Source organism: Streptomyces sp. NPDC101152 (assembly GCF_044768275.1).
Classification (GTDB): Bacteria; Actinomycetota; Actinomycetes; order Streptomycetales; family Streptomycetaceae; genus Streptomyces.
The window spans coordinates 1-57,671 of the sequence record NZ_JBIWPO010000040.1 but is presented as its reverse complement, the minus strand read 5'-3'; the positions used below and the strand labels follow the sequence as shown (position 1 = coordinate 57,671).

Below are 57,671 nucleotides of genomic sequence, written 5' to 3'. Positions count from 1 at the left end.
TCGAGCGGCCCCAGGCGGGCCAGGTATCGCTGGCCGGGGACGTCCTCGAACCCGACCTCGAAGAGCGCGCCCGCGTACAGATGGACCTGCCGCAGTTCGGCGGCGGTGGCGCCGTAGCGAAGGACCCGGTCCCACAGGTAAGTGGACTTGGTCTTCACGTCCTCGACGGTGAGCACGTCGGCGGGTATCTCGGGTCTGTGGCGAGCCGGTACTCGGGCTGCGGTCGCCTTGTCGAGCTGGATGACGTCGACGTGACCCTTGATCAGGTCGTCCTGGACGCTGCGCTCGACCAGCCATCCGTACTCCGTGCGTGCGGATTCCAGCAGGCCGTGGTGGATGAACGTGCCAAGGATCGCCGCCCGCTTGTCGGGGTGATCGGTCGGCGTGGCGCCGTGCAGGATGTAGGCGGCCCGACGACCGCATACGGTGTCGGACGCACCGAGTTGCGTCTGCAGGGAACGCGGTCGACGGGCGTCGACGTGGTGCGCGGCGTCCCACAGTGAGGGAGCGACGCCGTCGACGAGAGTGGCTACGGACATGGGGATTCTCCAAGAGGTCGTTGGGCCGCTCACTGCTCGGCGTCGGCGTCCTGCTCGGCGGCTTTCCGCTTGGCGGCGGCGCGGAGCTTTTCGGCATCCGACAGCGGCCCCTCCCCCATCTCCCGGCGAGGAGTGTCGAGTTCAGCGGCTCTCTGCTCGGCGGCGGCTCGGACAGTGGCGATCTCCTCCCGGCTGAGTCGGTTGGCCGGGTCCGGGACGCTGCGCCAGAGCGCGCCCAGCTGCTCCTTGTCGCCGAGCTCCGCGATGCGCGTGAGCCAGGGCTGAACGAGGTCGCCGACGAGCGCGGGCATGATGCGGGGCTGGGACTGGACGGAGCACCCCAGCCTGTTGAAGACCAGGTCCTCGATGCTGAAGTCCCGGAGCGTCAGGGGCTTGCGTTCCTCGACGCACATCCGGAGCGACCGAACCTTGATGACCTGGGGGTCGGCGTTGCGCTTCATGCGGATCCAGCACGACGAGTCGAATCCCAGATCCTTCTGGGCGGACACCTTCCACTCGTACCGGTTCGAGATCGGCTGGCCGTTGTCGTCGGTGGCGCTGACCTGCTTGCCTCGCGCGAGCACGATGGCGATGCCCGGCAGTGTGCGGAGCAGGTAGATGATTCTGTTCCACCGCTCGTTGGCGTCGTTCCACAGGTTTCGGCCGATGTCGTACGCGGCGTCCGGGTCCTCCTGGAGCAGGGCCCGGTTCTTCCGGCTTCGACGCCCTCGCTCGTATGTCCAGTTGGTGAGCATCCGCCACAACGCCGACCCCGAGTCGATGGTCAGCACGACGGGCGGCTTCCCGGCGGCTGCTGCACGCCGGGCCTCGGCTGCCACGGCTTCGACCTGTTCGAGGATGTCGCGGTAGGTCCCGTCGTGGTCGATGATCTCGTAGTTGGCGCCCTCGATCGCCGCGTACTCATCGGCTGATCCCTCGTCGAGGTCGATCCAGTACATCTGTCCGATGCGCTTGCTGCCGGAGAATTGGGCGGCCGAGTACGTCTTGCCGGCGCCCTCCTCCCCCTCGATCAGCAGAAGGGGCCAAGGGACGATCCCTGTTGGCTTGCGGGTCTTGAGCTTGACGGCGGGCGGCTTTGCGTCGCCCGCTGGTGCGTTCACGATCTGGCTCCAAGAGGTCGTGTTCAGTCCGCGCGCAGGGCCCGGACCTCGAAAAGGGATGTCCACTCCGGGTGTTCGGCCAGGAGGAGCCGCACGTACCGGGAGCGGTAGTCGTTGTTCAGCGCGAACTCGTCGCCCTTGGTCGCCGCGCCGTACTGGTAGCGCAGGAGCTCGAAGAGCATCCCGATCCCGATGCGGGTGAACCCCTTCTCCACACAGTCAGCGGTCATCCGAGTCAGCGCCCTGATGACCCAGGGGTTGAGGGCGTGGAACGCCTCGAATCGCTGCTGGATGGTCGGGTTGCCGACGACGGCGGGGTGGCGGACGGGCTGGATGGTGCCGAACAACGGCGGCTGCTCGATCAGCAAGGCTCCCCCTTAGCGACAGCACGAACACCCTGGAGTGTTGGAATCTATCTTTGCCGAGAGGGAATGTCGATCGACAACGCCGCCAACCATCCCCGGGGAGGACCTCTTCGATACCGCACGCCACCCCCGAAAGATAGAAGCGCACCCCCTGCGGGTGTGCTTCTATTCTATATGCAATTACGGGATGGATCAAGGCTTAAATAGCTTCTGAACTGGTGTTACTTCGCCTTTGCCGCCGCCCGGCCGCGGGGGATGATCTTAGACCCCGGTCCGTCGTACGTGCCGTCGCGCAGAGCCGTGAGGATCGATTCGTCTATCGCCCACTCGACTCCCCGCGCGCTGGCCTGCAAGCTGGGGGCGTCTTCGATGATCGGCTCCAGGAGCCAGATCGGGGACCCGGACAGCGTGTAATCAGCAGGCCGGAACCGGCCCGTACCCACCGCCTTACGCACCAACGCGCTGTCCTCAAGCCGGAACAGGGCTGTCACTTCAGCCTGACCAACCAGCGGCGGTAGCTGCTCCACTTCCCCGACCCAGTACCCGGGTGCCTGTTCCTCGACGAGCCGCGCCAACTCTGTTTCGTTGAGTCGCCGCGGTCGCGGTGTGGTCTCCCCGAATCGCCTGGCGAACTGGAGGAGCCAGTACGGCGAGCCGCTGATGATCTTCGCGTACCGGTAGTCCAGGGTCTGGTCACGGCTGATCCACTGGCTGACCTGGAGCCGCTTCACGTCGTAGAGTGCCGCGAACTCCGCCCCGCCGGCCAGATACGGCTTCCTCGCCGCCGGCCTGTCCTCGCGCGCCACGCCATCGCCTCCCGATCAAGCCAGTAGTGCATATAGATCGTAACCGCAGCCCAATGGTACTGAGCCCTGAGCATGAACGGGCCTCAGGACATCCTGCAATCGACGCTCTGGACAGTTGCCTATTGGGGCCGTTTCCGACTGGGTTCAACGTCCATCCGGTCCTTGCGATGGCGGACAACTCGCGTAGCCCTCGGCACAGCTGGTCGTAGTCGAACCCTTTGCCGCCGCACAGGCTAGCCATCAGCTGGAAGCGAGGCCTAGTACTACAGGGCTAGATCTTGATCATCTGGAGCCGCAGCCGCCTTCGGAAATGGTGCCGTCGCGCCTCCGCCTGATGCGCGCACCGCCATCGACCAGCGAAGTCCCTGGTCGATGGCGGTGCGAGCCAAGCCGATCAGGTTGAACAGCCGCCGGACCTCGGCGACGGTCAGGGCCGCGAGCCTCCGCGTTCGCGGCCCGCGGTCACCGCCCAGGTCGGAAGAGCCCCCTTTTGCGGGGTTCGGGCCATCGCGGCCAGGAATGCCAACGCCAGCATGGCCAGGGTGACATGGCGATGCCAGGCGTCGTATTTGCGTACCTGGTAGTTGTCCAGCCCGGCCTGCTGCTTGGCCGCCTCGAAACACTCCTCGACCGGCCAGCGCAATCCGATGACCGCCACCAGTTCCGACAGTGCTTCCCCGCGCGGGTTGTAGCAGTGGAAGTAGGCGAGCTCCCCGTCCGCGATGGTGCGGCGGACGACGTACGGGCGCCCGTCCCGTCCGGCGATTACGGCCCAGTCGTAGGTGCGGAATCCTTTTGCTCCGATCCCGCAGGCACGCCGGGAGAAGTCCCCCGGCCGCAGGTGTGATGCCAGGTTGTCCAACCGGGTCGGGGTGTCGGGATTGGTGGTGATGCCCGCGGTGTTCACGTCGGTGGATTTCGGGACAGCCATGCAGTAGAAGATGCCTTCTGCTTCCAGGTGCCTGCGCAGGATCCTGTTCTGGCCGAATTCCTCGTCCGCGACGAACCACGAAAACGGCACCCCGGCCGCCACGGCACGGTCGATCATGGCCTGGACCTGCTGCGGACGCGTGCGGAAAGTCACCTCGTCCGGGATCCCGGCCTCCCGGCGGCGTTCGAAGTCGACGGCCCAGGAATCCTTGGGCAGGTAGAGCTCCCGGTCGATCAGCACACGGTCGCCACGACGGTTGGCGTAGGCCAGGAACGTCCCGATCTGGCAATTGTCGACACGTCCGAGGGTGCCGGAATACTGCCGCTGGACCCCGGCGGATTTGACGCCCTTCTTCGCGAACCCGGTGGGGTCGGCGATCAGCACGCCCCGGGGATCCGCGAAGCGTTCCATGGCGTAGTCGCGGACCAGATCCCGCAGCAGATCCGCGCTCCACGGGGTGAGGTTCAAGAACCGCTGGAGTGCCTTGGGCTCCTTCTCGCCGGCGAACTCGGCCATGGTCCAGCCGTTCTTGCGCTGCAATGGGGAGAGGAGCCCACGCAGGTACTGAAGGGCGTGCTCTTGGGATTCCGGACGGTAGAACAGCGGGGTTGTCCGCTCGCCCAGGGCGGCGAACTCGCGGTCCCAGACGGCTAAATCGGCCGGGCTGACGGCGTCCGACGGACGATCTGGATCATGGGGCTGTGTCGTGGCCACAGCCAGAGCCTCCCATCACCCCATGATCAAGATCTAGCCCTGTAGTACTAGACCTGACAACGTCGTCTGCCTCGCCCGTGGTCTCATGACTGGAGATGTCTCAAGAGGTAGCGCGACAAGTTCAGAAGGGCAGCGGTCCGGAACTGAGTGGCTCGGTGTGGCTTTATCGGTGCCGCCGACCCACCGGAATCGGTCCGACTTGGACCCACGTAAGTGTTCGGTTCCGGCTTGAATCGGCCCCACGGGAAGCCGTTCGCCCTGTTCAGCGGCGGGGCCAGTCCTGACCGGAAGCGGTTGCGCCCGGTTTGTCCTGGAGCCGCGCCAGGCCGGAGAAGTGGGGCCAACTGCACCGATAAAGCCATCGGTGTACCCCGCGGGTCGTCCGGAGACGGCGGCGCAGATCGCATCCAAATCAGCGCGGGTCCAATTCCGGACATGAAGCCAGCTGTGGACGCCCAGGCCATCTTGGCCCAGCAGCTTGCCCGGGGCAGAGGACCAACGCACGGGGGGAGTCCTCGGGACCTGCCCACCCCGGCAGTTGAATCCGCTGAAGCTGTTCGGGGACAGCAAGCATGTCCGCAGGCAACTCGCACACGTTGTACAGCCGTCCCCCACTGCCGAACAGCGCCTCGCTCAGGACGAGATCCGGTGTGCTGCTTCACCAGCCAGTCGCCAGACGTGTGCGCGTACTTCAGCAGCCCCCCGGCGGCACCGCGAGCGCGACATCCACTCACAGTACGCAGGCTCCGGGGGAACCCTGAACTTCGGCTGCATTTAATCGGCTACTCAGGAGGTTCGATATCGGTGAAATACTGAGCCACATCAAAATTGGCGATCAAGCGAGCTAGACCAAACGGGGTCTGTCCACTCGCATTTTCAACCAAGGGGTCAGCGCCACGCTCTCGCAAGAGGGAAATAAGGTCCCCCCTACCCCGAGAGTTGAACACTGCAACGGATAGTGCGGTGTTTCCGAAGCGATTCTTCCTATCAACCTCAGCTCCACTATCCAGCAGCACCTGAGCCACACCGACGTGCCCCTCCTGCGCCGCCAGATGCAACGGGGTGAATCCGTTGCTATCCGCAGCACTGGGGTCAGCGCCAGAGGCGATCAGCTGCTCGACCTCGGATACATCACCACGCAAGGCCGCAATATGGAGCGGGGTTCGCCCCTGGCGATCACGTGCGTCACGGTTGCTCATATTGATGACTCAAATTGTTGTAGGGATCTTCGATTTGGTAGTGACTCGGATCGTTCTCATACTCTATGAACTGCTTCCGATCCCAACCTAGCAGCTGCGCCATGTCTCGATTTCGCCAGTACTCAAATCCCGGCTTGTGCCCGTAATGAAATGGCCCATGAATAGGCTGCTGCGTATTCGGATCGATGAAGTTTCCTTCCGCGTCGCGTGGCGCAGCATCCTGGATCGCTTGCTTGGTCGACGAACGGAGGGTGACGCGAGCATACGTTGTACCGGGATCCAGTCGATTGGGGATCGACTGGAAACGCCCATCCGAACCACGCGTTACCCCACAGAGGTCGCTGTTGTGCACCAGGATCGGCGTACCGCCCGCCAGCACATAGTACGTGTGGAGTTGCTGAACGGTGAGGTTCCAGCGGTTGGCAGCACCGGGAGTGTAGCGGACAGTTAGGACATAGGCGTGGTGCCCAGAGGCCGTGTTGAGCGCGTCACCATGACGGAGCTTGCCGGCGGGGACCCAGGTGTGGGCGGTTTCGTCCCAGAAGGGGTGGTTGGCAGTGGTATGAAGGACGGCAGTGTGATCACGCCTGGTGCGGATGGTCAGGTCGAGCAGATCGTGGTCGTGGTTGATCCACACATGCTGGACGGTGCGGGCACCTTGGTGTTTGCCCGTCTTAGGGTCGGCTGACTGGACTTTGTCGCCGACCTCGATCTTGCTGATTGGTTTGGTCTTGCCGTGAGCCATCAGTACTGGAGTGGCAGGCGCGAAGCTGCAAGGCCCGTCTTCCAAACCGAATGCTTCTCCGATCGCTTCACCAATTACTCCACCGATCGCGAGATTGGCGAATTGATCACCGTTATCCTCTGCGGCCTGGTAGGTGGGTGAGCCAGTGTCTGCTCCCAGGTCTTTCGCCCAGCCATTAACCGTATCTGGGTGGTAGCTACAGAAGTCTGAGAGAATCCAGCAGCCCGGATTCACAACGTCGCTTACGTGATCAAGTCCGTTGACTATGCCAGCAATATGGCCGAGGGCATCCGTCTCACCAATGCCCTTGGTCTGCTTGACCGCGCCATTCCCCCCGTTACCCCCGCCGCCTCCACTGCCGCTAGCACTGGGGAAGTCATATCGGTTGTAGTGCACGGTCCCGTCGCAGCCACTGCATCCCCATGAGGGATCGTTGAGGGGCTTGCCACCGCTGTTTCTGGTCGGGGTGTTGTCACCATACTGAGCCCCGCCTCCGCACTCGTCACGAGATTCGCAGCCCATCAGGCCGCTGGGGTCACTGTTCGTGACGGGGTTGTCGCCGGCGTAGGCGTAGCCGTTGAATTCTTGAGGACTGGTGGCTTCGAAGACGGGGTCGAGACTGACGAAGCGGCCCAGGTTGGGGTCGTATTCGCGGGCGCCGACGTCGGTCAGGCCGGTCGTGGTGTCGGTTGTTTTGTTGAGGAAGGTGCGGTTGTCGGCCCAAGTGGTTGTGGTGCCGCGAGGATTTCCGTAGGGATCGAACTGGCGCCACGTGGGGGTTTGGGCGGTGTAGTCGAGATAGAGGGTGTTCGTGCCGTGTTGGTCGGCGGCGAGTTCGAAGCCGTAGTTGGTGCCGGTGCCGGTGCGGACGACGGTGGCGCCGGGGACCGCGTAGTAGCGCACGCCGGTGGCGGTGCTGGTGGTGGTGTTGAGGGTGATCTGTTCGCTGCCGAGATACAGGGTCGTGGTAGTGGCATCGATCTGCAGCAGCAGGCTGCCGTCGGCGGCGTAGATGTAGCTGGTGGCGGTGCCGGTGGTGCTGTTGGTTACCTTCGTCAGCTGTTGGCTGTTGTTCCAGAGGAGGGTCTGGTTGCCGGTGCTGGTGTCGCGGGTCGTGGTGTTGCCGGCGCTGTCGTAGCCGTAGCTGGTCGATGCGGTAGAGCCGCCGGCGCTGGTGGTGCTGGTCAGGGTATTGGGCTGGCTGCTGGAGTAGTGGCTGGTTGTGACGGTATCGCTGCCGGTACCCGAGACGGTGTGCTGGGTTTGGGTGCCGCGGTTGCCGATGTCGTCGTAGCTCCAGCTGGTCCAGTAGGTGCCGCCCATGATGCCGTCGCCGACGGTGCTGTGGTCGCTGCTGGTGGGGGTCGCCGTGCAGGTGTCGGTGGCGGTCCAGGCCGTGGTGAGGCGGTCGAGGGTGTCGTAGGTGTAGCACTGCGTCTCGGCCGTAGTGCTGGAACCGGAGCGGGTTTCGGTCTGGTGGGTGGTGTTTCCGACCAGGTCGTGCGCGTAGGCGGTGTCGTCCACGCTTGCCGGGGTGGTGGTGGAGCGGGTGACGAGTTGGTCGGTCAGGTCGCCGGTGTGCGGGTCATAGGTGGCGGTGGCGGTGGCGTAGGAGGTGGAGGAACCGAGTTGGACCTGTGCAACTTGGTTGTATGCGCTGTAGCTGACGTTCTGCAGGTAGCTGTAGGCGCTGGTGACCAAGCCGTTTGGCTCGTTGTCGTTGTTGTAGCCGTGGGTGACGGTCTCGGCGGGCAGTCCGCCGCCGAGCGCGTAGCCGTCGGTCCACAGGAGGCCGAGGACGCTGGTGTAGGAGTGCGTGATCTTCCAGGTCTTGCCGAGGACGGTGCCCTGTGCGGCGGAGGGGATGATGGTCTCTTCGCCCAGGGATTCGCCGAAGATGTTGAAGTTGACGGCCTGCTGAACGTAGGCGTAGCCGTCGCTGTAGGCGGTCGCGGTGGTGACGTGCCCGATCGGGTAGGTCATGCCGGAGATGGCGGCGTTGGCGTTGTCGTATACCCAGGCGGCGGTCTGGTTGCCGGGTGAGCTGATGGAGGTATAGGCGACCTGGGCAGCGGTGGCGGCAGCGTATTGACCGGTTTTGCGGTCGAGGGCGTCGTACGTGTAGGAGACGTACTCGCCCCGGGAGTCCTGAGTCTGCAGCAGGTTGCCGTCCGCGTCGTAGACCATGGTGGAGGTGGCGGCCGTGGGGTCGGTCTTGGAGATCACCTCCCCGGCCAGGTCGTACGTGTTGGTCCACACGTCGCCCTTGGCGTCGGTGGTGGTGGACTGCCGGCCGTGGCCGTCGTAGCCGTACTTGGTTGCGGTGGTGGTGCCGCCGCTGAGGTAGAAGGTCCCGGTGGTGGTGTTTGACGGTGTGGTCAGTGTTGGTGTGGCGGTGTACTCGTCGAGTTCGCTGGTGCGGCCGAGCGGGTCGGTGCGGGTGGTTTTGGTTACTTCGCCCGTGGACGGGATGGCGGCGCTGGCGGAGCTCCGGGGCGGGATGACGGTGGTGGCGTCGCCGTTGTAGACCGTGGTGGTGGTCGAGACGACCGCACCGTTCTTCTCGGAGGTGTCGTAGATCTGTCGGCCCAGTCCGTCGTAGGTGTAGACGTCCTGGTCGGCGACCTGGTTGTCCGGCACCGAGTTCAGGGAGAGTGCCGGGGTGGTGGCGGAGTCCCAGTAGCCGGTGTTCTTCTTGGCCACCCAGCCGCGCGAGTCGTACAAGGTGTCGTTGATCAGGCGGCCACCCTGCGGTGTGTACGTCTGGGACTGCCGGGTCCGGCCGAACGAGTCTTCGACGGTGGCCGAGGTGAGGTAACCGCTGTTGTCGTTCAGGGTGTTGGTCACCACGCCCGACAGGGAGCTGTTGGACAGAGTGTAGGCGAAGGTCTGGTTGGCGAGCGCAGTGGTGGCGCGGGAGTCCTTCCACACCGAGGTGGCCCGCCCCAGTGCGTCGTACTGAACGGTGGTCACCACGTGGTTGGCGTCGATCGAGGTGAGGGTCAGGCCCCGCTCCGGGTCCAGGGTGGAGCTGCTGGTGCGGGCGACCCCGCCCACAGTGGGCTGGGTGACGCTCTGTCCAGTGGTCAGATAGGCCGAGTTGACCGTGTAGCTGGTTGTGGTGGTGTTGCCGTTGCCGTTCGTCGTACCTGACAACCGGTGGTAGGTGCTGTCGTAGGTGTTCTTGGCGGTAGTGCGCCAGGTGAACGCGCCGGCACCGTAGTCGGTGGCCTTGAGGGTCATCGTGACCAGACCCATGGTCGGGGCGCTGGCCTGCGGGAAGGTAGAGGAGAAACTGCTGTCGTCGTAGAACGTGCGCGTGGCGGAGACGACCTGGTCAGGCCGAGTGACGCTGGCGGGTGCGCCAAGGGTGTTCAGGCCATTGGGTACGGAGGCGACCGACCCTTCGGTGAAGCCTGAACACGCCACCGAGTCGGCTTCCGTGCCAGAGACCAGACCGACGATGTTGGCGCTGGTGTTGGCCGGGGCGTAGGTGGTGGCGGCGCAGAGGTCGTAGTGGGAGTCGGCCGGCACGGTGTGCGTGTACACGTAGGTCGGCAGGCCGAAGTCGTCGTCGGAGCGCGCGGCGTCGTATGTCGTGTCGGTCTCGGTGTAGCGCCAGCTGGTGGTGCCGCCGTCGGTGAGCCGCTGCCGCTTCCACACCTCTGCGGTGCCGGTCGCGTTGGCGGTCAAGTCGGGCAGTTTGGAGCGGGTGCGCGTCGCGGTGGCTGCCGAGATCCAGTAGGACGTGATGGTGGAGCTGTCGGCACTGCCGTCGTTGCCGAGGTAGACGGTGGACTCCAGCACTCTTCCGGCAAGTTGGTTGGAGTCGGTGTGCTTGCCGCCCTGGGAGTCGGTCAGCGACACGCTCCGAGTGGAGGTGGACGACAGCCAGTCGCCGTCCATGCCCTGGTAGTAGGAGTCCACCTGCTTGGTCTTGGCATCACCGGCGCCGTTGCCCATGGTGGTGGTCACCTGCTGGTAGCCGCGCCACTGCCCGTAAGTGCGGTACTTCGGCTTGGTGTTCTCGTCATCGTCGTAGTGCCAGGCCGCGCCGGCGTACGCGTAGTCGGTCTCCTTGGTGGCAGAGCCGCCGGTGGTGTCGGTCTCCAACACCACCTGCACCGCGTACTTGTTGAACCAGTCCAGCATCGGGCTGATGTAGCCGCTGGGAGTCCAGTACTCCGGGAAGCACGAGGCGGTGTTTGATGAGGGTGTGGCCGAGGTCGAGCAGGCAGTCGGCAGCGTGTAAGTGACGCCGATCGCCCCGCCCATCTCGTTGATGATCTTTGTGATGCGGTAGCGGAAGAGACCCGGGTAGGTGGAGGTGCTGACCCGGTTCTCCAGTGCCGATCCGTAAAACTGCACCGGCGGCATGGTGATCGAGGACGTGGAGCCGCCTGCGGACGTGTCCGCGCCGGTGCGCTGGACCGAGGACAGCCACAGCGTCGCGCTGGTCGCATCCCCCGTCGACGGCTCCGTCTGGGTCAGCGCATAGGAGTCGACGGTCACATACGCGCTGGAGGAGACCGAGTACTGCTGCGTGGTGATCGAGCTCAGGCGGACGGTGGAGAAGAACGACGGCCCGTAGGCACTGCACGTCGCTCCGGAAACACAGACGAGATCGTACGGAACGTCCGGGTAGTAGGAGGCGTTGGACGATGTCTCCGCACTGCCGCAGTTGCTGCTGGTGGAGGTGCAGCGCGCCGACGGGTTGTAGACGATCTTGTCGGGGACGGTGCCGTAGGGTCCGGTGGCGGTGGTGAAGCCGTAGTCGATGTGGGCGAGGTAGGAGTCGCGCACGTACTTGACCTCGGAGGTCCCGTTGTAGGCACCGTAGTAGTTGGTGTCCTGCGTGTAGTAGTAGGCCATCGCCGCGCCGGCTGCGTTGGTGACGTAGTCCAGGTGCCACTTGTAGGCCATGGTGCAGTAGCTGCTGGTGGCCGTGGAGTTGTAGCAGGGGTCACCGGAATGGGCGGCGTAGACCCGCTCCGAGTCCACCGAGTTGGTCGTGGCGTTTCCGGACGCCCAGCCCGGCAGCTCGTTGCGGCCGAAGTAGTACTTGGTCCCGTCCCGCTCGGTGATCAGCCAGTAGGAGGTGTCATAGGTGCCTGACCCGTTCGACGAGTTGGTCACCTTCGTGACCGTCGCGCCGTTGTCGCTGGCCAGCTTGTAGGTGGAGGTGGCCGAGTCGTAGACGATCGAGGTCGAGGATCCGTTCAGGGACATGGTCAGGACGGGACCGTCGTAGCACTCGTCCGGTGTAGTCACCGAGCCTGCGCTGCCCTCCGGAGAGTCGGCGCACGGGGTGAATTCCTGCTCGACGAAGGAGTCCTGGGTGCTCCATCCGTCGCCTACCCAGGACGACTGGGCCTGGGTGTTCGCCGTCTTCCCGTCGACAGCGCCGGAGTCGTAGGACAAGGACGGGTCCGGTACCAACGAGGTCGACGCCACCGGCGTTTGCACCTTGTAGGTGTAGGTGAAGTCACCCGACGACCCCGACTGGGCCCATGAACCGGCGGACGACAGGGTGGAGGCGTAGTTTCCGCCTGCGCCGCCCTCCTGTCCGGTGGAGTCGGTGGCTGCGATGACGGTCGCCGCACCGGAGGTCGAGGCCGTCTGCGCCGACGTCGCGGCCGAGGCCGATCCGGAGTAGACGGCCGACACGGCTGATGCGGTCGCGGTCCGCTGGGCCTTGGTGAGCCCGGCGCTCGTCACCGATGTGGTTCCGCCGAGGGTGATCTCTGCGGAAACGGCCGCCTGCTGGGGGTTGTTGAGTGAGGTCAGTGGCGTCTGCTTGCGGCAGTTGGCCAGCTGTGGGGTCGTCAGTGCGCAGGCGGGCAGTTCCACCAGCCGCAGCCGGGAAGCGTAGTTGCCACCGACTGCCTGGCGGAAGGCGCCGTAGGCCAGGCCCACTTTCACCCGGCCTGTGCCGGACACGGCAGCGGCCGACTGGCTGGAGGCGAGGGACCACACCGGGCCGGAGACACCCAACCGTGCGGACAGCGACCGAGGCCGGACCGAGACACCCAGCGTGGTGGGGCCCGTGTAGGTGCCCTTGCGGGGCGCTATTGCCTGCGCCCACACCGGGGTTCCCGCCGCAACTGCCTTGGCGCCTGCGGCAGCAGCGTGAGCGGGCGGCGTGAGCTTCAAGTTCCCCGCGTGGACGGCCGGCCAAGTGGTCTCTGTCGGCACGGCGTTGTGCCGGGTGGCAGTGGAGAGGCGCACCTGCTGGTGTGGGATGGGCTTCAGGCCCGTGACGGAACGGCCGAGGTCCGCCTTCGGCTTGACGACCGATGTGGAGGAGACGAGGGGTAGCGCACTCGCTGTGGATCCGAAGGCCAGGCTCAGACACAGGGACCAGGCCACCAGCGCGGCCCACGCCGTAAACAGCCGCCGCACGCGGCGGCGAGTCCACAGCCGAGTCGGTCCACTGTTTCCGGGCGTGCGTCTACCAGACACGGCCTTCCCCCTCGTCACGACGACATGCCGAAATTGCAGACGCTCGCGTGGGGTTCACGCATCTCTTGTAAAGGCCACGTGATCGCTCGTCCGCGCCAAGAATTACCTGAAAGCGCAATCACGAAGAAGAAGGAGCTTGGAAAGAACTCACCAAAGAAGATCGACAAACAACAACAGAAACAGACATCAAAGACATGTCCATGACGTGATCTGGATCACATAAGCCCATGTCGGACGGTAACTGCCCATACGGTGACGCGGCCTCGGCCTCACGAATCCGACACGTCGACACCACAGGTGATTACGGAGAGGCTGCCGCCACAGACCGCCAAGAAACCCTCAAATGAGCTTTACGAAGCCTTGGCCACTGTCGACGGTTCGCCATCGGGGCCCGTACATCCCTTACGGGTTTTTCCATCAGCATGAAGACTTGGGGAAAGAAAATGCAAAGGACTAAGCGGGTTCCGCTGCCCTTTTCATGGGCACGCCGCATGGTCGTCGGCGCTTCCGCCCTCGCGGTCACCGGGGCATTGCTCACCCCCGGCCTCGCCCGCGCGGCCACCACGACGACACGTACCGACACCGCCCCTCACACCTCAGCCCGACCCTCCGCCGGACTGACGGAGAGCCAGGCTCTGGCGAAGGCACGGGCCACCGGCAAACCGGTCCAGGCGACAGCCGAAACGACCGACTCCTCCACCCTGACCGCCAACTCCAACGGCACGCTGACGCTCAGACAGACCATCGCTCCCGTCCGCAGACTGGTGCACGGCAGATGGGAGAACCTCGATCCGACGCTGGTGCGTCATGCGGACGGCACGATCTCCCCCAAAGTGTCCACCAGTCCTCTGACCCTGAACAGCGGCGCAGCAGGCAAACCGCTGGCCAGCATGCGGGCTGGCAGCGGCTCCCTGGCCGTGTCCCTGCCTGCCGATTTCACCCTCACCACGCCAACCCTGTCGGGTCCCACCGCGACGTACCACGACGTGCTTCCCGGCGTAGACCTGGCGGTGACCGCACAGGACACCGGCGGGTTCAGCGAGGTCCTGGTGGTCAAGAACGCCACCGCGGCAGCCAACCCGGCCCTGGCGGACCTTGCCCTGTCCACCAAGGCCACCGGCGTGACGCTGGCCAGCGACGCGGCCGGTGACATCACCGCCAAGGATCCTCACGGAGACACCCTGTTCTCGGCCACCGCCCCCACCATGTGGGACTCCGGCCGTGCCGCCGCGAGCACTCCGAAGGCGACCAACCTGCAGACCGGCCAGAAGGTCGATACCCGCACCGGCAACCCGCTCATCTCCAGCCCTGCGTCACCCGGAACCGCCGCCCGCACCACCAGTCTGAAGGCCTCCTACCGCGCCGGGAGAATCAGGCTCTCGCCCGACCATGACCTGCTGAGGGGCAAGCACACGGTCTACCCCGTGTACATCGACCCGACCTTCGTCCCCTCGGGCCAGACCGACACCGTCCAGGCGTGGGCGTTCGTCGACAGTAAGTGGCCCAACACCTCCTACTGGGAGCCCGGCGCCTCCACACCCGGTCCCCTGCACGTCGGCTACACCGACTGGACCCCCGATATCTCCACCAACCGGGCCTACTTCCAGACCAGCATCAACAGCAAGGTCTGGAAAGCGGACGATGTGATCGACTCGCACATCTCCTTCTACGAAAACTGGTCGGCCTCCTGCACGCCCGAGCAGGTCGACCTCTACGGAACCAAAGCGATCTCGCCCAGCACCACCTGGAACAACCAGCCGGACCACCTCAATCTCGGCAAGCTCGACTCACAGACTGCCGCCAACGGCTGGTCCGCCGACTGCGGCCCCGCAGACGTCACCTTCAACATCCGCCCGCTGATGCTGCAAGCCGCCGCCAACAAGTGGTCACAGGCCACCTTCGAGCTGAAGGCCGCGGACGAGAGCAACGACTACGCCTGGAAGCAGTTCAGCAAGCAGGCCACCATCACCACCGACTACGACCACAAGCCCGACACCCCCGCCTCGCTCACCACCAGCCCGGCCACCAGCTGCACCGCCGCGACCCCGACCACGCTGGGACTGGGCGATGTCACCTTGCGCGCCAAGGTGTCCGACCCGGACGGCACGATCGACACGCTCACCGCCAACTTCACGCTCAAGAACATGGCGAACAACGTCACCTACCCCCAGTCGCATAACGCGACCAGCGGTTACCCAACCAGCGTCATCTACTCCCACACGGATAGCTCCGGGCCCTTCAAAGGACTCACGGCGAAGACTGAGTTCGCCTGGTACCTCACCGCCAGCGACCAACATCTGACCAGCGATCCGTCGACCACCTGCCACTTCTACTACGACCCCACCGTTCCCGGCGCACCGTCCGTCACACCCGTCTCCACGACGAAGACCAACCCAGACGGCACCAGCAGCCCGATCTACTGCCCCAATATCGACAGCTCGGATCCCGCTTCCTGCACGGTCGGCACATCCGCTGCCTTCACCCTGACCGACACCAACACCCTCACCGGCGCGCCGGGCAGCTACCGCTACCAGCTCAACGGCGGCAACCCGGTCAGCGTCTCCGCCTCCACCACCAGCCCCTACAGCGCGTCCATCTCGCTCAAGCCGACCACCCAAACCAATGTGCTGACAGTCACCGCAGTCTCCAGCGGCGGAAACCTCGGTGACACCTTCAACTACATCTTCATCGCCAGTGCGCCAGCCACGGCCGCGAGCGACGACCTCAACGGCGACGGCATCGCCGACCTGCTGACCGTCGGCGGCAAGAACTCCCTTCCTGCCGGGCTCTGGCAGGCCACTGGTACCAGCAGCGGCAAGGTCAACCCCATCGCCCGGAACATCGGCATCGACGGCAACGGCGTCTCCACCAATCAAACCGCCACCTCCTTCACAGGCACCCAGGCCATCACAGGCCACTTCTTCACCGGCGCCGGCTTCAATGACATCCTGGACTACAGCTACAACACCGCCACCGGGACCATTAGCGGCGAGATCCTGCGCGGCCAGGGAGACGGCACCGGTCTGCACCCCGTCGACTCCTTCCCCATCACCAATTCCCCCGGAGTCTTCGCCTTCACCGACACCACCATCAACAGCGACGGCACCACGACCAGCACCGTCACGCCAGCCACATCCATCGCCAACGGCGGCGACCTGTACAACGACGTCAACGGCAACGCCCACACGGGCTACCCCGACCTCCTGCTCGTCATCGACGGCAAGCTCTACGATGAGAACTCCACTCGGGACAAAGGCATCTACCCCGGGGCGCAGTCAGGCACAGATCTGGCGGACTACAACCCGTACTGCCTGGCCCAGAACACCAGCACCACCATCAGCACCAACTGCACCAGCGCCTGGAGCGGCTGGAACAGCTGGACCATCACCAGCACCCTCGACGCCAACGGCATGCCGGCCGTGTTCGCCCGCGACACCAGCACCGACAGCAACGACCCCTCCCGCGGCCAGCTGTGGTACATCAGCTCCGCCAACCTGAAGACACTGGCCTACGACTCCCTGTCCTCCGCCACCGACACCACACTCACCTCCGTTGAGGCCGCTAGCACCGGCTGGGATTCTGGCAACCAGCCAGTCCTCCAGGCCTCCGACATCAACAACGACGGCACACCCGACCTGTGGACCATCAGCAGCAGCGGAACCGTCACCGCCAATGAAATGACCCTATCCGGCACCACCGCCACCCTCACCACTCCCGCTGGGAGCGGGCAGGCTCTGAGCACCGACACCCACGACTGGCCGCTCAACGACTACGACACCAGCGCACTCAGCGCAGACGACGCCGCCGCCACCGCGATCACCCTCACCGGAACCGGCGGAACCAACGGCATCACCGCCCCCACCGGCGGCCTGTTCAGCCCCGACGTCCAGCTCGATGCCACCGGCCACAACTACCTGCAGGGCAGCAAGGCCCTGGACCTGACCAAGTCCTTCACCGTGTCCATCTGGGCCGACCCCACCGCGTACGGCGGCGCGGTCCTCTCCCAGAGCGGCAGCGCCGACTCCGGCATCCTGCTCGTGCCCACCTCCAGCGGCTGGCAGTTCAGCCTCAACACCGGCGCCGGTACCGCCTGGAGCTTCGACGCCGTCACCGGCGGCACCGTCCACCTCGGCACCTGGGCCCACCTGACCGCCACCTACGACAAGACCACCGGCGTCATGAACCTGTATGTCGACGACGTCTTCGTCGCCACCGGCAACCACAGCGCGCCCAGCACCGGCGCCAGCGGGAACTTCCAACTCGGCGACGACTGGCACACCAGCGCCCGAGCCGACTACTTCACCGGCGAACTCGCCCGCGCCCAAACGTGGACCGGCTCCGTCGTACCGCCGGCCCAGCCCTACACCCCGGCCAGCTACCACCAGGCCGTCACCCCCACCCGCATTCTCGATACCCGCAGCAGCAGCGGCCTGACCAACACCAGCGGAATCACCGCAGGCGCCAGCACCGTCACCGCCAACTCCATCACCAGCCTGAAAATCGCCGGGGACACCGTCACCACCCCGGTCAGCGGCGCACCCACCACCGTCCCCGCCTCGGTCACCGCCGTCGCCGTCGACGTCACCGTCACCGGCGAAACCGACACCGGCTACGTCACCACCTACGCCGACGGCACCCAACGCCCCATCACCTCATCCACCAACTTCGCCGCCAACACCACCGCAACCGGCTATCAGATCGTCCCCGTCGGCAACGACGGCAAGATCGACCTCTACACACACATCGACAGCAGCAGCGGCACCACCGCTCTGCTCGTCGACGTCACCGGCTACTTCACCAGCGAACCAGCCCTCACCGGGGACCAGACCTACACACCACTGACCAGCGCCGTCCGCGCCCTCGACACCCGCTCCAGCACCACCAACACCAACCTGACCAGCACCGGCACCGTGGCCGCCGGCAACAACTTCACCCTGCAGATCACCGGCCAGAACGGCATCCCCAGCACCGCCACCGCCGTCGCCGTCAACCTCGCCGCAGCCAACGCCACCGGCGCCGGCTACCTCCAGGCCTACGCCACCGGATACGCCCCCACTGCCGACACCAGCCTCAGCTTCAACAGCGGCAACGCCATCGCCTCACTCTCCGGCGACGTCCCCATCGGAACAGGCGGAACCATCACCATCTCCGTGCACAGCAACGCCACCGCCGTCGTCGCCGACATCTCCGGCTACTACACCACCAGCACCACCGGCCAGAAATTCCACACCCTCAACCCCACCCGCCTGGTCGACACCCGCAGCGGAATCGGCGGAAGCACCGGCGCCGTCGCCGCCCTGGGCACCTACACCCTCACCGCCAGCACCACCCAGCAAGTGACCACCGCAACCACACCCACACTCGCCGCCATGCTCACCGTCACTAACACAGCGGGCAGCGGCTACTCCACCGCCTACCCCACCAGCGTCGGCAAATCCAACCCCGCCACCAGCAACATCAACTGGGGCACCGGCGACACCCTCGCCAACCTCACCCTCACCCCAACCGACACCAGCGGCCAGATCAGCATCTACAACAACAGCTCCGGCAACGTAGACTTCATCGTCGACTGCAGCGGCTACTACAGCTGACCAGCCCATCCTGCTGATAGGGTGATTGTTCCAAGAGGTCGAAGGCCCTCGCCGAAAGGCGGGGGCCTTCTTCCATGTTGGGAACATTGCTAACGGACGGCAGGGCACCGCGTTGACCCTCGATGCGTGCGGCGGACGGGGCAGCAGCAGCTACGAGCGCGCCCTGATCAACCTCCGGCGCAGTCACGAGACCGGGAACCGCTGTTCCTAGGAGGCTATGGCGGGCTGGAATGCCGCCCACTCGAGGGCTGCCCTGCTGGTGCGCCTGACCGAGGACCAGGACGTGCCGCTGAACGGCATCCCACCCGCGGTCAAGTGGGCGGCAGCATGGGCGCCGGGGTCTGGTACTTCGGCGGTCGCGCGTAGCCCAGCAGCCAGCCGAACCGCGGCGACAGGTGCTCCTCGGCGAGACGGAACGCGCCGTAGTACGCGCAAGTGGCGACTGGCGTCAGGACTCCCGTGACCGCGGCAGCGTCGAGGTCGAGGCCATGGCGCAGTGCGACCGCGACGAGCCAGCCGACGGCGGCCGGCACACCAGTGCGTACCAGCGAGGTGAAGAGGTTGTTCATAGAGTCTTGCTCCTTGGACTGATGGGAGGGTCAGGAGAACAGCCGGTGCCAGGTTTCGGGGCCGGGGTAGCCGTCGGCGTCGGATCCGGTCCATTTCTGGGCGCGCTGAAAGGTGGCAACGTTGAGGCGGTCCGCTTCGCCCCAGTGGGGGGACGGGCCGACGCGGTAGTGCTTGCCGTAGCCCTTGTGCACGAGCTGCTGGCCCAGCAGGAGGATGGAGGCGTTCGACTTGCCGGGGCCGAAAACGCTTCGGCCAGGGAACGCCGGCGGCCTCGGCTTGGGCGTCGTCGACGTCGCGGTCGGCCACTTCGGCATCGGGCCAGGGTCGGCGTGCGTGTTCTCGGGCGTCTGACCGTGGCCGTAGTGCCCGCCCTCCGTCTCCCAGATGTGCTCGCTTCGGTTCGCCTTCCAGGTCGGGGTGCCCATCGGCCAGACGTCTGGCACGCCCCAACCCCGCGCCCAGGCCAGGATCTTGTCGAGTCCCTTGGCCGGGGAGTCCCGGACGGTCGCGTACGACTTCCCGTTCACACGGCAGTGTGGGAAGAACAGGGTCTCAACCTGCAGACACACCCTCCCGGTGCGGTTGGTCCGGGTGCCGCCGGTGGTGTCGACGACAGACTTGGACCGGCTGTCCGCCGGGTAGAACTGGGCGATCCTGCCCGTGAAGGGATCCCAGAGCAGATGCGGCGCGACTCCCTTACCGGTGCCGGTGAAGTACTGCACGAGCTTGTCGAACGCCACTAGATCGGCGGGCTTGGACGCCGTGGCGTTCTTGTCCCACGTGATGTGCCAGATGACGCGTGGGTCGTAATGCGTGTCGGTGGGTGCTGTGTCGCTGAGCGGGTGCCGCTCGGCTCCAGGCAGCCAGAGATCAGGCATGGGCGCGTTCCTTGTTCTCCCCCGCGCCTGCTGTTCCGAGCCTACAGTCCGAGCTTGCCAGTCACGATCGCGACGATCACTCCCACCGCGATCGGCGCTACGAGTGCGGTTAGAGCCAACCGCCGTACGCTGCGCGCCTCTTGGCGCTCCGTCTCGCGCTCGCGCCGTATCTGGACGATGTCGTCCTCGACAGCTTTGATCCGTACCTCGTCGGTCCGCCGGTCCCCCTCGTACTGGATCTTCGTCACCATCTCGGCGAGCCGCGCGCCAAGCGCAGCGAAGTCGGCGCGCAGGTCGTCGCGCATCTGCTGCATAGCCCGCAGCAATTCCCACGGAGTGGGGTCCTGTCCCGGCGGCGCGCTCACGGTGCTCCCTTCGGCAGCCCCGCGCCGCTGAAGATCAGTCTAGGAGAGGCGGGGCAGGCGGACCGCGCCGTTTCGGGGGACAACACTCAAGCAGCCTCACAGATCGTCAACTCATACTCGCCCCCACTGACCGGTTCACAATGGCCATCGAGTTGCAGCGAGCGGTCGTCTGCGGCTGTGTGGTCAGCCGATGTGCAGGACGGTCAGGGCAGTGGTCCAGTCGGTGACGATGGCCTTCTGCGCGGCGGCGAGGGTGACCTGGCCGGCGCAGACCGCGGTGTGCAGCTTCGTCTCCACCGGGTCCTTCTGGTTGTTCACCCCCGCGCCCTTCCTGTGGCCGGGGTCGGCGGGCTCCACCCACAAGTTGCGCGGGTCGTTGGGGTCGCCGCCGAGCTGCAGGCTGATGAGGTGGTCGTACTCGGCATCGGCCATACGTCCGGTGTACCCGTACGAGGCGGCGTTGAGCTTCTTCTCCTGACCCGTCACATAAGCGGAAGGCCGCACGCCGGAGGTGTAGCCGCCCTTACGGCAGATCGTCGACTTCAGGTTCGCCTGCGTGACGGCCGGGGAGATCGCGCCCGGCGTGCACTTCGGGTCCTCGAGCGGCTCCCCGTGCTCGGTCCGGTAGTGGCACGAACCGGCGGCCGGCTGCTGCTGCACCGTGTAAGTCTTCTGCGGGCCCGCCCCCACCGCGATCGCCCCTCCCCCACCACCGGGCACGGCTGATCCGGAGGCTCCCGCCGCCGGAGGGCGATGGGTGGACGGCGTCGACGCGCCCAGCGACCCGGATTTACAGCCCGCCAGCAGCATGCAGGCGAGCAGGATGGGCGGTAGGGCACGGCGGACAGCACGCATGGCGATCCCTCACAGGCAGACGACGGTCGAGCAGATGGTCCCCCACCACCAGCCGGTCCTACCGCGCGGGGTAGGGCGCACCGGTACACGGCCGGGGCAGCGGTTCGGAGGGCGGCATACGCCCGGGCAATTGCTGCGAGCCTCATCCCCGGTGACGGCGCGATGAAGCTCGCATCGGAGCGCCGGGCAGGCCCTGCACCCTGCTTTTCCCCACAGGAAGCGGGACGTCGTTCCTCGGACCACTAACGCAGTACGGAGCGACCGGAGTTGGGCGGCCAGCTCAAGATCCAGCGCGGTGTGAAAACTCCGCCCGACTGCCGTTCCCGGCATGCCCCAATTGGTGAAGAGAAACGGTGGTTCCTGGGCCAGGACGTCCTCTGCGCAATGACGACGGCGCGACCATCCTCGCTTGCAGCCGGACGGCGGAAGACCACGACCGCGTTCGTGACCTGATCCCAGGCGACTGGCTCAACGACGCTATACCCGGCCTGCGGAGTCGGCGGTGTGGTTCCACCGGTTGCGGCTGGCGACACGATTCCTACCTGTATGTCCGCGCGGTGGTGCGTGCGGGCGAAAGACGGCGGAGGCGCTGCTGAGACAGCGCCTCCGCGCACGCTGCGACTGGTGGGTGCGCGTCAGCCGTAATAGCCTTCCAGGTCGGCGATGACGTTGACGGAGCCGTTGGCGTTGTGGATGTGGATGTTGCCGTTTGTGTCGATGGGGACGACGGCGAGGACCGGGCGGGTCTCGCCGGTGGTCAGGTTGAGGTTGGAGACGTTGGGCATGCTGCCGTCGCCGAAGGCGGTGAGGTGGGTGGCGGTCGTCGGTCCGGTGCCGGTGAGGTTGACCAGCACTGCGCTCGCGCCGAGCGGTATCCCACCGATGCCTGCGACCTTGACCGCGAGGGTGCCGCCGGCTCCGATCGGCTTGGCGGAGGCGCCGGTGCCGTTGCGGGTGTCCAGGAAGCGGGTGGGGGCGGTGGCCACGAACGGGGTTCCCGAGGGGGCGGTGGGGTCGGCGTTGGGGTCACCGGCGAACTCGTTGGTGTACAGGCCCTGGAGGTCGGCGATCAGGTTGACGTGCCCGGCACTGTTGTAGATCTCGAACTTTCCGCCCGCGCAGACGGTCGGCACGACCAGGTTGGAGACCGTCTGTCCGGCGCGATAGTTCAGGCTGGACGACTGCGGCGGCGAGCCGAAGCCGCAGTAGACGCTGATCACGCCGTTGCTGGTGCCGCCGGTCACCGTGACGTCGAGGACGGCACCGACCGTGGCGAGCCCCCGTGCGTAGGCGGGCAGGGTGACGGTGGTGACGCTGCCGGGTCCGACCTTGGCCTTGGGGGCGCCGACACCGGAGCGGGTATCCAGTACCCGGGTCGGGGTCATCGCGGCGAGGGTGGACATGCGCTCGTCGGTGGTGCTGGACGTGGTGGTGTAGTAGCCCTCCAGGTCGGCGATGAGGTCGACGTAGCCGTGGGCGTTGTAGAGGTCGACGTAACCGTCTTTACCCACCTTGACCGTGACCAGATTGGGGTTGGTCTGCCCGGCCTGGAAGTTGAGGTCGGAGGCGGTCGGGCGGGTGGTGCCGTCGGGGTAGACGGTGACCACACTGCTCGCGGTGGCGTCGGTGTCGGTGACGTTCATGGTCACCGCGGTGACTTCGCTGGTGGGGATGCCGCTCACACCAAGGATCTTCAGGCGCAGCACAGCGCCGGGACCGACCCGCCGTTGAGCCGCACCGATGCCGTACCGGGTGTCGAGGATGCGGTTTTCGGTGCCGACAAAGGCCGCGCCGACGGTGGTCCTGGTGGTGGCGGTGGTGGTCCGCCCGCCGGAGTCGGTGATTTTCTGCGTGACGGTGTACGTGCCGGGGGCTTTGTAGGTGTGCTCCACCGTGTCGCTGAGGGCAGTGGGGGAAGCCGACGCGCCGTCACCAAAACTGATCTGGTCACTCGTGATCGTGTAGGGATCGAAGTTGATGTCGTAGGAGCAGCGGGCGGTTTCCGGCGCCGAGGGGCTGGTCGCACAGCCGACGGTCGAGGTGAGGGCCGGTAGAGGGTCGACCTGGTACGAGTCGTCGGCGGAGCCGAGGCGTGTGCCGTCGGCCTTGTGCACCACCACCGAGACGTTGTTGTAGCTGTTGCCGGTGGCCTGGGTGTAGGTGTGGGTGGCCGAGCCGCTGGTGGACGCAGCGGTGGTGCCGTCTCCGAAGTCGAAGGCGTACGTGAAGCTGTCGAGCGAGTCCGACCATGGATTGCTGATCTGTGCCGTGGCGGTGGTGGGAACACCGACGTAGCCGTTCGGGTAGCGGCCCATGTCGATCCCGCTCACCCTGAGCGGATCCTGGAACTCCGTCGCACCACGGTCGTAGGAGCTGTCACCGGTTCCGGTGTCGCCGACCAGCGGGTCGTTCACCCTGGGTCTGCCGTAGTAGTCCGTGGAGAGTTCGCCCGGGGCGCCTGCGTCGGCCGAGTCGATGAGCGGTGAGTGCTCGCTCAGCGACCCCTGCACGGGGATGGTCACATTCGTCTGGTCCAGGTCGTGGGTGCCCTGCCCGGTCCCGGCCTGGAAGGCCTGCTTGGTGGCGTAGGCGGTGCCGGCCCAGTCGTAGTCGGTTCCGGTCGACAGCGGGTTGAGCGCGTTGTAGTCGGCGGTGACGTGGGTGGCGGAGGCGGCGTCCACGGTGATCTCGGCCGGTGTGTCGGTGCGGGAGCAGGTTGTGGTCCCGGCTGGCATGACGACGGTGTTCTCCACCGACCCGGACGTGCCGCCGGTCAGGCTGATGGCGTTTCCGCACAGGGTCGAGACGGTGTCGCCGGCGAGATGGATGCCCGTGGTGCCCACGGCCGTGATGCCGCCACCCACGTCCCAGTCGAAGTGGTCGTCGGCGAGCGTGACGTCCTGCGCTCCGGGCGCACTGGCGAAGCCGAGACCCCTGGTCGTGAGGACCAGATCACGGGTGAGTGCGATGCCCGAGGAGGAACCGTCGACCGCGATCGCCGGAGTCGTCGCCGTGGTGGCGCCGGTCCTCACGGTGGCGACGCGGTAGGTGACGTGCTGCGCATCCGCGAACGCAAGGGCGGTGGCACCGCTCGATCCGGCTTCAATCCCGGCCATGTCGACGTACTGGGCGCCGGAGAAGGTGATCGCCGTCGTCTGCTGGCCCGCCACTTTGACTTCTGTTCCGGTGCCGGTTGCGGCGATGAACGTGATGGGCGCGTCCGCGGTGCCCATGGAGGCGATGGTCACCGGAGCGTAGGCGGTGTTGCTGCCCGCGATGTGAACGATGTCGCCCGGAGCCGCGGCCTGCGCGGCAGGCTGGATCTGGCAGAAGGGCTCCGCCTGCGAGCCGGGGCCGGTGTCGCTGCAGTTGGCGGCGTCGTCGACGTACAGTGCCGTGGCGGCGGCGGTGTTCGCGTGGGCGGATCCAGCCCCGAAGCAGCCGCCGAGCAGGACCGCCAGGACGGTGGACGCCACCAACGGTTGTCTGCGTCTCATATGCGCGTGCTCCCCCCGGCCGATCAGGGCGTCGGAAGTCGGCGCGCACGGCCTGTGAAATCCAACCGTGTCAGCTGGAACCGATGGGAAGACTAAGGCAGTTCGGGAGTACAGATTCGCGAATGTATGCGATTTGGGTGCCGCCATCCCGAAGGCTTGAAGTTAATTTTGATCAAACCAGAGCTTCCGCCAACCGGAGGAACAACAGAAGTTGACCACTCCGGTTCAACAGCGAGGCTGGCTCCGCCGCTTCCGCCATAGCGGCGGAGCCAGCCTCACCGATCCAGAACCGCCTCCAGGCCGGGGACAGTGCCTGCCGGAGGTCCCTACGGGCCGACATCACCGCCGGGCTGGCCCGTATCGGCCCGCAAGCCGTTCAAACCGCTATAAACTCCCGCTGCACTTCGTCACTTCAGGGGGACTCCTTTGCGTACACGACTTGCCGCCTCAGCTGTCGCCATCGCCCTGGCGGGCGTCTTCTACAGCGCGCCGGCCGCATCCGCGGCGACACCGCTGCCGTCGACCAACACGGCCCACCACTGCATCCACCACACCACCGGACAGTGCGGCTGGACGCACCACCAAAAGCCGAAGGACAAGTACGAGACGGCGAAATGCAACGACGCTTCCCTCTCGTACTCGCGGCACGCGCAGGGCACCTGCTCACACCACCGAGGCGTCCGGTACTGGTTCAAGTAGGCCACCCGGCTCCTGCGGCGCAGGGTCACCCGCCTCGTGGGTCTGCCGTCCCTCGAGTTCCCGCCGGGCGGCAAACGAGTTCGCCAGCACCACGGTTCTAAAGGGATGCGCGACGTCCAGGGCCGATGCCACCGCCACCGCCCCGCCCAACAGCGCCAGCCGCTGCTGCGGCAGCCTCCGCAGCAGCGGCGACGTGCTGGCCTAAGGCTTGTCCCGCAACGCTGAGGTGGGCGGTCGGGGGATCGAGGGGCTCGCGGCCTATCCTCGTGTTGTGCACCTGCCGCGGGATCCATCGAACGTCGACCATGTCCTGGCGGCCGCGTTTCCGACCTGGCTTGCTGGTGACATGCAGAGTGTCCTGGCGGTCATGCCGGACGCCAGGCTCGCGCCGATGGAGCCCTTCGAGGTTGAGATCCAGGGAGAGACGGTCGCCATTCCCTCGCGCATCTACAACGAGGAGCCGGGCGCCTACTTCGAGTGCTCCCTGACCGGAACCCAGCAGTTGATCTTGCATTGCCTGTACTCCCGGCACAGTGATGGCCGGGTCCGGCAGCGCCACCTCGAACAGATCGTGGCGTCAGGGGAACCATGGGTGGTCCCGTTCGTGCTGCAGTTGGCCGGCGAGTACGTGCTGGAGATCCTTGACGTGATCAGGCAGGGGCTGGCCGGGCTCACTGTCCCGAGCTCAGCCCAGCGCAGGCTCTATGGGGAGTTCATCGCCCGGAATCCAGCCTTCTTCGCGCGCACGGAGCGACGCGTGGTGAGCTACTGGTCGTGTTATTACCGCTGGGAGTACACAGTCTTCGGGACGTATCCGGGGTGCGTTCTGATGGAGGCGTTCCGAGCCGCCGCGTCGGAACACGCAGGCGTGCGATGGCCGCGCCACACGCCGCCTCCGCTGGTCGGTATGGCTGGCGAACTCGCCTGAGCTGGTCGTCGTCTCTATCCGGCGAGGGCAAGGTTGTGCAGGCGGGCGACGCCGAGCATGGCGTGGTGGACGCCGGTGCCTTTCAGGCGGCAGTCACGGAGGATCTTCCAGCTCTTCATACGGGCGAAGGCGTGTTCGACGCGGGCGCGGACTTTGCGGTGGGAGACGTTGTGTTCCTCCTTCCAGGCCGGGAGTTCAGTCTGGCCGCGTTCGCGGCGGTGTGGGATGACCAGCCCGGTGCCCCGTGTAGCCGCCGTCCGCGATGACCGTGGTCCTGCCAACGGCGTCCTTCGTGCCCGAAAGGGCCCACGCCTTGCAGTCGTTGCGGTTGCCGGGCACCGGTCGGCCGACCGCGACCACGAGCCGGGTGTCGGCATCGATGACGACTTGATGGTTCGTCGAATACCTGTAGTTCTTCGACTGCTCGGCGATCGTGTGGTCGCGCGTAGGCACGAGAGTCCCGTCCACGATGAGTACCGCGCCCTTGCCGAACCGCAGGCGGGGCCGGAGTGCGAGCAACGGCCCGAGATGATCGATGATGCGGTCAGCTGCAGACTTCGAGATACCGAACAGCGGTGCCAGCTGCCGCAGGGTCAAGTTCGTGCGCCAGTAGGTTGTCACCAGCAGCACACGGTCCTCCAAAGGCAGGCTCCAGGGGCGGCCTTTGCGTATCGGGTCCGCGCCTTCCCGTCGTAACGCAGTGATCAGCTTGTAGAAAACGCGCGGGCTCAGTCCGCTGAACGGGGCTATCCAGGAGGGCTCCGACGCCGTGATCACACCAGCCACAGCGTGATCATGGTATCACATCGGCAGGGAGAGGTGATCACCCTCTTCTCTGTGGAGACCGAGATCAAAAGGGCGGTTCGCTGCTGCAGCCGCCCGCCCACAGGTCCTCGTCCCGCGCGTCAGGCAGCAAACCTGTCCTCTCTCCCCAGGACTTGAGAGCTCGGCCGGCAATAGAGCGATACGAACGGTTGTCGCTGGAGAGCAGCACATCGCGGACCAGCGGTGTGAGAAGAGCACGCTGCTGAACGAGCTCCGGGGCGTCCAGGAGCGGAACAGCTGCAGCAATGGCCGCTTCCTGGACGGCGGGGTCCGGAGCGTGGAGGAAAGCAGTCACAGCTTGGAAGAGCCCGGGACGCAGTGCCCGGACCTGCACGGACTCGGGATGTTCCTCCAGGCAAAGCCCCACGCGTGCCATGTGCGCCTCTGCCTCGCTGCCGACCTCGGTGGCCACCGACTCGAGCCAGTTCAGCAAGGCGGCGCGCAACGGAAGGGTCCTGCCGTCATTGTCGACCACCGGGGTGTCCGTGCGCGGGTCCCTGAGGATCGCCGCCACATACGCAGCTGCAGACACGGTCGCCGAGTAGAGCGTGTTTTGGTGATGTACCGGATCGTCGAGGTGCCGCAGAGCCCTGGCCTGAGTGCCGGCGTCGTCCGCCAACAGCCCGGCCAGCAGAGCAGGCGTTCCTGCAGCCGACCCACAGGCATGTTCGAGCGAAGCCCAGTCGGTCCCCGCCAACAGATCCCACGGGTCTGGCAGTAGACCGTCAACATCCGTGATCGTCACAGGTTGAGTATGGCCGTTACTCCCACAGCCTGTACCTGCCACCTCATACGCATAGCGGGACAACCTTTAGGTAATGGCCTGGCCGATGTAGTCGTCGGCGGACCCGCAGTCCTCCACCAGCAAGTAGGCGACGTTGCTGCTGTTGGCGGCGAGCGTCCAGGTCTGTGCAACTCCGCCCTGCACTCCGGTCCAACACAACGCGGCGGTGACGTCACTGCCGGTCGTATTGGTCAGTATGGTCTGGACAGAAACGGCCGCGTTCGAAGAAGAGGCTTGCAGGTTGTTGACCCGAATCTGATCTTTGTAAATCATCCCCGCCACGGAGTTCTTTCGGATTCGGTACAGCGCGTAGCTGTCGCTCGCCGCGCTGTGCAAGGCCGAGAGGGAGACACGGTAGGCACGGCCGCTCTTGAACGTGATACCTCCGGTGGTGATGAGGGCCGTCTCCGTGCCGGAGAACGTGACGTTGCTGGTCGCGGTCTTCTGCGCTACGAATCCACGCCCTTGGGACCTCCCGTTGACGCTGAGGTCTCGGTCGATGGCGAACCCGCTGGATGTGAGCTTGGCGGTGGACTGGGCAGATGCGGACGGAGCATCGCGGACGTGCAGATAGATGGATGATCCGGCGGCCGATGTATCAGCGCCGTGCCCGTTGATGTAGGCAACCCCGTTGCCGCCCAGATCGTTTGCATAGAGGTTGAAGAGTCCTCCTGAATAGCCCGGGACATGGCTCTGCAGGGACAACCCGGTCTCTTGGCTCGAACCAGTCACCTTGGGGGCGCTGAGCGCAACGCTCGGAACTTCGTAGGTACCGGAGGAATCCGAGGCGTACGCGATGGCGGTATCGAGTTCTGCTGGAGCTGACTCGTCGGCGCTGCCGGAATAGAACTCAATCGATCCGGTCTCCGGATTGGTGTTTCCGGGGCTAATGACGACTCGCTGGCCGCTCGCGGCAGTTTGGATGGTGCTGCCGGTGAGGACGGCTCCGTTGATCGTCTTGCCGTTGACAGCGTCGGCGTCGAGCTTGTCGGCCGTGATTGCCCCGGCCTTGATATGAGTCGCTTCGATCGCACCCGCCGAGATCTTCGTTGCCGTCACGGCGTTGGCCGCGATCTTGTCCGCCGTGACGGACAGTGCGTTCAGCTTGTCCGTGGTGACAGACAATCCCGCGATCTTCTCGGCCGTGACGGCCAAGGCCGCGATCTTCCCTGCGGTTACCGCTCCGGCGACGATCTTGGGTGCAGTGACGGCGCCGTCGGCGATTTGCACGCCCGGGACCACCGGTCGGACGACGGCGTTGTCCCACAGCACGGCTCCGGCGGTCGACTGGTAGGTCTCCACCCAGACTGTCGCTGTAGTGGTGTTGGCTGGCGCCGTGACGGTGGCGGCGACGCGCTGCCACGAGCCGCGAGTTGGGACGTCGACCTGGGCGACGCCGAAGCCGACGGTGGCCCCGGTGCCGTCCTGCCACCGGGCGTAGAACTTAAGCGCGCCTCCAGCCCAGTCGGTGGAGGCGTGGGCATCGATGGCGAGGTAGAGCTGCTCTCCGCTCAGGATCGGCATCGATGTGAGATTCAGGGACCGTGTCGTGGCGGCCGTCGCCGTGGCGTCGACGCAGAGGGCCTTCGCGGAGCCGTTGCCGCCGGAGACGACGGACCATACGTTCATGGCGATCGCCGCGGTGTAGGCGCCCTCGAACGAAGGGTCGCCGAGCACGTTGGTGCCGCCCGCGACGACCAGTTTGTCAGCGGAGATCGAGGCCGCCGCGATCTCGGTCGCCGTGACCGAGTTCGCGGCGATCTCGCGGCCCGTGATCGCGTCGGCGGCGACCTTCCCGGCGATCACCGAGTCAGCCGCGAGCGCAGCGGCGGTCACCGAACCGCTCACGAGGTTGCTAGCGTCGACGATCCCAGTCTTCAGCGCCTCGATGGCAACGGCGTCGACCTGCATGACGGCCGGAGAACCGGAGACGCCCATCGAGTTGTAGTTCAGCCACAGGTAGGGGGTGATGTACCGAACGGCGTCGTGCACGGCCCCGGGCGTGCGCGGGTCGTTGTTGGGTTCGGCGGAGCCTGCGGTGGCGCGATCCTTCAAGTACCCGACGACCGTGACCCAGCCGTCCGTGGTCGGCAGCGATCGATACGACGCCGCGGTGTAGTAGTGACTGTTCGGGGAGTTCACCCCGACGCGGTTGACCAGGGTGGTCTGGTCTGCGCCCACGCCGAGCACGCCGACGTAGAACGCGTCCGGGCCGGCGGTCAGTTGGGCCGTGGCTTTTACCCGGGCACTGATCCTGTACAGGACGCCGGGCTCATAAGGGACGAGGGTTGTGCCACGGAGCCGGACGAAGCCGCGGGCCTCACCGACGTTCCGACCGGTGGGCGCGTCCGGCACCCCGGTAAGGTGCGTCCACGTCGCGCCGCTGCCCTGGTCGGTGGTCTGCCAGGCGGCGGCCTCGCCCATCGTGTCGACGAGGCGCTGGCCGGTGGCGTCCGCGAGAGCGCCGCCGAGCGCGCTGAGGGTGATCGCACCGCTCGCGACCTTGCCCAACGTCACGGAGTTGGCGGCGAGCTTCTCGGCGAGCACCGCGCCGTCCGCGAGCGCGGTGGACTTGACGGCCCCGAGTGCGAGGGCCGCGTCGGTGACCGCCCCGCGGGCGAGCTTGGTTTCGTCGATGATCGCGTTGACGAGGTCGTCAGGGACGGCCCTCCGGGCCTGTCCCTGCACAGCGGTGGAGGGCTCTCCGGCCGTACCGGAGGTGTTGACCGCGATAAGGCGCACAAACAGCGAGGTGTAGGTGTCGGTGGCGATGGTGATGCTTCCGCCCATGGCCGTTTGGAAGGCGGCCACGGGGCTGCTGGTGTCCGGTTCGGCGTCGGCGGTCGTCGACAGGTGGACCTGGACTTCGGCCAGATCGAGCGGAGCTGCCTCGGCGCCCATCCACGTTCCGGGCCAGGTCACGGTGAGCCCGGACAGTGCGGACTCGACCACCGGCGGCGTGGGGGTCGGGGGTGGCGGCCCGTTGTGGGCGATGAAGCCGACGGTGCCGTCGTCTTGGAGGCCCAGGCTGCCGCGCAGGGTGCCGTCCCGGTCGTAGACCTCGATCGCGCCGTCCTCGATGGACGAGTACGCCATGCGTGCGGTGCGGGTGGTGCGGGCCAGTTGCCGTTCCAGGACGGCGACGCGGGCGGCCAGGCGGGCGATGTCGCGGCTCACGCGGTGCCTCCCCCGTAGGTGAAGCGGTCTGCGCGCTGGAGTTGGATGACGGCCTGCTCGGGGTCCTCGCCGGAGGCGGGCCTGATCTGCCAGCCGACGATGCGGGACCAGGCGTCGAACTCGGTCCACTGGTCGTGGACCCGGGCCCGTACGTCGTCGCCGATCTGCCAGGACCCGAAGCGGGCCGCGGGGTGGTCGCGGATGGTGATCTCGGTGACTTCGCCGATGACCTGGCGGGAGATGCGTTCCGTGCGAGCGCGTGCGGCCAGCCGGTCGTTCGCCTTCTCCTCCGGTACCTCGAGTAGCTGCTCCAGGCGCAGCCGACCGTCCCGTACCGCGTCGATGGCTCGGCGCCGGTTGCGGCCCTCGCCGGCGCCGAGCGCGATGACGACCTGGGCCAGGTTGTCGGCGTCGTACTCGACAGGGACGGCCTTGACGACGTTCACGCCGGACTCGAAGTGGATGTCCGTGCGGCGGCGGCCGAGGCGGGGCCAGCCGATTCGGACGCGACCCTGCGGCGTGCCGTTCTGCCAGGTGGCTTCTTCGGTCCACTCGGGACCGCCTTCGACGGCGACCATGTCCGAGATGACGTCACCGAGCGAGGGGGTGTCCCACCAGTCGATCCGGTAGGGGTCCTCCGGAGTCCCGACGGTGACCTTCGAGGTCGTGTTGTCGACCTGGACACCGAGCTGGCCGTCCGGCGTCTCCTGGCAGTACGCCCACACGTCGCGGATGACCTTGCACGGGTCCGCGTAGGTGTAGGGACCGCGTGCGTTGAGCTGGCCGTGGAGGTCGTAGCGCCGGTAGGGGTAGGAACCCCAGCCGGATGCTTCGATGTTGAGCTGCTGGCCCTGGGGGTCGGCTCGCCAGATCAGGCCACCCCACAGCAGCCGACCGTCACGCTCGGCGTAGATCTTGGTGTTGCCAGGGTCCAGCTGGGAGCGGACGAGGTGGGCGAGGCGGGGTTCGACCGCGCCCGTGAGGCTGCCGGTCGCGGACAGTGCGGGCCCGAACTCGACGCCGGTCAGGGGCAGGTCCCAGGCGAGGACCTTGTTGGTGAGTGCGTCGGTGGTGAGGTAGCGGTACGACGGCGATGCCATCGGGCGCGTCCTTGCTCTCCCCCGCGCCGTGATGGTGGGTACGTTCAGGCGTCGGTCAGATGACGCCCTCGGTGAATTCGACGTCCGCGACGATCGAGGTGGCGGCGTCCACCGCCAGGTCTCCGGTCTCGCTCTTCGACATGTACGTCTGCACGTACAGGGTCTGAGTGGTGCCACGCAGGCCGGCGGTCACCGTGATGTTGTCCGCGATGACGACGGTGTTGCGGCGGGTACCGTTCCCTTGGTCGTCGTCGATGGCTGTGTCCTGGCCCGGGAGGGTGCCCAGGACGTGCTGCATCCGCGCGTACACGTCCGCCCGGGTCAGACGCAGCCCGGCGATGGTCGTGACGATCTTCGTGTTGGTCGCCCAGGCGGGCACAGGGATGAACCACTTGGCGGCCGTCGGCCACGTGTGCCATTTGTCGTCGGAGTACTTCAGTTCGCTGGGCGTGCCGGGAAAGGCGGTGTACAGCCTTCGGTCGCGGCGCGGGTTCGCGATGGCTCGTAGGTCGACGATCAACGCGTCAGTGATCGTCGCAGTGTTGGCTGGAATGTCGATGCGGGCCAGGGGGATCGCCGTCATGCCGGATGGCACCGTTTTCGCCGTGGCGGACACTCCGGAGACGACATGGAAATAGCCGATCTCGTCGGCTGCCGGATCACGGTTGCCTTCGTACTCCGGGTCCTCAACGCGCAGGCAGATGAGATCGGATCGCGCTGATGAGCCCGTGGGGGCGATCGGGACGACGGCGTCGCCCACGTTGTACTGCGTGTAGGAGCCCTGGCCCCACGCGGCCCCCGTGATGACGGCGGATCCGTCGCCGACGCGGACGCCGGCGCCGGGGGTCGCCCACTCTCGGACCTTCACGTCGTTCCCTTCGGTCACCCCTTGGTTGCCGGAGGCCAGGTCGCGGACCATCATCCGGAAGGCCCTCGCTGGGTGAGTGCCCCCGTGGGTCAGCATCGGCGGCTGGATCAGTGCCATCTGAGAGTGGTCTCCTTTACAGGGCGGTGTAGGCATCGCGCCACGACACCGCGAGGCGTGTGGAGTTGGTGTAGTCCGCGCCGGTCCACCGGATTTCGCTCGTTCCTGGCGGGATCTGGAACAGGTCCAGGCGGGATACAGCGGACAAGGCTGTTGCGACGTTGCCGCCGTTGCGCAGGACCCAGCGTGTTCCGGGGCGCGTGTCGATCTGGAGGGTGTCTATCTCGCCGAGGGTCAGCGCGAACTCGAGGACGCGGCCCGTCTCCGTGATCCAGATGCGGGGGTTCACGACCGGGCCTTTGATCTTCAGGGAAGGCCAGGCGGCCAAGTCGCCTGCGTTGGTCACCCACCCGGGGCGCTCATCGGGATTGGATACGCCGGTTGTGATCGGCGCGGTCACCGGAGCGGTGAACCCTCCGTCGTCGTCCCTGCGCGCGAGGGGAAGAGTGACCTGCTGCTCGGGCTCTCCCTGCCATACCGGGTCGGTGACTTCGAATACCAGGTTCAACGGAATCCAGCCGAACACGGCCTGCGCCATGGACACCGGCTCAACGTCGCGAATCCTTCCCAGCACGCGCTTGGGCCTGTCACGGCCCGGCCAGAACACACGGAGGGTCTGCAAGGCCCCTGCGGTCTTCCGCGTCGTTGGGTCCGACGCGGCACGCTTCAGCTCAGCCAGGGCATCGGCAGCGGCGGCCGGATCTCCCGGTGTGCGGATGCCTGCCTCGATGGTCACCGTCTGCGTGCCGTAGTAGTCCACACCGGGGAACGCGCCGTCCTCGGTCGGCAACTCGACGTCCTGAGAGCGGGCTTTGGGCGTTCCGAAGCCCGTGATGTCGCCGACGGGGTATCGCGTTCCGGGGCCCAGGAGGACACCGGCGAAGTCGACTTGCCACTCTTGGGTGATCGTCGCCATCAGAGACGGCCTCCTCGCTGGGCGTTCCGAAGACGCCGCATGATCTCTGTGCCGACACGATCGGCTGCTTTGGCGTCGGCGCCACCGTTGACGGTCACGGGCATGGACCCGACGAGTGCGGCGGGCCGCTCTTCCCGGACGACGACGACTTGGACCGGGGCGGGACGGGCGTCGACGAGTCGTACGAGGCCGCTGTCACCCGCGGGGGTGAGCTGGTAGCCGAACCTGTTCGCCACGTCCGCCAGGACTGCCGTCGCTGATCGCCGCTTGTTCACGCCGAGCGGCAGATACGCCTCTCCCCCGGTGGACGGCTCGGCGAAGCGAATGATCCCGTTGCTGGTGGCGTATAGACCGGTCCTGATGCCGCCGTCCTCGTACGCGAGTTGCTTGTTGGCCTTGTCCAGGTCGGACAGGAAGCGGGTGGCCTTCTTCCCCAGCGCGTCCTTGATACGGGTCCGGCCGAGCGTGGCGATCTCGATGATTCGGTCCTCGCCGAGTTCTGTCTTCTCGGCGACATCGTGGATACCGGCCTTGTTGGAGGTGATCGCGGAGATGATCGCCACGAGGTCCGAAAGGTCATCGTCCGGGATGGCATTCGAGGCGGCCTTGGCCTGGGTGTTGGCGTTCTTGGCCTTGCTCGGGGATTTGGCAGCTTCGGCGGCGACGTCCTCCGCGTCCTTGTCTCCCTGCTCGGCGAGCATCGTCGCCAAGTCGCCGTAGCCCATGGCTGCGAGCTTGGAGAGGTTCTTCTCGAACGCGGCCTGGTCCTTGACGGCCTGCTTGAGCTGGGTGGTGTAGTCGGACAGCGTGGCTCGCGCGACCACGCCCAGCTTCTCCAGGTCCTTGGTCATCTCCGTGACGTACCTGGAGCTGCCGGTGGCCATCTTGTGGGTGAGCTCCACGCCGTCCTTCCCCATGTCCTTGAGGGCATCGGCGACGTCCTGGCCGGCGCGCCGGGCGACGGTGGCGAGGTCCTTGCGCCATCGCTGGGCGCTCTTCACCGCCTTGTCGAGGTTCTTCTGGAACAGCGTCAGGTCGAAGACCTCGGTCTCCTTGCCGCCCTTCTTCACCGTCCGCATCGAGTCCGCGCGGACCGACGAGATCGAGACCAGTTCTGTCGAGCCCGAGGAGCTGTAGGACCAGCCGGTCAGTCCTCCGTCGGCGTACCAGTCGACGTTCTTGCCGCCGAGGCGCCGGACAACCTCCTCGGTGATCGCCCGTGACCGGGTGCGCTTGTTGTGGGCGAGCGGTATGTACGCCTCAGGGCCTGCTGCTTCTTCGGCCCATACTCGCCACGTTCCCTGCCTGGCGATCTGTGCGACGTGGTTCTCGCGCTCGCGGACACCTCCGCCGGCGTAGAACTCGAGCACGGAGCCGTTTGCTTGCTTGCTCGGTGCCTGGATGGAGTCGGGGACGCCGTTGGCGTCGCGGTCCCAGGAAGTGGCCTGACGTTTGAGTACGAGCGGGACGATGACGGGTGGCGGCTGGTTCGTGGACACGTTGACGGTGACCGACTTGGTGCCGGGGATGTTCTGGACCGATATCCCGATGGCGTCGAGCTGTGCCTTGACCGCGGCCATGTCGCCGGAGAGCAGCGCGGACGTCAACGCCGCAGCGGCGTCGGTGCCCTTGGTGGCCGCGACTTGCCGGATGAGGTCCAGGGCCCCGGACCATTCGGCGTTGGCATCCTTTCCCGCCTTGGAGAACGCGGCCACGACCCTCGAAAGGTCGGGCGCGCCGATAGGTACGTCCGCTCCCCAGATGCTCTTGAGGGTGTCCATGGCTCGTTCGGTGTCGCCTGACAGAAGGGCGTCCTGGAAGGCGCCGGCGGCGTCCTTCCCCTTCTTCTTGGCAACCTCTGCGAGGAGGTCCATGCCGCGGTCGAACTCGCTGCGTGCGTCGCCGACGGACTTCTTCACGGCCTTGCGCAGGTCGATCAGGGCCATCTGCTCGGTGACCTTCTGGAAGGCGGCCGGGTCGTTGCGCTCCGATGCCTTGGCCCAGGCGCGGCCGATCTCCTTCCCGTACTTCTCGGTGATCTCGGCAGTCTTCTGCAGGCCGAGGCGGTAGGCCTCCGTGGAGCGTTCCGCGTCCTCCGTCACGATGTCGCGCAGTTCGTCGGCGACCTTCGTCTTGCCCTTCTTCAGCTGTCCGACGAGCTCGTTGAGCATCGGTGCGGCGTCCACACCGAGTTCCGCGAAGTGGTCGGCCAGGTCGTCATAGCCGAACACCGCGAGTTCGGACAGGTTGCCCTGGAAGTCGCGTTGCGCCTGGAGCTGTTTGTGCAGCTCCTTCATGTAGTCGGACAGCTTGACCTTGGCGGTGTCGGCGTCCTTCCCGGCTTTGCGCATCGCCTCGGCCGCGGCGGTCTGTGCGTCCCTGAAGGCTCGGGACGGGTCGACGGCGTCTCCAACAGCCTCGGCGAGTGCCTTCATCTCGTCGGTGATCTCGGGCGCACCGGTGCGGTCGATGTCCGCGAGGGAGAACAGGTCGAAGATGCCGCCGCTGGTCTTCGCCTGCTGCTTGATCTTCGCCTCGACGATCGCCTTCTGCTGGGCGATCTCGGCTTCCTTCTTCACCGCCTCGGACCACATCTTGTGGCGCTCTTCGAGGGTCTTCTCCGCTTTGGAGTACTGGGTGATGCTCTCGTAGTCGCCGGGTGCATCACCGGATTTCGCCTTACGCGAGTACTCGTAGGAGTCCTGCTCCAGGCGGCTCTGGAGGAGGGCGAGCTTGGCCCCGCCAGAAGTGATCGCGTCGATCGCGTCAGTGGTGCCGATGCCGACCTTCTCGAGGTCCTTCAGCGCGCCGTCGGCGGTGAGCTGGTCGTACAGCTTGTTGATGCTGGCACCGGTCGTCGCTTCCTCTCGCTCCTGCTGCAAGGCTTGGACCAGCTCATTGGTCGCGTCCTTCGCCTTCTGCTTGGAGGCGGTGTAGGCGGCGTACCCGGCGATACCGAGGGTGAGGACAGCGGCAAGGCCCGTGACCGCGAGACTGGTACCTGCCAGCACGGCGGGCATCACGGCCCCGCCAGTCTGAGCAGCGGCCAGGGCGGTACGGAATGCCGCGATCTGTACGGTGACCTTCGTGTAGGCAGCCCGGAGCAACAGCAGTCCCACAACGGACGCGGTGACCATCGTGAGGACGGACTTCATCGGCCCAGGGAGGTCCTCGATGCTGCCGACGACGGTGTGGACGACGGACCCGACGGCCTTGAGCGCCGGCAGCAGGGCCCGGCCGACGTCGATGGCGAGCGCACGGGCCTGGTTGGAAGCCAGCTGCCACTGGCCGGTGACGGTGTCGGTCTGGAGGGCGTACGCCTTCTGCGTGGCTTCGGCGCGCGCCACCTCGTTGGCGATGCCCGCGTAGGTGTTGGCGTAGTTCTGTCCCCCGGCGGAGGCCAAGGCCAGGGCGGCACGTGTGGCGCGGATGTCCTTCCACATGTTCGCAATGCCCTCGGCGGTGTTGCCCGCCGCCCCGTTCAACTTGTTCACGACCACGTACAGGCCGTCCTGTTCGACGGCGGAGGCGGCCGACTCGTAGCCCAGGTCCTTGATGGCCTGCTTGAGGTCCTGCGTCGGCTTCATGACGCGGGTGAGGAGCATGTTCAGGGCCGTCACAGCCTCGGCCGCGGGGATACCGGTCAGCGTTATCGCGGCGAGAGCGGCGCTCATGTCGTCGAACTCGACGCCGGCCGCCGCCGCCATCGGTACGACGTCACCGAGCTGCTGCGCCAGTTCCTCGAACGAAATGACACCGTAGTTGACCGTCTGGAACATTACGTCCATGACGTCGCTGGCGTCGGACGCGGACATGCCGTACGCGTTCAGTACACCGAGAACGGCGCGGGCAGAGGTCTCGGTCGTGGTCAGACCCGCTGCCGCACCCCGAGCCGCGACCTGGAGGATCTCCATGGCGTCCGCGCCGTCGTATCCGGACGAGACGATCTGATAGAGGCCGTCGGCGAGCTGGTCGGCAGTCTGCGGCAGCTCGGTGGACAGCTCGACGATCTGATCGGTGAAGGCTCCGACGTTCTCGGACGTGATCTGCTGGGAGATCGTCAGCACGTTGGCCATCGCCCGCTCCAGCGAGATCGCCTGAGCCACGCCGACGCCGAGAGCGGCACCAATGAGCAGGCCGTTCTTCGCGGTCCGCGCCTGGGCGCTCCGCGCGGCGGCCAACTGGGCTTCGGTCCGCGCGACTTGCTGCGCCTGGTGCTGCGCGTTGCGCGCGGCGGTGGTCTGTACCTCGTCCCGCATCCGGACCGCGGAGAGGGCACGGGCGTCGGCCGATGCCGCGAGGCCGGTGGCGCGCGTCGCCGTGGCCTGGGCCGCAGCCGCGCGCCGTTGGGCTTCGGCGTGCTCCTGGGTAGCGCGGGCGGCGGCCGTCTGAGCCGCGGCCGCGGTACGTGCTGCGGCGACGGCCCCGGCGCCAGCCGTAGCCTGGGCGCGGGCGTTCATTGTCTGCGCCAGGGCCTGCGCCCGTGCGGCGCGCTCTCCCGTCGCCGCCACCGCAGCCTGTTCCGCTGCCGCACGACGAGCCGCTGTCGCTGCCACCGCCTGTGCACGGCCGGCGCGGTCCTGGAGCAAGGTGGTCCGCTGCACAGCCTGAGCCACCTGCGCCTGGGAGCGAACCATCTGCGCCGACGCGGCCACTTGAGCCCGGGCCAGATTGTCACCGGCCACGCGCACCTGGTTCAGACGAGCTGTCGTTCCGTCCAGCTGGCCATCGAACGCGCGAAGCTGGGTAGCCCCCTGTCGTAGACCGGTTGACAGTCCGCCGGTTGAGGCGAGCAGGTTGACATACAGGGTGTAGGCACCAGCCACGTCAGGATGCCTCTCTGGGCCTCAGCCCGATCTTGAGCCCCCGCGCATCTGGTCCATCAGGAATGTGTCCGCGCTCCATCTCGATGACCTCGCAGCCCACACAGCGGTAGGGCTCGGCCACGTAGGCGAAGCGATCGCCGCCCTGGCTCTCGTCCCACTCCGCCGCCCGGGTCCCGCAGGTCTCGCAGACGCTGTGCTGGTATCCGAGGTAGGCCATCGCCTTCGCCCGGTCCAAAGCCGTCCACCGGCCGTCCCCCGCACCCGTGAACTGCGAGTGCGGGAGTCCGTAGGCGTGGCACAGCTCCATCTCGGCCCTGAACTGGGCGTCGGCGATCAGCCTTTTCCCAGGTCGGCCCTCATGGTCTGGTTGACCAGCAGCGCGGCCGTGAACAGGGCCTTGGCGTCCGCGTCGCTCCAACTGTCGAGGAGTTCCTGCGCCTCCGCCTCACTCATGCCGTCCACCGAGGAGGCCGAGACGAGAGCGGCGGGGAAGGTCTCGACGTTGTATTCGTGGCCGAGATCCGCCTGCTCCTCCGTGGGGGCGTGCTCCCGAAGCAGCTGCTCCCAGACAGGGCGCGGCAATGCCCTGAAGGTGAGCGTGAGGGTCCCGGCTGCCAAGGCTCGCCGGGCCTCGTCCAGCGCGGCCTGGGCGGCCAGCACCTCCGGCTTGGCGAGCGCCCAGGTCTCGCGCTCGTCGACTGGTACCTCCATCTCGGAGGCCCGACCAACGGCGCTGGTACGGGCCTTGGCCATGCCCAGCGCCGCATCGGTCACGCGCTGCTTCAGGTCCTGGTCGTCGAGGAAGGACACGGCGCGCTCGGGAAGTCGACGCCCCCGCAGGCGGGCCATCTTGGCCGACCAGTGCGGATCACGGGCGACGGCACCGGCCGGAGGATCAACGAAGGTCGTGGTCATGCGACACCCCCGCCGATCAGGCGGCGGCCGGGACGGCCACGTCCTGGACGGGCTTGCCGGTCACGTTGAAGCTGACCTTGAACTTCGCCGGCTCGGAGGCGGTCGTGTACGTACTGGACCGGGAGCCGACGCGGACCGGGAAGATGTCCATGGACTTCGATCCCGGGATGTCGCCCTTGCGGAGGATGACCACGTAGCCCTCGACGCCCTTGGCGAGGAGTGTCTCCAGGGCGCTGTCGACCTTGTCCTCGTAGAAGGTGAGGCTGGAGTTGTCGGCCTTGTCCTCGCCGGGAATGTTGCCGGTGAACTCGGTCGCCAAGTCCGGTGTGTCGATGGGGGTGTTCTCGACAGCGAAGCCCTCGATGTCGCTTATGGCCGGGGACAGGTCGGTCCCGTTGGTGCCGCCGAGCTCCGGCCGGATCGGGACCAGTTCCTTCGAGACGATGTCCTTCAGGAAGAAGAACTTCGTGGTGCCGCGACGGGTGAACCGCTGCTGTGACACTGATTCTCGCTCTCCGGGAACCGGTGGTCCCGAGCGCGCACACGCCGGGCCGGTCCCCATGAAGGGGAATCGGCCCGTGCCGGGTGGCCGGGCGTCCGCGAGATGCCTCCGCGGTGAGGTAGCTGGAACGTCAGGACCCGGGAGTCGTAACAGTGAGGACGTACCGCTGTACATAACTGTATACGCCACCGCTGACGGACATCCCTTCCTCCTTGTCCAGCTCGCGGTCGATCACGGCATAGCCGGTGATGGTGATGGCGTTGACGTAGGCCCCGCTCAAGCGTGCGAGGAGCGCGGTACGGACCTTGTCGGCCATCCACTCGACCTGTTCGGCGGTTGAGGCGACTGAGGTGACCTGGACGAGCACGCGAGCGTCAGCGTCGCCGTCACCGTAGGGCGGACCGCTCGTCGTCACACCCAGCGGGTAGAGGACGCTGTAGGGAATCGTGGCGCCGGTGGGCGTACTTGATGCCGTGGGGGCGGTCCCGTATCCGCAGCTTCGGGCGGTTGCTGTGGCCAACGTCTTCTGGATCGCGAGGGACACTTCTCTGCCGGAGACGGGCACTACTCCTCCTCTTCTTCGGGGGCGTGGGCTGTCGCCCCGTGGCGTGGCTGTCTCTCACGAGTCGTCGTCAATGGTGTCGCCGAGCGCCGCGATGAACAGCGGCCGGATCTCCTCGACGGCGGGCCCAACGTGCGGATAGGGCGGTTGGTTGTAGATGCGTCCCAGGCTGTCGGCACCGACGAAGCCGTACTCCAGCCGTCGAGCCTGGGGCTTGTTCGTGCCGACGACCGCCGTGACGGTGAACCCGTCCGTGGACACCTCGTGTGTCCAGGAGCGCCGGTAGTCGCCCGTGGGCGCGTTGGGGCCCGGCCTGCCGCTGGCCTTGGCCTTGATCCTGGTCTCCAGCAGCATTGCGTAGTGCTGGACGATGGCGGTGACCTCGGGCAGAGTGCGCGCGGCCCTGGCGTCGAGCTGCGCGGCGATCTGGAAGGCGTTGGAATAGGCGCCCGCAAGAGGGTGGGCGTTGGGGTGCGAATTCAGCGAGGACGCCACTGACTCACTGCCCGTCTTCCGGTTCCGGCTCGCCCCACTGACCGAGGGCCCATTCGCGCAGCAGGGCGAGCATGGCGCGGGTCAGCTCGTGCGGGCGGCCGTCCATGAGGTCGTGGCGGTCGAGCGCAGCTTTCTCGAGCTCGGCGGGGCTGATCGCGGACAGGAAGGCAGCCGCTGCGGGGCCAGGATCCGGCGGGTCGCCGATGACGACGTGCGCCAGGCCCTCGAACACCCCGGACGCTGTGGATCTCGGGGAGAGTTCGATGACCATCTGCGGTACGTCGCCCGCGCGGTGGGCCAGCGTATAGGCAGAGAGGTCCCGGAAGACGTCGTGACCGCCGATCTCCACGACGGCGGTATGCCCCTGTCCGGTGACGCGCACCGACAGTGGCTCACCCTCGAGAGAGGTGGGTTCTTTACTCTGATGTGTTGGCACCTATATGAGCTTACGGGTAGCCGGTGACAGCCCAGTTCGCCAGCCGTCTACGGAGGGGTGATCTCGTCGAGACGGGTCACGCGAACGATCTCGACCGTGGACGCCTCCGACGGATCGAGGACCTGCCACACCCGATTCGCTGTCGCCGCGTGCTCACCAGCTGCGGCCACGACCTCCACGCGGTCGTACCGCACGGGAACCGGCGCCGAAATCGGCGTGAGGAGCCGATACCAGCTGACCGTGTCGTCCAGCCATTCCCGCCCGAGAACGTGCTGCGCGGTGACCTGGCCATGGCCGGACAGGACAGCCCCCGGCCCCTCGTAGACCGCCTCCGCCGGTACGGGCCCCAGGAGGCCGGTCGAGGGGTCGAGTTGGGGTGTTCCCGTCGGGCGGGTGATCCGTACCGTGTCCACCAGCAGCGTCGACTCCAGCCTCTCCCGTTCCGCCTCCGTGTCGATCGGCGCGCTCACGAGGTGCTGCCCAAAGTGCTGGACTGGGTGTTCTGGTCCAGGAACGTCGTGCGGACCACGGCCAGGGTGGAGGTCTGCCCGACATCGAGGACGCGCCACGTACGGCCGATCGCTGCCGGGTCGGCGGCACTGACGATGCTCACCGTGTCCTCGCGCGAGGCCACCGGGGCGTCCAGAGGCGTGATCAGCTTGTACTTCGACGTGGAGTCGTCGACGTACGCCTGGCCTTCCAGGTGCAGGACTATCCCGGGATCTCCATTCGGGAAGACCCCGCCGGGCCCTTCGTAGATGATGACGGGCGGGCCGGGCTCGTACTGGCCCGTGTCCGGGTTGAAGACCGGCTCGCCCGCTCTGCTGATACGTACGATGTCGGTAAGGATCTTGCGTTCGATCAGGGCGCTGACGGCCCCCAGGGTCAGCCCTTCGGCGGGAGTACTCATACGTTCGAGCGTAGCCGCGACAGCCGACAGGCCTGATTCATCCTCGGGTGTCCTGTGCCATCGAAGTTTGATCGTTGCCACTGAAAGTTGAGCATCGGCCGTTTCGTGACAGCGAAGGTTGATCGCCCAGCTCAGACCCGATGCGAGATGCTGAGGTGGTCAGCGCATGATTGCCGCCATGGACAGCACTGCCGAGAAGATCAAGGTGTGGTTTCGGTTCGTCCCTCGCGAGGGTTGGTTCCCGCAGGACACGGAGGGTTTGTGGGCGACGAGGCTCGGTGCCGATACGGCCCGAGTCCAGAATCCTCCGTTTCTTCAGAACGGGGTGGCTGAGGGTGACGTTGTGCGCTTCCAGACCGACTCTGACGGGCTGCACTGGGCCGTCGGGCGGGTGGCCTCTGGCGGCAACTGCACGATCCGGGTCGTGCCCATTCCCAGCGGCCCTCTGGGGCGTAGCCCCCAGGCTGTGCACCAGCGACTTTCCGTCTTCCGTCTCGGCGGCGAAGTGTTCAGTGAGGACTTCCCCATGGTTGCCTTCACTGCGCCGGCCGGAGCAGACTTCGCCGGGATCAAGGCACTCCTGAACCAAGGGCAGGAGGAAGGATGGTGGCACTACGAAGTCGGCTGCGGCACCGACGAGTGGTGGAACGCCTGACTCTCTGATCCTTCGCGCTCAGACTTCGGTGACACACGATCAATGTTCGGTGGCACAGGACATCGGGCGCACTCCCCATCGAACCGAACTGCCCGATGACCTCATGCTGTAAGTGAGCCTCGGGCAGCGCGGAACGTCAGCAAGTGATCTGTTGCAGATCCCTGCGGCAGCGGACCACCAACGGACCTAGGTCATTCTGGTCCACTTGCGCAGGCCACTACGCGCGAGAGATCCGGCGGGCGCGGATGAGCTGCACGATGACGGGGTTATCGGCCTCGGGAGCGCGCAACAGGTCGATCACCTCCACGCGGAATCCGTAGTCGACCAGCACGTCCTCCCACAGCTGCGGAGTCAGCACCCACATCTGCAGTGGGATCGGCTCCTGATCGCGAATGCGGATCATTTCCTGACGGGGCATGACCACCGAGGAAGGACCATGCCCATGGAGGTTGGTGTGCAAGGCGGAAAAGACCAGCGGCGCACCGCCATCGAGTCCGTTGCGCAGCGCCGGCAGGAGACGGTGAGGGTCGTTGCACGCGAGGGTTCCGATCGCGTATGCCGCGTCGTATGGCTCAGCTGTCTGCAGGTGCTCAACTGCCTCGCCCTGCAAGAACCGGACGCCGCGTACGTCACCGAAGGCTTGGATTGCCCGCTCGTGCTGAGTGGGCGACAGCTCGATTGCGTCCACGAGGGCGCCGTGTTGGCGCGCAAGGTGCACAGCGTGATGCCCAGGGCCTGACCCGACGGCCAGCACCCGCTTCCCGCGCAGCGGCCCAAGCGCGTCGTCGCCTGGGCCGACGCCCTCCCAGAACCCCCATCTGATCTGTTCGGGGACAGGCGGCACGTAACCGCGGTCCAACTGCATCTGTCCGTAGCGGACCCAGCTCTCCCTGTTCGCTGTTTGTGCGTTCAACGCGGCTGTCCCGTCGTCGTGTTGCGGATTGTGGCGTGGTGCTGGACATGGGGCGTCAACGGTCCTTGGCCAGGACGGCGAGCTCTGCGAACAAGCCGCCGGCATTTACCAGGTCCTCGTACGTGCCCTGTTCGATGACTCGGCCTTTGTCCATGACAAGGATGCGGTCGGCGAGCCGCGTATTTTCGAGCTGATGGGTGACGACGATCGTCATGCGCTCGACGGCGATCCGCTTGATCTCCAGGAAGATGGCGTGCTCACCGCGGGCGTCCATCTGCGAGGTCGGCTCATCCAAGATCAGTAGTGGCGTTTGCCTGTAGAGCGCGCGGCCACACACGAGTCGCTGCCACTGCCCTCCGGACAGTTCGGCGCCGCCGAACAGCTCCTTCGCGAGGAGGGTGTCGAGCTGGTGGGGCAGCTTCTCGATCGCTTCACGCATGCCGACGGCGTCGACGACGTCCCACACCGGCCCGTCGTCGGATGTCTTCGGCTGGCCGAGGGTGATGTTCTCGCGGGTCCGCAGCGGCCAGCAAGCAAAGCCCTGCGGGACGAGGGCGGTGCGCTTCCACACTGCATCAGGGTCGGCCTGGGCAAGGTCGATGCTGTCCCACAGGACGCGGCCCTTGTCGGCAAGCAGGATGCCGGTGATGAGTTTGGCCAGGGTCGACTTACCTGAGCCGTTCTCGCCGACGATGGCCAGGATCTCGCCGCGACGCAGTGTCAGCGATACCCCTGCGACGGCGGCTTCCTCCTTGTCGGGGTACTGGTACACGACCTCGTCGAGGCGGATCTCATTCACCCGGTCGGGGATAGTCAATGCGCCGCGCTTGGGGGCGCGTTCACTGGCCATGTTGAGAAAGGACCGCATGTCGGCCAGATAGAGCGAGGTGTGGAACATCGCGGCGCCGTAGATGACGAACTGGGAGAGGGCGGCCAGCGTGGTCTGAACGGCGACCACGGCGGTGGCCGCGATGGGCAGGGCAACTCGGCCAGTGGTTGCCAGCCAGGCGAGGGTGGCCCAGGTCGCCAGCAGGAAGATCCCACCCAGGGCGCTGGTGGCCAGGACGATGCGCAGCATCCGCGGGGCAGCGGTCAACGTGCGCTGGTCGATCCGGGCGGACAGGGCGCGGTACCAGTAGATGAGGTAGCTCGTCATACCGTTGGCGCGGACCTCGTCGCCGTAGCGGGAGTAGGTGGCCCACCAGCGCATCATGGAGCGCACGTTGCGGTCGCCAACGTTGAGGTAATGGGTCTCGTAGTCGACGCGTGCGGACAGCACTGCCCCTGCGCCGGCTGGGAGCACCGCGAGCAGGAGCAGAGGCAACATCAGCGGGTGCAGCGCGGTGATGACTCCGCTCGCGGCGATCATGCGAATCAGGGCGGACATGAACCGCTGGGCGTCCTGCACCATCATCCGGGTCCGGGTGACCCCGACTTCGGCGGCCTCCTGCCGGTCGGCGAATCCGTCCTCGCCGTACGCGGCTGACTCCACGCGGCACACCGCGGCGACGAGGGCAACGTCCGCTTCGGTCGTCAGCAGAGGTGTGATCCGTCCTTCGGCGTACGAGGACAGTGCGCTGCTGATGCGTCCGATACCCGCAGCCGTCGTCACCGCGATCAGGGCGGGAAGTGCGGCGTGCAGACGTTCGGACACGGTGCCGGTGGCGAGAAGGTGGGTCATCGCCCGGGCGGTGAACGCGAGCACGACGGCGGCCGCGATGCCGGTGAGCAACTGGCAGACGAGAAGCAGCACGACGCCGGTCCTGTCGACAGCCCACGCCATCCGCGCAGTGTGCCCGAGCACGAAGGGAAGACGTCGGCACATTGCCCCGAAACTAGCATCTGCCAGCGGGTTCTTCCCGTACTTGCCCTCGAAGGTGATGGTGGCCGGGGGTGGAGGGGGAGGCGTCTCCTCGTTTGCAGTCGAGGCGTCAGTCACAGTCACCTGTATCCCTCCTTGGGCGGCGAAACCGCACCCGGATGGCGCGGCGGTGCACGGCATAACGACGCACCACGGGATTCGAACGCGCTCGATTCCGGACGCGCTGGGGCCCTTGAAACGCAAGGGGTCGAACGCGTGGCCGCCGTGATGAGGCCGCCCGTGGGCGGTGAGAATTGGCCGAATCGCCGACGTCTGAAACGCCTGTGGCAAATGAGGTTTCCAAGGGGTGACCGGCTCGTGGCGACGTCCGGGCACCGCCCAGGACCAAGATCATTACTGCTTCGTTGTGCAAGCCCGCTCCAGACGGGCAACGTCCTTCCGGATCGTGTGGTCGCACGTACGCAACGCCTTGGCGAGCTGGTCGTGCAACTCGATGGGGAGCGACCCGGCTCCGAGTGCACAGGCGTGGAGGAGAGCACGGCAGTCCTGCGCCTCCCGATCGGCGGCGACTGCGGTGAACAAGGGGTGCGCAAGGATCTCTCGGGCGGCGTATCCATCGGACGCCTTGATCGTCCGGCGGTACAGCTCCGCGACCACCACACGCGCAACCTGATCCTCGGGCGAAGCGAGCACGTCCAGCACCGCGAGTCCGAACCGCGTGTTGAAGACGGTCATGCCGTCCTCGTCTGGTCGTTCGAGGTAGGTGGCCACCAGGTTCTGCAGGCGGTCCCGCCATGGTAGGCCCGCTGCCTGGCGGCACAGTATGGTCAGGCAGTCCCTGACGGCGTTCTCCCAGGGCTCCCCGGACTCCGTGGCGGCCAACTGGTCGTTGGCGTTGACACTGTTGCCCGTGGCGAGGGCGGCAAGGACGGCGACTTGGCGGCCGTCGAACATGCGCTGCCCAACGCCGCGGTGTGCCTCGACATGGGCGAGTGCTTCAGTCCACCGGCCGGCCGCGGTCAGGGCGCGTGTGCCATCGGCGAGGAGGACCCGCCACAGCCAGGTGCGGACCTCTTGGCGGTCCTCGGCGTTCGCGGTGAGGTCGGCGGGTATGGCGATTTCCTCGACCTGAGCCGGGGACTCGGTGTTGACAGCGTCGAAGAGTGTCAGGAGGCGTTGGCGGCCGTCGTCGTGCTGCCCGGCGCGGATCTGGAGGCGCGCGAGATTGACGAGAGGTTCGAGGGCTCGAATCGCGATTGGACCGGGCAAGGGGGTGGCGTGCAGATAGACAGCGGCGTGCTGCTGGCACATCGTTCGGGCAAGGCCCGAGGCTCCTACGTCAGAGGCGATCAACGCGGCCTGGTTGTAGACGGTGGAGGCCATGCTCGGGTCGCCAGTCTTCGCCGCGATATCGGCGAGTTCGGCCAGCGCCTGCACGCGCTGAGCTAAAGGGAGGCAAGCGGGGCGGGGGCGAGCGATGAGCGGGAAGCGTTGGGCTGCGGCGTCAGGGAGTTTCCACATGGTTTGCGCTGCTCCTCTCGATGGTCGGGTCCGGGCCGAAAGTGACGGTCTTCGCGGCGGCTGCAAGGGTGGCCTGCGCGGCGTAGGGCAGGCCGATCCGGTTCCAGGCGAAGAGCACGTGATGGGCCAGGACGTCACGCAGGCCACGGTGGAGCCGTCCGGAGTCTGTGAGGTCCGCCAATTCCCTTCCCGCGTCGGCGTACGCGCTGGCCCATTCGGCAACATGTGTCAGAGGGCCACCCGTCCGCATCATGTCCTCCCCGTTCACAGAGATCAGTCGGTGCACGGCGGAGAACAGTCGGTCGCTGTTGCCCTGCTCGGTATCGGCGGTCAGCGCGCGGTGCGCGACGACGCGCGCCCAGACATCGCCTTGCTCGTACCAGTCCAGTCCGGCGGAGCGCATCATGAGGCTGCACAGCATGAGGGATGTCTCGCGGCGGTGTCTGCCCGCGTCGCTCGGGAGGAAGTCGAAGAGGTTCCGGCTGTCGCGGTGGAAGAGGCGGTGGGCGGATGCCATGGCTTCGGCACCGCCGAAGGCGTAGATCTCGGGTTCGTAGATGATCTCCGTCCACGCTGTGACGGAACCCTCGGCGATCAGAAGGTCGAGGCCCTGGGCGATGCGGTCGTGCCCGCCGGCAGCGGGCTGGTAGCGCACGCGCCAACAGGGGTGCTTTCGGATGATGAACCACGAGGTGAGGGCGCCATCGTCATCTGCGGTACGTAAGAAGGGACCGAGTCGGGCCAAAGCGATGGTCTCGGCGCCTTCCCAGTCCGGGAACATGACGTTGGCCTGACACCAGGTGTGCGAGTTCATGAGGCGGGTCTCCGGGGTGTTCACGCCAGGGCGAGGAAGGTGTCCCAGTGTGGTGCGGGCGCGCTGTCTACGCCGAGGGTGTGCAGGGCGAGGGCCGCTCCGGCGGCTCCGTCGAGGAGTTCCGGGTCGTGGTCATCCTGGTCGAGCGCGGTGATCAGACGGTCTGCGAGGTGCGGCAGCTCCGTAGCGATCTCGGTGTTGCGCGTCTCCCTGGCCATCCGCCACGCGGCGTGCAGCAGTCCGGCCATGCCATGACACAGCCCGATCTCGGGGAGGTGGTCCAGCTGAAGCGGGTCGCGCAGGGTGGCGAGGACCGCGCTCTCGGCGGCCTGCACGCGGGCTGGGTCTCGGAGGGCGAGTCCGGCCAACTGTTGGGCGCGGGCGGTGCCGCCGACTCCGTAACACCAGGATGGGCGGGGGCGAAGGGCGGAATGGACGTAGTTGTCGGCCGCCTGCGGCATCGAGATATAGCCGGGCCACCAAGGAGCGGTCTCGTCGCCCTGACACCATTGGTCGGTCCAGGCGCAGATCCTCTCAATCGCATCGACCGTGCCGGGCACGGCCAGGTCGCGCAGCAGTGCCAGGGACAGTACGGACAGGGCGGAGCCGATGCCGTGGGCGAGCCCGAAGTTTCCATGCCCGCCGGGGTAGTCGGTGTGGGGTGAGCCAGTGGGTGCGACGTTCATCCACCACGGCGGCAGTCCGGCCGAATTGGGCAGCGGCTCGGTCAGGCGCACCAGGTAGGTCAAGACGTCCCGGGTGATCTCGTGGTGGGGATGACGGCTCAGGTGGTAGGCACCCAGCCCGGCCAGGCCCTGGATCAGGTCGAATTCCTCCATGGGAGGCCGCTCGGCGCGACCGATGCGCTGGTGGGCCCCGGCCAGGCGGTTCCGGGTGACTGTGAAGGTCGCCGTGTCCAGACGTTCCAGGACGCGCAGGTACCAACCCGATGCGCTAGCCGCGCGGTGTGTGATGTACGCGAGGGCGGGAGCGCCGAAGTACAGGTTCGCGTTGGCTGCGGCGGAGACTTCGCCGTGAACGGCAGTGGCCAGCCAAGCGTGCGCGGTGTCCCAGTCGCCCCGGTCGGTCCGGGCGCGCTCGATGTGCAGCAGGGCTATTCCCGAGGCTCCTCCGGCGAGGGACTGCGGCCAGGCGCGACTGCCGTCGGGCGGGCCGCCGGGCCACACGGTGTTCGGGTCGGCCAGTGCGCGGGCCAGCTGGTCGGCGACTGACAGCGCGGCGAGGGCGGGGGCTGCCGTAGTCACAATGTCGTCCTTGCTCGTGCCGCCCAACTCAAGGCGGCAGCTCTGGCCAGGTGCAGGTGTGTGCGTTCCTCGGACAGTCCCGGCCCGCACAGTCGGACGTGGTGGAGGTGCAGCAGATCCGGCAGCACATCGTGGGGGTGCGTGGCCGTGCCCTCGAGTGCGCGGCGGTAGGCAGCCAGAGCCACCCGGCGCGCAGACCAGGCTGTGGTGACGCACCCGTCGAGGCCCACAGGGTTGGCGTTCACCAGGTCGACGGCTTGCCGGTAGACGGCGCGGGGCGGAGCCGCCTGGTCGGTGCGGGTGCACTTGATGAGCCAGTGCATCGCGGCAGCGTCGTCGTCGAGCAGGCCGGCGACGATGTCCACCATGCTCGCGGCGGTCATCGCGCGGGCATCCGGTGCGTTCTTCCCGGCCTGGGCGGCAAGTTGGGCTAGGACAGCGGCGGAGTCGGCGACGAAAAACTGCTCGGCCGCACCGATCGCTGTGGGGCCCCCGAACCGTGCAGTCTCCGGGTGGTAGGTCTCCACTCCGACGTGCGTGATCAGACCGCTGTGCCGTAGCTGCTGGGCCCACTCCCCGATGCGCTCGATGGCAGAGCCGAGGGTGCCGGGAGCGCACGTCAGGCGGACGCGGAGATGATGCTCGGGGTCTGGGTAGCGGACGAACCACCATCGAGGGGCGTCCAGTTCTTCCAGCAGGTTCGGCAGGTGCTGGGTCAGGAGCAGGTTCTGCCGATCGCGGTGTCCGTGGAGCTGGAGGTATATGCGGTCGCCGCAACCGGGCATGTGGCCGTGCTCTCGGCCGACGACATGGCCTGCTGCCTTGACGGGGGCGACGTTCTGTTCTGCGGTCAGGGGGATGACGACTTCGTGGGCGTGGCCGCCGGTCCAGCCCATTTCCTGAGGTCCCGGTGCGGGGCGCAGCGTCACCGTGCCGTCGCGGTCCAGGTGGGTGCGCAGTAAGGCACGGTGTGAGGGCTCCGTCAGGTCCAGGGCGATGCACTGGTCGGCCTCGCTCAGGTACACCCGCTCGGGCAGTCGCACGTCGCGGCGCCATCGGGACAGGGCCTCGTCCCACTGTGGCCACGGTGCCGGGGCGGCGGGGAGATGATCGCGGACAAGAAGCCAGCGGGCCGGGGACAGGATCGTGCGTCCGTAGCGCAGTGCGGGCAGGAACGGCAGGTTGGAGGCGGCGGTCCCCCACATGAATCCGGTGCACGGGACGGCCAGGGCGACGGGTGCCTCGGCCAAAAACCGGGCCAGTGGATGGGTGTGATGGCCAAGGTCTACGGCGTTCAGCAGCAGCGTGTGCACCGGGCGCTGGCGGGAGAGCGAGATCAGGTGCAGCCGCTCGGCATCGGCGGTCACCGCAAGGTCCGCGAGGGGAATGACGCTGGTATCCGAGCCGTGGTAGTCGCCGAGCGAGATCACCAGCCCGGTCACCTGCGGGGCACGCGCGACATTCTCAGCGGGTGCGGACAGCGGGGTAGAGCTGATCTGCGCGAGGAGCGCACCCTGGTGCACTCCGGGCAGCGCGGCGTACACCTCGCTCATGCGGCGGCGGTCCTCGTCGTCCAGCAAGGCCAAGAAGCGGCCGGTGGTCGTTCCGGCCGAGCGTGCCACCCCGACAACGTGCAGGGTGAACTTGCCCTTCTGCAGTGCCAGAACGCTCGCGGCTTCGATGCGGACGGTCACCTCGGTGCTCGGCTGGACGGCGTGGCCGGGATCCGTGGTGGCCAGCTCCTCAAGGGCGGCATCGTCGAGCTCTACTTCAAGGCGGTGCTGCATCCCTGCGGCGTGGGCGAGCTTGATGAGCCGGCCGTCACGATCGGGCAGGGGGGACGGTGTCGGCGCGGTGGTAGAGCCGAGGTAGCCGGATGGGTACCCCAAGGCGTCGATGGCGTCCAGGATGGGGACAACCGCCCTTGGCCCGTACCGCTCAAGGAACCGGCTGTGCCACTCGGACCATCCGGCCAGCGCCGCACGGGGTGCGAGACGGGTGAGTGCCTTGGCTGCCGCTGCCGCCTCCTGGGCCACCGTCTCCGGCACGACCAAGTCCCAGTCCACCCGTAGGTCGAGCGCGGTCTTGGGAGCCTCGTACAACACTGCAGTTTCAGTGGGCGCGAGATATCGCGTGTGAGGACGGAGGGTGACAAGCGGGTCAGTGGCCATCATCGCCGGGCGGAGGCTGCTGATCAGGAATCGTTGCCTGACCAGGCCCGCGAGTAGGTTCTCGATCGCGGCGAACGGCGCGGTCGGGAAACTGGCCGAGAGCTTTGCGGCGAGATCGCTCCACAGGATTGGAGTCCGCGCGTCGTCCAGGGCTGTGCGGACCGGTCCGGTCACGCGTACCTGGACGTGTTCGGAAGCGCCGTCTCGCGTGCGGCGTGGGCGGTGCTCGATCACCACGTGACCGTCTCGCTCGACGACGAGGCTGGACGTGACCAGCTTCAGATACGGCCGCAGTCCGCTGTCCTCCTCGAACCGGTCGATGAGGGCCGTGGTCCATGCCGCGTCGGGTCTGGCGGACGTCTGGTGTCCGGTGCCCACTCGCAGCGCCGGGGCGGCTCCTATGCGCGCGGCCGCAACTCCAGCGAACAATCCGAACGGGGTGGCGCGTGTGCGGGCCCGCAGTAGGTAACGCAGTACAGAGAGCACGGTGCGGTGTACGACGGGGCCCGGCAGCGGCTGACCAGCGCAGACCTGGTCCACTCGACTCGCGAGCTCCGGGCTTGCGGCTTTGACGGCGGTCGCGAAGTCGGTTGTTTGCCAGGTCTGTTGTAGCCACGCCCGCCACGACGCCGTGTTCGCGGACGGGCCGATCAGCTCGGGCCAGACCACTTGCTCGTCGGAGTCCAACGCGGCGGCCCGTATAACGGCTGCATCAACGTAGCGATACACACACCCCTCCTTTGGCTGCGCGGTGCCCGGCCGCGCCCATGGGGCAAGTGCGGCCGGGCACCGCGATCACGCGGTCTGTGCTGTTACGGGCAGCTCGTGCACGCGGACGCACACGTCGAGCCGCAGCCGTCGTTCGTCAGACGGATGAGCTGGTCCGCGGCGGGACCGCCCTCGACGATGGTGATGTCCAGGTCGAAGTCGTTCTGTCCGGCCGTTCCCTGTTCGGCGACCGGCTGAGCAACAGGACGCTCCATCTGAACGGTCATACATGCCTCCTTGGCAGTGAGTGATGGTGCAAAGAGCCGGGGCCCGGGAGCGGGCCCCGGAGTCTTAGTGCCAGGACACCGTGACGACGCCGTGCCGCTTCAGAACGGTGCTCTGGGGCAGAGTCGACGGGGCGGGACCAGGCAGGAACCTGATCGTTGCTGCTCCACGGCGGCGGTGGTCCTGGGCCCAGCGCCGCAGCAGTTTCAGGTACTCGTCCGCGAGTGCCTCGGCCTGCGGGCCGTGCGCAACCACGCCGCTCTCGAAGCCGTCGGTGTCCTCGTTCTCGCGGCGGGTGCGGTACGCGATGCTGTCCTCGCTGACCAACGCCGGCACACCAAGCAGGGCCGATGCTTCCACGAGCCCGCTGTCGACGACGTCCTTGGACGCGTGCAGTCGGGCCGCGCTCGACAGTTGGAGCGTGAGGTAGAGCTCCAGCTCGTCCGGCAGGTCGTAGGCCGCCCCCGACCAGAACTCCCGCCGGGGAGTGTCCAGGGCGTCATTCAGTGCCTTCGTGTTCAAGGGCACCCGCTCGTCGTCTGTCTGCACGGCGACGCCGTCCCGCAGCAATGCCTTGCGTTCCTTGGCAGCTCCCTCGCCCTGCATGGGCACGAAGCGGGCCAGACGGTAGGAGCGGCTGACCAGCCCCTCCCCGTCACGGTCGAACGCGATCGAACGGGTAGTGCCACGCACAGTCAGCGGGACGACGAGCCTGCCCTTCTCGCCAAGCTCACTGATCCACGACGGAGGAATGTCCCACGCGGCCACGGTGACGATGATCCGGTCGTACGGCGCACCCTCAGGGACACCGGTCTCGCCGTCGGCGAGCACGGTCTTCACCCGGTCGTACCCGGCATCGTCCAGGCACAGACGGGCGCGGTCGACGATGTCACGGTCGATGTCGACCGTGGTGACCGCCCCCTCGCTGCCCACGAGTTCCTGGATAAGCGCGGCGTTGTAGCCGCCGGAGCCGATCTCCAGAACCTTCATGCCGGGCTCGATGGCAGCTTGCTCCAGCATCACGGCCTGGAGGTGGGCGGCGGACATGACGCTGATGTCCAGGCCGTGCTCATCCTTCTTGACGGGCACGGTGCGGTGGAGGTCGTAGGCGACGTCCAGGGGCGCGTCCGGCGCGAACCGATGCCGGGGCACTGCGGCGAAGGCAGCAGCGACAGGCTCGGAGGTGATCGCGTCCTGGTCACGAAGCGCGCGGACCATGTCCGCCCGCCAGGCGTCGGGATCGCGAACAGTCGAGTCGTCGGTGGCAGTCATCCAATTACCTGTTTCTGTTGGGGGTGATGCTTGCGATAGCGCAGCTGGGCAGGGTGACCAGCGAGGACGCTAGCCAGGACGCCGTCGCTGGGGTCGGTTACGCGCCGGTCACTCAGGCACGGTCGAACCCCCGTTCCCGCTCGATGTCGGTGACCTGTCTGCGGTGCTCGGCGATCTCGGCCGCGGCCGCGATGGCGTAGTGACGCACTACCTCGGCTCCGAGCACGCTCGTTGCGAAGTTGCTGCCGTCGAAGTACGCCACTGCCTCGGCCAGGTCACGTCGAACACGGGTCGCCTGCCGGTCTGCGTAGGCGTCGTCCCGGCAGGGACCGGGCGGTGTCAGCTTTTCGGTCAGGCCGTGCACGATCGCGGCGAGCGAGGCGGCCAGCGCGAGGTAGGGGTTGGCATCGGCGCCGGGCAGGCGGATCTCCAGGTGCGTGCCCTCGCCGTGTCCGGTGACCCGCACGGCGCACCCGCGGTTGTCGTGCCCCCAGTTCATGTACTGGGGGGCGAAGGAGTGCGCCGTCGCGTACCGCTTGTACGAGTTGGGGTAGGGCGCGTACAGCGGGGCGAGGTGCGGCATGCCGGAGAGCAGTCCGGCGATGCTGTGCCGCATCGTCTCCGGCAGCTCCTCGCCGGAGGCTGCTGTAAAGGCTGGTGCACCGTCCTTCCAGAGGGAAAGGTGCAGGTGCAGCCCACTGCCCACCCCCGTGAACGGTGCGCTCATGAACGTCGCCGTCAGAGCCTGACGTCTGGCCAGGTGCTGCACGGTCTGCTTGTAGACGGTATAGGCGTCGCAGGCTTCCAGCGCCGGGCCGTAGGGGAACGTGATCTCCACCTGGCCGGGCGCACCCTCTGTCTTCGTCGCCTCGATCGGCACACCGGCCTCGGGCAGAGCGTCTTCCAGGTACCGGAGGAAGTCGCTGAGCGCCGGCGGGTGGTCGAGGGCGTAGTCGAGGTTGTGCGGCACTACGGGCTGGAGGACGCTGCAGAGAACGAACTCGCTCTCCAGACCCACACGCGCCTCGAAGCCGAGCTCTTCCAGTCGATTGAGCTGCGTGCGGAGCATGCGGCGCGGAGCCATCTCCAGGGGCGTTCCGTCGGGTTGGACGGCATCGCAGTGCACCAGTGCGAGGCCGGGCATGTAGGGCAGGACACGCAGCGTGCTCAGGTCGGCGACCATTCCAAGATCCTGAAAGCCTTTGTCCCAGCCGGTGAGGTCGAAGCCGCCCAGGGGGTCCATGCCCACGTTGGTGGCCAGGATGTAGGCGCAGGCTTCCGACACCGTCGTGCCTTTGGCGATCCGGTCAAGGAAGGTGAAGGCGTTGAGTCGCTTGCCCTGGAGGCGCCCCATCATGTCGGGGACGCACACCATGACGGTGGTGATGTCCTCGCGCTCCACTGCGGTCCGGAAGTCGTCAGCGGAGATGAGACCGGCGAGCGGGGACAGCTCGCTGTCCAGGTCAATGTGCCGGCTGCTCATCAGACCACGTCCTCTGCCAGGGAGGCGTGCGTGGCGGTGTTACCCAGGGCAGGGATTCGGTAGTTGCGGCGCCCCTGGGTGATCCACAGGATCCAGGCCAGCGTCAGCACAGCGATCAGGGCGACGCCCGCGTAGTTGAACGACGAGGTGGTGATCGGGGAGACCTGCGGCAGACAGAACAGGACGGTGACGAAGCCGACCCATGTCACGGCCGTCCAGCCGATGGGCTTGCTCCACCGGCCGAGGTTCCACGGTCCGGGCTGGAAGTGGTCCCCCGCACGCAGCCTCAGGTAGACGGGGATGGCGTAGGCGGGGGTGATGCCGATGACGTTGATGGCTGTGACCGCTGCGTACGCGCTCGGCGAGTACAGCGACGGTGCGGCCAGGACCAGCGCGACTCCCACCGACAGCCACACGGCGGCAACCGGCGTCTTGGTGCGGGTGCTGACGCGGCGCCAGGTGGCGGCGAACGGAACCGCTCCGTCGCGGGAGAACGCGAACACCATGCGCGAGGCAGCAGCCGTCTCGGCGTTGCCGCAGAACAGTTGGGCCACGATCACGATCAGCAGCAGGGCCTTGGCGCCGGAAAGACCGACGACGTCGAGGAAGATCTGCGCAGGCGGCACGCCGGTGGAAGTGCTCTGTGTGCCCGCGTAGTCCTGGATCGAGGACGTGAGCCCGGCCAGCAGGATGAACCCGGCGATCCACGAGACCCAGATCGAGCGGACGATGCCCCGGGGCGCCGATATCGGGGCCTGTGTGGTCTCCTCGGACAGGTGGGAGGAGGCGTCGTAACCGCAGAAGGTGTACTGCGCCAGCAGAAGCCCGAGCGCGGTCACGTACAGGCCGTTACTGAAGCCGGTGTCGTTGTTGAACGTGGTGAACACGAAGTCGGCGCTCTGGTGAGCGGCCGGAGCGAGGGTCAGCACGCCGACGATGACTGCGACGCCGATGAGGTGCCACCACACCGAGACCGAGTTCATGAGGCTGACCAGGCGGACGCCGGCCACGTTCAGCAGGGCGTGCAGCAGCAGGATGCCGGCGAAGATCATCATGGTCTTCTCCGGTGTCGGCGTGAAACGCCACTGGAGGTTGGCGAACGCGCCGACGAACGTGGCGGCGCCGTAGTCGATGCCCGCGATGGCGCCGAGCAGCCCGAGCAGGTTCAGCCAGCCGGTCACCCAGGCCCAGCGAGGCCCGCCGAGCCGGTGCGCCATGTAGTACAGGCCCCCGGAAGTGGGGTAGGCGGAGGTGACCTCAGCTAACGACATGCCGAGCAGCAGGACCATCAGGCCGACACCGACCCAGCCCCACATGATCACGGCAGGTCCGCCGGTGGTAAGGCCGAAGCCGTAGAGAGTCATGCATCCGGACAGGATGCTGATGACGGAAAAGGAGATCGCGAAGTTGCCGAACGGGCCCATGCGGCGCGCCAGCACGGTCTGATAGCCGAGCCCGGCCAGGACAGCGTCGTCATCGACCAGCCGGTGGGCGGCACGTTTCGGAGACACCGAAAGAATCCTCTGGATCGAAGGGGTGAGGAACGGGGTGGTGCTGGTAGACCGCTTCGCCGTGGGGGCGCCCGACTTCTCATCTGCGGTACCGCGCATGCTTCATCGCGTAGTTGCGCGCTTGGAGGAAGTCGTCCTGCCACCACCGGCTTTCGCTGACGTGCTGCCAGGGCGCGGGGGTGGCGAAGGAGCCGATCGCCGTGAACACCTCTGCCGCGCCAGGCAGGCCACAGGCAGTCAGCGTGTAGGCCAGGTAGTTCAGATCCAGCAGGGAGCAGGTTCTCTTGTCGGTGACGTAGGCGAACCATCCGTCTCTCGCCAACTCGACGTAGTACCGAACCTGGTCGTTCGTCCAGAAACCGAGCGTGCTGGCGACCTGTCCGCCTGCCGTCCGCATCCGGTAGTCCTCGACGTAGGCGTACAAGGGCAGATTCAGCAGTACGGACCCTGAAGTTCCCCCAAGGCCGGGTAGTTAGCGCTGATGACCGGGGCGCAAGGCAGTGGCCGTTGGCGGTGCGGCTGCCGCGTAGCGGCCTGTACGGATCCTCTTGAT

At 66.8% G+C, this 57,671-nt stretch carries 41 protein-coding genes and 1 pseudogene (1 of these 42 running past the window's edge); 4 read left to right on the top strand and 38 right to left on the bottom strand.

The annotated features are described in order from the left end of the window. The 7 genes from ACIRVK_RS34495 to ACIRVK_RS34465 all read right to left on the bottom strand — a co-directional run. Positions 1–539: the beginning of a PD-(D/E)XK nuclease family protein gene (locus ACIRVK_RS34495; RefSeq protein ID WP_404254155.1), read on the bottom strand. It extends 592 nt beyond the left edge of the window; 539 of the gene's 1,131 nt are visible here — the first part of the coding sequence; its start codon is at positions 537–539; its stop codon lies off the left edge, out of view. Positions 540–568: 29 nt separating this feature from the next. Then, positions 569–1,660: an AAA family ATPase gene (locus tag ACIRVK_RS34490; RefSeq protein WP_404254153.1), complete on the bottom strand. Its 1,092-nt coding sequence runs from the start codon at positions 1,658–1,660 to the stop codon at positions 569–571. 23 nt (positions 1,661–1,683) lie between these two features. After that, positions 1,684–2,028: a hypothetical protein gene (locus ACIRVK_RS34485; protein ID WP_404254151.1), complete on the bottom strand. Its 345-nt coding sequence runs from the start codon at positions 2,026–2,028 to the stop codon at positions 1,684–1,686. 218 nt (positions 2,029–2,246) lie between these two features. Further along, positions 2,247–2,831 carry a hypothetical protein gene (locus ACIRVK_RS34480; protein WP_404254149.1) on the bottom strand — a complete coding sequence of 195 codons (585 nt, stop codon included), beginning with the start codon at positions 2,829–2,831 and terminating at the stop codon, positions 2,247–2,249. A 427-nt stretch (positions 2,832–3,258) separates the two neighbouring features. Then, complete coding sequence (locus ACIRVK_RS34475; protein WP_404254206.1) at positions 3,259–4,386, bottom strand: IS701 family transposase; 1,128 nt, start codon at positions 4,384–4,386, stop codon at positions 3,259–3,261. An 872-nt stretch (positions 4,387–5,258) separates the two neighbouring features. Beyond that, entirely contained in the window at positions 5,259–5,675 is a 417-nt protein-coding gene (locus ACIRVK_RS34470) for an ankyrin repeat domain-containing protein (protein WP_404254147.1), read from the bottom strand. Next, entirely contained in the window at positions 5,662–12,360 is a 6,699-nt protein-coding gene (locus ACIRVK_RS34465) for a GH-E family nuclease (protein WP_404254145.1), read from the bottom strand. Before ACIRVK_RS34465 ends, ACIRVK_RS34470 begins: the two co-directional genes overlap by 14 nt. Positions 12,361–13,373: 1,013 nt before the next feature. On the opposite strand from ACIRVK_RS34465, the gene ACIRVK_RS34460 reads away from it, so the two are divergent. Further along, positions 13,374–18,473 (top strand): LamG-like jellyroll fold domain-containing protein, encoded by a 5,100-nt coding sequence (locus ACIRVK_RS34460; protein ID WP_404254143.1) that lies wholly within the window; start codon positions 13,374–13,376, stop codon positions 18,471–18,473. Positions 18,474–18,784: 311 nt separating this feature from the next. On the opposite strand, the gene ACIRVK_RS34455 is transcribed toward ACIRVK_RS34460, so the two are convergent. From ACIRVK_RS34455 to ACIRVK_RS34435, 5 genes are all read right to left on the bottom strand, one after another. Continuing rightward, positions 18,785–19,042, bottom strand: coding sequence for a hypothetical protein (locus tag ACIRVK_RS34455; RefSeq protein ID WP_404254141.1), 258 nt, complete (start codon positions 19,040–19,042; stop codon positions 18,785–18,787). A gap of 30 nt (positions 19,043–19,072) precedes the next feature. Beyond that, positions 19,073–19,921 (bottom strand): peptidoglycan-binding protein, encoded by an 849-nt coding sequence (locus tag ACIRVK_RS34450; RefSeq protein WP_404254139.1) that lies wholly within the window; start codon positions 19,919–19,921, stop codon positions 19,073–19,075. Between the two features lie 41 nt (positions 19,922–19,962). After that, entirely contained in the window at positions 19,963–20,286 is a 324-nt protein-coding gene (locus ACIRVK_RS34445) for a hypothetical protein (RefSeq protein ID WP_404254137.1), read from the bottom strand. A gap of 183 nt (positions 20,287–20,469) precedes the next feature. Beyond that, on the bottom strand, positions 20,470–21,141 hold the full coding sequence (locus tag ACIRVK_RS34440) for a hypothetical protein (RefSeq protein WP_404254135.1): 672 nt from the start codon (positions 21,139–21,141) through the stop codon (positions 20,470–20,472). A gap of 635 nt (positions 21,142–21,776) precedes the next feature. Then, positions 21,777–24,638 carry a PKD domain-containing protein gene (locus ACIRVK_RS34435; protein ID WP_404254133.1) on the bottom strand — a complete coding sequence of 954 codons (2,862 nt, stop codon included), beginning with the start codon at positions 24,636–24,638 and terminating at the stop codon, positions 21,777–21,779. Positions 24,639–25,064: 426 nt separating this feature from the next. Here ACIRVK_RS34435 and ACIRVK_RS34430 point away from each other — a divergent pair, with 426 nt between their 5' ends. Together ACIRVK_RS34430 and ACIRVK_RS34425 are read left to right on the top strand one after the other, a co-directional pair. After that, positions 25,065–25,337 (top strand): DUF3761 domain-containing protein, encoded by a 273-nt coding sequence (locus ACIRVK_RS34430; protein ID WP_404254131.1) that lies wholly within the window; start codon positions 25,065–25,067, stop codon positions 25,335–25,337. A 271-nt stretch (positions 25,338–25,608) separates the two neighbouring features. Next, positions 25,609–26,265, top strand: a complete 657-nt coding sequence (locus ACIRVK_RS34425) for a hypothetical protein (RefSeq protein WP_404254129.1) — start codon at positions 25,609–25,611, stop codon at positions 26,263–26,265. 14 nt (positions 26,266–26,279) lie between these two features. On the opposite strand, the pseudogene ACIRVK_RS34420 reads toward ACIRVK_RS34425, so the two are convergent. The 15 genes and pseudogenes from ACIRVK_RS34420 to ACIRVK_RS34350 form a co-directional block, all read right to left on the bottom strand. Next, a pseudogene (locus ACIRVK_RS34420) lies at positions 26,280–27,051 on the bottom strand (transposase). A gap of 64 nt (positions 27,052–27,115) precedes the next feature. Then, positions 27,116–27,835 (bottom strand): hypothetical protein, encoded by a 720-nt coding sequence (locus ACIRVK_RS34415; RefSeq protein ID WP_404254127.1) that lies wholly within the window; start codon positions 27,833–27,835, stop codon positions 27,116–27,118. A gap of 66 nt (positions 27,836–27,901) precedes the next feature. After that, entirely contained in the window at positions 27,902–31,051 is a 3,150-nt protein-coding gene (locus ACIRVK_RS34410; RefSeq protein WP_404254125.1) for a hypothetical protein, read from the bottom strand. Beyond that, the gene (locus ACIRVK_RS34405; RefSeq protein ID WP_404254123.1) at positions 31,048–32,151 is read right to left on the bottom strand and encodes a hypothetical protein; all 1,104 of its coding nucleotides are present in this window, start codon (positions 32,149–32,151) and stop codon (positions 31,048–31,050) included. The genes ACIRVK_RS34410 and ACIRVK_RS34405 overlap by 4 nt, the downstream gene beginning before the upstream one ends. Positions 32,152–32,206: 55 nt before the next feature. Beyond that, positions 32,207–33,136 (bottom strand): hypothetical protein, encoded by a 930-nt coding sequence (locus ACIRVK_RS34400; protein WP_404254121.1) that lies wholly within the window; start codon positions 33,134–33,136, stop codon positions 32,207–32,209. A 16-nt stretch (positions 33,137–33,152) separates the two neighbouring features. Further along, positions 33,153–34,052, bottom strand: a complete 900-nt coding sequence (locus tag ACIRVK_RS34395; protein ID WP_404254119.1) for a phage distal tail protein — start codon at positions 34,050–34,052, stop codon at positions 33,153–33,155. Further along, a complete protein-coding gene (locus ACIRVK_RS34390) occupies positions 34,052–38,563 on the bottom strand; it encodes a phage tail tape measure protein (protein WP_404254117.1) in 4,512 nt (1,503 codons plus the stop codon). Before ACIRVK_RS34390 ends, ACIRVK_RS34395 begins: the two co-directional genes overlap by 1 nt. Positions 38,564–38,879: 316 nt before the next feature. After that, the gene (locus ACIRVK_RS34385) at positions 38,880–39,185 is read right to left on the bottom strand and encodes a hypothetical protein (protein WP_404254115.1); all 306 of its coding nucleotides are present in this window, start codon (positions 39,183–39,185) and stop codon (positions 38,880–38,882) included. Between the two features lie 26 nt (positions 39,186–39,211). After that, entirely contained in the window at positions 39,212–39,793 is a 582-nt protein-coding gene (locus ACIRVK_RS34380) for a hypothetical protein (RefSeq protein WP_404254113.1), read from the bottom strand. Positions 39,794–39,809: 16 nt separating this feature from the next. Continuing rightward, complete coding sequence (locus tag ACIRVK_RS34375) at positions 39,810–40,295, bottom strand: hypothetical protein (protein ID WP_404254111.1); 486 nt, start codon at positions 40,293–40,295, stop codon at positions 39,810–39,812. A gap of 130 nt (positions 40,296–40,425) precedes the next feature. Then, positions 40,426–40,860 (bottom strand): hypothetical protein, encoded by a 435-nt coding sequence (locus ACIRVK_RS34370; protein ID WP_404254109.1) that lies wholly within the window; start codon positions 40,858–40,860, stop codon positions 40,426–40,428. Positions 40,861–40,914: 54 nt separating this feature from the next. After that, positions 40,915–41,352 (bottom strand): HK97 gp10 family phage protein, encoded by a 438-nt coding sequence (locus ACIRVK_RS34365; protein ID WP_404254107.1) that lies wholly within the window; start codon positions 41,350–41,352, stop codon positions 40,915–40,917. Positions 41,353–41,356: 4 nt separating this feature from the next. Further along, positions 41,357–41,734 (bottom strand): hypothetical protein, encoded by a 378-nt coding sequence (locus ACIRVK_RS34360; RefSeq protein ID WP_404254105.1) that lies wholly within the window; start codon positions 41,732–41,734, stop codon positions 41,357–41,359. A 101-nt stretch (positions 41,735–41,835) separates the two neighbouring features. Further along, the gene (locus tag ACIRVK_RS34355; protein WP_404254103.1) at positions 41,836–42,258 is read right to left on the bottom strand and encodes a DUF6093 family protein; all 423 of its coding nucleotides are present in this window, start codon (positions 42,256–42,258) and stop codon (positions 41,836–41,838) included. Beyond that, complete coding sequence (locus tag ACIRVK_RS34350; RefSeq protein WP_404254101.1) at positions 42,255–42,698, bottom strand: DUF6093 family protein; 444 nt, start codon at positions 42,696–42,698, stop codon at positions 42,255–42,257. The genes ACIRVK_RS34355 and ACIRVK_RS34350 overlap by 4 nt, the downstream gene beginning before the upstream one ends. Before the next feature lie 166 nt (positions 42,699–42,864). Between ACIRVK_RS34350 and ACIRVK_RS34345 the strand changes: the two genes are divergently transcribed. After that, complete coding sequence (locus ACIRVK_RS34345) at positions 42,865–43,353, top strand: DUF4265 domain-containing protein (protein ID WP_404254099.1); 489 nt, start codon at positions 42,865–42,867, stop codon at positions 43,351–43,353. A 217-nt stretch (positions 43,354–43,570) separates the two neighbouring features. Here ACIRVK_RS34345 and ACIRVK_RS34340 read toward each other — a convergent pair whose 3' ends face one another. The 11 genes from ACIRVK_RS34340 to ACIRVK_RS34290 form a co-directional block, all read right to left on the bottom strand. Next, positions 43,571–44,218, bottom strand: a complete 648-nt coding sequence (locus tag ACIRVK_RS34340) for an SAM-dependent methyltransferase (protein WP_404254097.1) — start codon at positions 44,216–44,218, stop codon at positions 43,571–43,573. A gap of 103 nt (positions 44,219–44,321) precedes the next feature. Next, positions 44,322–46,205, bottom strand: a complete 1,884-nt coding sequence (locus tag ACIRVK_RS34335) for an ATP-binding cassette domain-containing protein (RefSeq protein WP_404254204.1) — start codon at positions 46,203–46,205, stop codon at positions 44,322–44,324. 276 nt (positions 46,206–46,481) lie between these two features. Beyond that, positions 46,482–47,609: a hypothetical protein gene (locus ACIRVK_RS34330; RefSeq protein ID WP_404254096.1), complete on the bottom strand. Its 1,128-nt coding sequence runs from the start codon at positions 47,607–47,609 to the stop codon at positions 46,482–46,484. Then, the gene (locus ACIRVK_RS34325; protein WP_404254094.1) at positions 47,593–48,423 is read right to left on the bottom strand and encodes a thiopeptide-type bacteriocin biosynthesis protein; all 831 of its coding nucleotides are present in this window, start codon (positions 48,421–48,423) and stop codon (positions 47,593–47,595) included. Before ACIRVK_RS34325 ends, ACIRVK_RS34330 begins: the two co-directional genes overlap by 17 nt. Before the next feature lie 20 nt (positions 48,424–48,443). Further along, positions 48,444–49,688: a lanthionine synthetase C family protein gene (locus ACIRVK_RS34320; protein ID WP_404254092.1), complete on the bottom strand. Its 1,245-nt coding sequence runs from the start codon at positions 49,686–49,688 to the stop codon at positions 48,444–48,446. Further along, the gene (locus tag ACIRVK_RS34315) at positions 49,685–52,588 is read right to left on the bottom strand and encodes a lantibiotic dehydratase (RefSeq protein ID WP_404254090.1); all 2,904 of its coding nucleotides are present in this window, start codon (positions 52,586–52,588) and stop codon (positions 49,685–49,687) included. The genes ACIRVK_RS34320 and ACIRVK_RS34315 overlap by 4 nt, the downstream gene beginning before the upstream one ends. Before the next feature lie 83 nt (positions 52,589–52,671). After that, on the bottom strand, positions 52,672–52,854 hold the full coding sequence (locus ACIRVK_RS34310) for an FxLD family lanthipeptide (RefSeq protein ID WP_404254089.1): 183 nt from the start codon (positions 52,852–52,854) through the stop codon (positions 52,672–52,674). 64 nt (positions 52,855–52,918) lie between these two features. After that, complete coding sequence (gene fxlM, locus ACIRVK_RS34305) at positions 52,919–54,124, bottom strand: methyltransferase, FxLD system (RefSeq protein WP_404254087.1); 1,206 nt, start codon at positions 54,122–54,124, stop codon at positions 52,919–52,921. A 112-nt stretch (positions 54,125–54,236) separates the two neighbouring features. Next, entirely contained in the window at positions 54,237–55,607 is a 1,371-nt protein-coding gene (locus ACIRVK_RS34300) for a glutamine synthetase family protein (protein WP_404254085.1), read from the bottom strand. Next, the gene (locus ACIRVK_RS34295; RefSeq protein ID WP_404254202.1) at positions 55,607–57,127 is read right to left on the bottom strand and encodes an amino acid permease; all 1,521 of its coding nucleotides are present in this window, start codon (positions 57,125–57,127) and stop codon (positions 55,607–55,609) included. The genes ACIRVK_RS34300 and ACIRVK_RS34295 overlap by 1 nt, the downstream gene beginning before the upstream one ends. 70 nt (positions 57,128–57,197) lie before the next feature. After that, a complete protein-coding gene (locus ACIRVK_RS34290) occupies positions 57,198–57,542 on the bottom strand; it encodes a hypothetical protein (RefSeq protein WP_404254083.1) in 345 nt (114 codons plus the stop codon). Between the last annotated feature and the right edge of the window lie 129 nt (positions 57,543–57,671).

Bases quoted from the DNA above. Each gene is read 5' to 3' on its own strand.
- ACIRVK_RS34470 (WP_404254147.1), bottom strand. From the start codon at position 5,675: ATGAGCAACCGTGACGCACGTGATCGCCAGGGGCGAACCCCGCTCCAT.
- ACIRVK_RS34460 (WP_404254143.1), top strand. From the start codon at position 13,374: ATGGTCGTCGGCGCTTCCGCCCTCGCGGTCACCGGGGCATTGCTCACC.
- ACIRVK_RS34455 (WP_404254141.1), bottom strand. From the start codon at position 19,042: ATGAACAACCTCTTCACCTCGCTGGTACGCACTGGTGTGCCGGCCGCC.
- ACIRVK_RS34450 (WP_404254139.1), bottom strand. From the start codon at position 19,921: ATGCCTGATCTCTGGCTGCCTGGAGCCGAGCGGCACCCGCTCAGCGAC.
- ACIRVK_RS34440 (WP_404254135.1), bottom strand. From the start codon at position 21,141: ATGCGTGCTGTCCGCCGTGCCCTACCGCCCATCCTGCTCGCCTGCATG.
- ACIRVK_RS34435 (WP_404254133.1), bottom strand. From the start codon at position 24,638: ATGAGACGCAGACAACCGTTGGTGGCGTCCACCGTCCTGGCGGTCCTG.
- ACIRVK_RS34405 (WP_404254123.1), bottom strand. From the start codon at position 32,151: ATGGCATCGCCGTCGTACCGCTACCTCACCACCGACGCACTCACCAAC.
- ACIRVK_RS34400 (WP_404254121.1), bottom strand. From the start codon at position 33,136: ATGGCACTGATCCAGCCGCCGATGCTGACCCACGGGGGCACTCACCCA.
- ACIRVK_RS34395 (WP_404254119.1), bottom strand. From the start codon at position 34,052: ATGGCGACGATCACCCAAGAGTGGCAAGTCGACTTCGCCGGTGTCCTC.
- ACIRVK_RS34385 (WP_404254115.1), bottom strand. From the start codon at position 39,185: ATGGAGCTGTGCCACGCCTACGGACTCCCGCACTCGCAGTTCACGGGT.
- ACIRVK_RS34380 (WP_404254113.1), bottom strand. From the start codon at position 39,793: ATGACCACGACCTTCGTTGATCCTCCGGCCGGTGCCGTCGCCCGTGAT.
- ACIRVK_RS34350 (WP_404254101.1), bottom strand. From the start codon at position 42,698: ATGAGTACTCCCGCCGAAGGGCTGACCCTGGGGGCCGTCAGCGCCCTG.
- ACIRVK_RS34345 (WP_404254099.1), top strand. From the start codon at position 42,865: ATGATTGCCGCCATGGACAGCACTGCCGAGAAGATCAAGGTGTGGTTT.
- ACIRVK_RS34340 (WP_404254097.1), bottom strand. From the start codon at position 44,218: ATGCAGTTGGACCGCGGTTACGTGCCGCCTGTCCCCGAACAGATCAGA.
- ACIRVK_RS34330 (WP_404254096.1), bottom strand. From the start codon at position 47,609: ATGTGGAAACTCCCTGACGCCGCAGCCCAACGCTTCCCGCTCATCGCT.
- ACIRVK_RS34325 (WP_404254094.1), bottom strand. From the start codon at position 48,423: ATGAACTCGCACACCTGGTGTCAGGCCAACGTCATGTTCCCGGACTGG.
- ACIRVK_RS34310 (WP_404254089.1), bottom strand. From the start codon at position 52,854: ATGACCGTTCAGATGGAGCGTCCTGTTGCTCAGCCGGTCGCCGAACAG.
- fxlM (WP_404254087.1), bottom strand. From the start codon at position 54,124: ATGACTGCCACCGACGACTCGACTGTTCGCGATCCCGACGCCTGGCGG.
- ACIRVK_RS34300 (WP_404254085.1), bottom strand. From the start codon at position 55,607: ATGAGCAGCCGGCACATTGACCTGGACAGCGAGCTGTCCCCGCTCGCC.